Raw genomic sequence first — 55,111 nt, 5'->3', positions numbered from 1 at the left:
CGACTCAGTGAGATATCTAAGCTTAATGGTCAAATCGAAGCACGGGAACGTGAAGTTTCTAGCCTTCATGCTCAAATCCAAACTCTCCAAGCACAAGTTGGTGAGAAACAAGTTCTTGAATCTCAACTAGAACAAGTGAGAACTCAGCTAAGAGAAGCTTCAACAACAATCACTAACCTGCAAAGTCAACAGAAAGTTAGTGGCGCTTTACAAGTCGATCGAGTTTTAGATGATTCAGATGATGAGCTAGTCACTGATGCTCAGCTCATGGTGGAAAATGAAACACTCCATGCTGATTTGTCTGAAGCTCTCAGAGAAATTGAAATCTTGAAAGCTGCTCTTGCTAAAACTTCCGTCTCTCAAGCTGAATCTCAAGCTGAATCTCAAGCTGAATCTCAAGCTGAATTACTTCCTGAATTACTCCCAGAACTCCTCCCTGAAAGAATTTCAGAGTTTGTTGACCCTCTTTTAGAACCCGTTAACTCTGACTCTGACTCTGCCTTTGACTCTGACCCTGCTATATCTGAATCTGTTGAACCTCCAGCTAAGCCGTTTGAACCTGCTCCCAGAAACAAAAAGCAAAAAGTTGCTTTGGCTAAATGAGAAACAGTAACAGAAACAGAAACAGAAAGCTCAGTAGCAGTTGCTGTTTCTGTTACCGAGCTTAGAAGGGAGAATGGGTATTTTTAGATGTCTAATAAGTCTTGGGGTGGGTGTTCAAGACTTGTAGCAAAATTTGTGACTCAAAAGCTCGATTGCTGGGTAGAGAGTAATTAGCAATTGATAATTGGATTAAAGACATGATAGATCAAAAAAAAGAAATTCAGCTAATGTTATTGGCGCGATTTCCTTTGCTGTGGGTGGTGAGCCCGGAAGAGGAACCAGCAGAAGAAATCTTGTGTGAAGTAGTCAAAGCGGTTGAGGGGCAAATCTATTTCTGGGATTTCGCCAGGGGCTGGACAGATAATGGCACAGGCAAGGGGAACCCGATGCAAGCACTGGAGCGCATCAGTAAAGCGCCGCCAATGGAGCAAGTCACTGTATTTGTCATGAAGGATTTAGGGAGTTTAATAGCCCCCGGTGCCAATGGTCAGATAGCTATGAACCAACTAGCGATCGTCCGCGAACTGAAAAACCTGGCATTTCAAATTGCCCGTGACCGCCGCTGTTTGGTCATCCTCTCCGACCAACTACGCCTGCCCCAAGAACTGTCTCAAGAAACGACGGTGGTAGATATCTCCTTACCAGGCATCGAGGAGATATCGAACTTGCTCACTCGATTGGTGGCACCCCCGGATCTCAAATTAAGTGCGGAACAACGGCAGCAGTTTGTCAAAGCTTGCCAGGGGCTGACCCGGTGCCGGATATCTCGCGTCCTTGCCAAATGCTTGGTACGTGGTAAACGAGGCAAAGTTGATAGTACCGCCCTAGCTGCGGTCATCGAGGAAAAACGCCAAACAATCCGCGAGACGGGCATCCTAGAATTTATCCCGCTTGAATCAGGTCTGGAAGTAGTCGGCGGACTCGAAATTCTCAAACAATGGGTCAAATCTCGATCGCGTTCCTTCACTGACCAAGCCCGCGAATATGGTTTACCAAACCCCAAAGGTGTGTTACTCGCCGGCATTCAAGGAACAGGCAAAAGTCTCTTAGCAAAAACGATCGCCACGGAATGGAAACTCCCCTTGCTGCGCCTCGATGTCGGTCGCGTGTTCGGCAGCATGGTTGGGGAAAGTGAAAGCCGCATCCGACAGGTGATTAAACTGGTCGAGGCGATTTCACCGTGCGTGTTGCTACTGGATTAAATCTTAGTCCAGCCTAAACCGTGTGAATTGCTGGAACACCGCGAAGTTTTAGGAACCACAACGTAATCAGAAATGGCAAGCGTGACGGTTTGAAAATTCTAAAATATGTGGCAATCAGCAGCCAAGCCCCTAAACCTCAAACATAAACATAGAGACACGGGGAAGGTTCAACGAACAGTCGCAAGACGTAGGACTCAAGGGAGTCTGAAGCGCACGGGGATTATTAACTCCAAACTGTTTTTTTAAGGTCAGGTCAAGGTCAGGTCAAGTCAGGGAACAGGAGTTAATAATTTATGATATGTTCTGCTCTTTGGGGAAACTTAAAGAGCCTACCTGGAACCGAGGTAGGCGTAACACAAAGGGAAATAGACAAAGCGTTCGCCAACATCACTAGCGGCATGGATGGAGATTCCGGCACTTCCCAGCGGGTCTTTGGAACAATACTCACTTGGATGCAAGAAAAGACCGCGCCGGTATTCGTAGTGATGACCGCGAACCGCGCCGAAGTTTTGCCGGCCGAACTGATTCGCAAAGGCCGCATTAATGAAACTTTTTGGGTTGATCTGCCCAACCTCACAGAGCGGGAAGCAATTTTCCGAGTTCATCTCACCCGCGTCCGATCCGATCGAGTCAACTCAGGCGATTTCGATTTGAAGCTGCTGGCAGAGCAATCGAAAAATTTCTCAGGTGCTGAGATTGAGCAAGTGGTCTTCGATGCGATGCAAAGTGCGTTCAGCGCCGGGGCTGAGTTTACCCAGGATGACTTACTTGTTTCGATCGCCGGCTGCGTCCCTCTGGCACAAATTGCTGAATCCCAAATTGATGATTTGAAAACTTGGGCAATTCGATCGGGTGCTAAATCTGCCAGCATTCCTGATGTTCAAATCCAACCAAATTCCTACTCTCGTTTTGCCCCTCTTCAGGTTGACGAAAATTAATCATTATCAGAAAGCGAAGCCAAAGGGTATAACTGCTTCGCTTTTGGATTTAGGAATTGTTCACATAAATTGAGGCAGAATATGGAACCGCATTTTGTTCATCCTTTATCAAGCTTGGAAACGATCGATACTGATGAAGGCAAAAAAGAAGTAATAAATAGTTGGGCGTTTGCCTCAGTGATTTGGTCAACCGCCCTCGCTGGTAACGCAAATGCTTTGATTTTGATTAATGAGGTATTTCCTGATAAAAGCAGAATTCCTTCACTACTTTTGCGTTCTAAGCAGGGAGATGAAGCAGCAATGAGAGATGCGATCGGAATTATTGCTTTTGCCATTGAGGAGAAATTAGAAGAAGCATTTGAACCAAATAAAGAACAGTGAAATACTGATGTAATGCTTCGCTGTAAGGAAGTGATGTCTTGAGTTTGTGAGTAAGAAGTATGTCAAAGGTAATGATGGATGCTGAAACACTGTCGAAGAATTTGCAACACTTTAATGGAAGTGAGCAATATTACAAGCATTTCCTTGGACTTCTGTACACCGATGGAGTCAAATACTTGGCTGAAAATGCTGAAGCTTACTGGTTGATTGATGCGATCGTCTCCTATCAACACAGACTGAGGAAAGTTCGTAGTTTAAGTGAGTTTCAACTTTGGTTCCTTCATGTTGGCGATAAACATGAATTTATCAAGCCTAAATCGCCTAATGATGCTGTTCTGACTTGTTGGGAAGATACGCCCAAACTCGGAGTTACACCTGCCGTTATTCAGCAGATACCTTATACCGATTTTTCCCTGCCGGAAATCAAGCTTTTCTTACGAGATAGAGTTCTTTACTTGCCAAGCGAAAATTAAGCCTTAAAATGCTGTCCAGTCCTCCTACTATGGAGGCTGGACACAATTTCGCACTACATCACTCAACTAATATCAGGAGCAAATCAAATGACCGCTAGCGAACAAAGTTCCGATCGTGCACTCCAAGAAAAGCATAAAGAACTGGCAGAATTGCAGGCAGAAGTTAACAAAATTTTTGCTGAAGCAATTACTAATCAGGTCAAAACTCTTGACTTTGCAACTGAAATTTGGGTTCAGGCAATGTTAGAGAAAAGACCTTATGTGGCAATTGCTTGTCGCATGATTCACCACAGCACAAATTTTCTGGGAGATGAATTGCTGCAATTTCTGCGATATCTAGCTACTGGAACTCTGCAACAAGATGCTTCGATCGTATACTGGGCAGTCGATTTAGTTAATCAAGGTTTAATTATCAACAACACCCTCAAAGAGAATAACGAAAATGGCGAATGTGAAATGCAAAATCTGTAACGGTCAGCTCATATTTCTGGGTCAACTCGGATACTTGAGACATTACACTTGCCGAAACTGTGGCATGAATTTTAACAAAAGTCCCAAAATTGTCAGAGACGAATTCGACCGCATTATTTCTGTCAAATACTAATGAAAAAACTTGTCCTAACTCAAACCAAACAATGCCAAAATTGTCCGTGGAAAAAATCAGTAACAGTGGCTGATATTCCTAACTACTGCGTTAAAACTCATGAAGCATTACGCGAGACGATCGCTGATGAAACAGGTAATGTTTCTCAGCTTCAATGCAAAAATATTACAGTGATGACTTGTCATAAGTCGATTCGATCGCCCTGCATTGGCTGGCTTCATAATCAGCTTGGTAAAGGTAGCAACGTCCCTTTACGAGTACACATGATATTTTACTCCAACGTTAAAGAGATTGAAATTGACGGTGAACAGAAAGACACCTTTGATGAAACTCTTATTTAGGCTCATGTCAATCAAACCTAAGTGAAACAAATAATGCTTCGCTTAGAGGGATTGACCTTGAATATAGGAAACCAAATGTTTCAAGAAACTAATGAACAAACTCCAGAAGCAGAAATCCGAGAATTAAAGGATGGAATCAAGGAAATTGTGAACTGCGCCGGAAAACGAGGCTTGAAGATTAGAGAGTTTGCGATCGAAATTTGGGAGAAGGTGCTCGATCGAGATGTTAATTATTTAGCATTTGCAAGTCTCTTGTTAACAAGTGTCACAGGTCTACAAGGAGAATCCTGCTTTCTATACATTGAGCAAATGATAGAAGCTACTTTGTTGGGTAATTTAGAGACAGAAGAGACAGCTATAACTCTGATGGCTGATGGATTAGTGAAATATCAGGAACCGATTAACAAACTAATCACTTGAGTTAATCTCTCTCACATCAAATAGTTACCATGAAACACATTGTCATCTTAGAAGTCATTGATGAAAAAAATCTGACAGCAGAAGTTATGCAGGAACCGCCGATGGTTTTAACTTGGTGGGGAATGTTCTTCTTGTTTAATCGTAAAACTGTTCAAGATTCGATCGAAGGCGAAGGTAAAATCATCACCTATATCTATGTCGAGATATACGGCTGTGCTTTACGAAGTATCAAATTTTCAGAAGTAAAAAGAATGAGGTAAACATCATGAATGCTGAAAGAGAACAACAAGTAGTAGACGAAGCAGCCAGAATCCAAAAAGAGGTTGATAAAGTCTTTGAAACCGCTCGATTGAATAACTGGAGCTTGGAACAATTTGCAATCAAAGTTCTAGCAGGCGCAACAGAATTTGAACTGGCATATATTGCCATTGGCTCTCAACTTGTTCAAAATGTTACGGGATTAGATGGTCAAACTTCGGTGGAAATTCTCAAGTATTTGATTGCTGAAACGCTAAATAAGAATACTGTGAAAATTAGACAGGCACAGGAACTATTTTATCAGGGATTACTTATCAACAAAGAAAACGCTGAACAACAGAAACAGCAACAAAAAATGGCAACAAACACCTCAAAAGAAAGTAGAAATTAGGATGAAAAGTTACAAAGCTCATGACACAGTAGGACAACAGAAACTATCGATCGCCATCAATCTAATCCCAAATCTACCCCCGGTTCCTTGCAAGGATTATCGGCTGATTGTTGCTGATCCTCCTTGGTTATATGGTTTACGAGAAACAGATCCTAGCCACCGGGGGCGGTGTCCGTATCCTGCGATGACTGACCAGCAGATTTTGGATATGCCGATCGGTGCGATCGGAGGCGATGATTCCTATATCCTTCTCTGGACAACGAACAATCACCAATTCTTAGCCTTTAAATGTCTCCTAGCGTGGGGATATGAACATAAAAGTACGTTCACTTGGGAGAAGGTGACGATCGCTGGAAAACCCCACATGGGAATGGGGCATTATGGTCGCAACTGTACCGAACACTTATTGGTAGGAACAAAGGGTAATGCTCCTAGCATGAGTACACTCGGAATGACCAATGTTCCTAACATCATTCGTGCCCGTCGTCAGGAACATTCAAAGAAACCTGAAGAGTTTTGGGTTCTTGCCAATAGTCTAGGTCAGAGACTAGAAAATTGCGAGAAGTTGGGCAAGTTATCGCAGCCGTCAAGAATTGAACTATTCGCTCGGCAACAGCGCCCTAACTGGGATGCTTGGGGTGCTGAAACTCACTTCTCTAATCTTTTAGTTTGATAACTTCACCCTAGTTTTTCATCGGAATTACTAGGGTCAAGTTATCCATTAATGCTTCGCTTTGAGATATTGATTTGTCCTTTCTTATTTACCGTCATGCTTGATGATTCCATGAAAGTTATAACGATTAACGAAGACGGCTACATTGTTCGAGTCCAGGGCTATAGATTTTTAGCTGCTGAAAACTCTTCAGAAACTGTCTTAAAAACTTACATCGAAGTCCTGAAAATGGTCGATGAGGTTACAAAGTTCACTGGTGATGGAACCCAGTTAGTAGGTTATCTATCCAACACTCATGACTTAGCTAATTCCAATCCTGAACTGTGGGATGTGCCAAAGTTTATCCCGTTTGATGACCAGTTTTATGATGAGAAACGAGCAACTTACTTCGAGGATACAGGCTTTGACTTTGCCCAAAAAGAACTAGAAAAACTCTCAGAAGTTCGTCTCGTGAAAGGCATCAAACGCCACCTAATCAAAGATTACGATCGAAAGATAATCGTATCTTTACGGATGTACGACGCTTGCCGAGAGGGTTGGTTTACAGCATTCAAAACTGAGTTAATAGCATTCAAAGCTCCTGAAACCTACAACTGGAATAACTCTGTGTATCGCTTAACTTTGACTGCGGATGAAGATGAAACAACAACTGCTTACTACACACTTTCAGGAAAGTACAAACGATGAGTTGGTTTAATTTGGTTTTTGGTATTACTTCGATCGCCTCTCACCCAACTTACAACTCCTATAATTCAACTGAATTAGAAACGGAGATTGTTGCAGAAGAAACTAAACAGGAAAGTTACACAGAAAGTTACGGAATTAAAATCCTAAACCCGGTGCCGTTTGCTGATGATTTTGAAGCAAAAGTAATCGAAGCTTTAGGACTTCTCGATCGGTACTGTCCTGACTATTTCGCCTTGCTCAAACAGTACACATATCCGATAACTAGCGCTACTTCATCGGGTGCTGCTCATTGGAAGAATGAAATACAAATTGCTCAGGGAACATTTCGTCATGAAGTCGAATGGTTAGCCAGCATTTTTGTTCATGAAAATCATCACATCATGCGTCGAAGTGTTGGTGATAAATTCGTCAACAATAGCACCGAAGAAGAATTGAACTGCATTGAACAACAAATCCGTTGCTTAAAACAACTCAACGTCCCTCACCAGTGGATTGATAGTTTAGCCAGAGAAACAGGCGAGCATTATTTGCAAGAGATTACCTGGTAGTGTTTCGCAGAAAGGTGTTGATTTGTTCTTTCCTATTTACCATCATGACAACCACAGAATTAGAAGGTGAATTGCCAGAGATTGCTGAAAACGGATTTATTATTGTGAGTGACTTCTTCGCATATCAGCATGAGTCGATCGTCACCGCCATGAAAAATAGTGACATTCCGCATCAGATAGAGTTTTATCCTCATAATGAGAAAATGCTGTGGAGAGAAGGTGCTTTCAGAGTCTATGTTGCTCCTTTACATCTTGAAGCAGCCAGAGATTTGTGTAGAGCTACAGAAACAGCCCCTGTAAACTAGGAATTCACCAGCAAATAGCAAATAATAGCGTAATTACTGGGTCGCCCCCAGTTTTCTCTTATGCCTTACTACATTTTGGTTACGAACGAACAAGAGGTAGATGTCTACACCACTCCCGAAATGCTGACAACAGAAGAAATTCAAGATTTGGTTGGCATTGAAGGAGAGCCAGCCACTTTTGAGGTGCTAGATTCTTCTAATTTCTCTGACCCCAAGATTGTCATAATTTGTGATGATGACGTGGAACCGAAAGCGCTGAAACCGACTTGTGTAACTAAAAAGGGAGGCGTGATTTTCGGTCAGGTAGTTATTCTTGGAACTAACAACTCACTCTTAGATTTGTGTTTGCTAAATCTTGAGCAAGTAAAAATAGTGAAAGAAGAACTCAGATTGCACCAAAAACCACCCAAGCCAGAACACGATTTTAGTGCTTCGCTGTGAGATATTGATTGATTTTCTGTAATTGCCACCGTTAACTGGAGCCAGCATGACACGATTTTACGTTTTAATTAACTCAACAGGAATTGAAGAAGTAGCAGCAACTGAACTGCCACAAATCCCAGAAATTCAAAAGCTTGTAGGGATTTTAGGGGAAGAAGCCTTCTTTGAGGCGGTCTATGGCTGTTATTCTGACCCCTCACTCGCTGTCTTGGTTGACGATGACTTCTTGCGGAAGGCTCATCAGCCAACTATGCTTACTCCGAGGCGCGTCATCCTTCAGGGACAAGTTCTTGTTGTGGCGATCGATCCACAAATTGAAGATTTCTGTCTGTTGACTCAGAAGCAGGTAGAGCTTGTGAAACGAGAAACAAAACTGTATCAAGCAAATTTACGTTAGCCCTAACAAAATCATGCCCCTCATTCTGGGGCGTGATGGCAACTTTCTTAGCACCTATCAAAGGAACAACAACGAAAAAATGGATAACAATCTTTACCAAAGAATAATTCAATATGCCAGGGTAATTGCTGGGGGGGATGAATTACCGTGGTCAGGGCTGTACACTGCGAGAAGTGTCTACAATCTGCTTAAAGACTCTGAACCTCTTTACCCAGAAGACATAGGTACTCAATTAGACTTATCCGCAGAGTACGTTAATCAAATCATTTTGGCTTTGCAGAATGGTGGAATTGAAATTAAATCAGTCCCGACAGAAACCATCAATGGTAGACCCAGAGTAAAATATACGATCGACACGTCTATGCTCTATTACGTTTTAGTTTCAGACCAAGGTTTGGAAGTTCGATTCTCTAAAAACGAAGTTTTACCTGATATTCAAAAACTTCTGGGTTTGGATATACAAGTGGAAGAAAAAGCCTTCTTAGAAATTACAGGACATCAGTTTATTGACAAGAGTTTGGCAATTTTAAGTAATGCTGGTGCGGAGGGTGAAGTAAATTTTGTCACTAATAACGGACAAGAGTTGCGAGGTTTACTTGTTATTCTAGGGATTGACGCTAATGAAAAGTTTTTCTTGATAAGTGCAACCCAAGTTAAATCCGTAATCCCTCAACTTCTTAGAAACTATAGCTGAAGTATCGTAGCTTGCGGGCGTGTATTAGCGCATCGGTAGTCAGTAGCTAGCATCAATTTTAGCGCATTTACGTGGAAGTTGCACCCCACAGCAAGTAAAGTAATAATTTCTTAATCAGAGGTAACAACTATGTCTACACAAGAACCCACAGAATATGATGCGATACTCAGAAAGCTTTTAAATTCGCCCAATATAGAAGTACAGATTGCTGGAATATCTGAAGCTCTCAAATATGGCGATACTGGTTTTGATTTGATAGTTGAGCTGCTTCAGAATGAATCGATCGACCCAACGGTGATATCTGTTGCTAGCATTTGCATCAGCAAGGCTTTGAGGGAAACTGTCATCACCAAAGACTTTGACTGGTATCTTTTAGGTTATCCCCACTCAAATGACCCTAATGATACATTGTGGATTGCTTGCAACAAGCTCCTCGATCGAATTAAAAACACCTACAATGAGGAATGGTTCTTCGGAGGCGATTCCCAAAGTATTTGGTTTTCGCCGGGGAATTGGAATGAAATAGATAAGAACGATACCAAATATCTCCCGTTAGATCCTTTATTTGAAATTTTGTCGGCTGAAAAACTTAGACGACAAATTATCCTAGAGTTTGGACAGGATTACAACTACGCTTCTGATAGTTATGGTGAAGAAGTAAATCGTAGAAATATTCCGCAACCCTTGAAAGACAGCATTCTAAATCAAGGGCTTCACCGGAGTCTACTTCCCATTTTTGAAGAGTTTTTACGTGTTTAATTAGCCACAGTAGCTTGCGAGCCGCTTTGCTTTCATCGCCATCGCCATTCCTAATTCGTTACTGGCACTGTCACTGCCATCCGCATCGGCATTGGCAGTGTCCAGGGACGCGACTAAAGTTTGATCTACCACCGTTTTACCAATCAGGAAGAAGAAAATGCCTAAAACTCATGTAAAGGTAACTCCTGGCGATCGCTCCTGATTCATCAAATCCTGTACTTCGTGAGTTAGTCTTTGGGCTTCTTCAGCGCTCAGGGAATTTTTATCATGAAGATTCAGGTAATCAGCGAAGAATCCTGCAATTACATAAGTTTGCCAGATAAACAGTTCATTTTTGGTTCCGGCAATGGGGCGGTCAAAACTTTCACCTACATGAAAAATCGAATTATCTTCAGGATTTCCATAGAATTTGGGTGATTCCTTTCTAATTGGACTGCTGAAAACTCTGTAACGTTTTTTGACTACCGATGTTAAATGGGTAATTTTCACTCCCCGCGGTGGATTATTTTTATCTCGGTAGTTGCCCTCGTTCATCCAGGCATTGAAAGCATCTATGTTGCCCGATACTTGATATCGATCGCCTTCCTCACTCTGATTCCCGTAGCTAGACAGTAGCATTTCCTTAAATAAGTCAAAAACTTTTTCATCTGATTGGTTCATAGAAAAAGAGCAATCCTTCAATATTTTGTTACAGTCCGTCTGAACTTGGAAAGCATCTGTCACTTTTGTATGAACAGACAACGGTTTGCTGCTTACTAAATCAGGATTCTTTTTTCTGATTCCTAAGTAAACTGTGTGTCGATCACTTATCCCTGCTGGAGCTAGATAGCATCCAATAATTAAACTTTCAGGCTGAGACTTAAATCCAAATCCTAACCCTCTTTCTCGTCTCCGTTTCGCTTCGCCCATATTTCCTCACTTTTAGAATTAATATTATTTTATTTTAACGCTATTCTTTACTTAGCAAGCAAATTATAAGCTTCGCCGTAAAGTATTGTTAGCAGATTTATCGTACTATGCACAACCCAGATTTTTCAATACCTCAAGAAGTCGAAAACCAACTGAGAATATGTCCTGTAATTGAAGAGGCTGTATGGCTTAACGAGGAAGGGCAGCTCTTACCTTGTGAGGTCAAACATGAAGTTGTTGCCCCTAAATTTTTACCGGGCAACGCAGCGAAATTGGTTTGTTTCTCTCAACAAAAGTATGTGACGATCGGTGTTACTCCCATCAAACTCTACACAACCAAAGAAAGTGCCTGGGAAAGTGCTTGTCTTGACGCTGTTTCTGACTTAGGTTTGTCCAATATTCAGATTATTACCCGACCGATGGTTAGTCAGGTCATCGACAAAGCTACTAAATTGATTCAGTCTTTAAATTGGTGGTTGATATAACAGTTTCTTGTGTCTTGTTTCTTGTTTCTTGTTTGTTTCTAGTAACGTTTCTAAAAATGTTTTTGGTAATGCGATGTCCTGAGCGTAGCCGAAGGGTTTCTAGCAATAGCAATAGTCAAAGTAAGATTTTGCTTCGCTTGTGAGGGTGTGAGATGGAGGATTAAACAATGTCAGAATTCGACATAGAACATGGTACTTGGCAAAGCAAAGATGGTAAATCAGTCAAATACACCAAAGAAAGTTGCCTGCTTAATAGCTACGATGATTTTTCTGAATATCATCTGCAAATTACCAAATGGCCCAAAACTACGTCAATTGAGATTGTAGTGATGAGTGGCGATCAAGGATACGACGCTGAGAGCCGATGGTCACATTCCGACGTTTATCGGTATGTCAAACTGCCTCATGCAGATTTTGAGGCAAAAAGAGAGCAACTAATTCAGAAAGTTGTTGAGCTAGCAAATGCACAATTTGGTTATCTAACACTTCCAATTTAAGTCTAAGAGCGTATATCTGGGTCGCTCCCAGAATTCTTACTTATCATGACCAACTACGATCAAAGCAAGATAACGCTGGGTAGAATCATAAAAAATGCTCGGCAAGAATATGGCTTCAGCCAGAAAGATTTGTGTAAATTGCTGGTTATTCCGTCAGAGCTTTTTGAGACAGTCGATCGATGCTTGCTGTCAAAGATAGAAAATAACAGAATCAACATCCGATCAGGTGAGTATGACTGGCTAATACCTGCGCTTTGCAGAATATTTGCTCTCGATATTGTTTGGCTTGAACAAATCCGTCAACAAACTGAAGTTGAGCCTTTGGACTTAGAAAACGCCGTAGCAGTATTTCCCATTTACTTCAATCGCAAAGCCTATGACCTATTATAAAACAGTGTATCTGCATCGGATGGTGGCAGAACAGACCGTCGATCGAAGAATTTGAAGGCAATACTAAAAAGTCACAGTAATGCTTCGCTGTAAGGTGGTGTTGCTTTTCTAAATGCTATGAACTTAAAAGAATTAGTTCGGTTTCTGAAATATGAAGCCGATCTCCCTAACTTTTTCCAGACTTCTGCCAACTATTACTACCACAATCAACAACTACCTTCAGAGATTGAAACTCAGAAAATCAAGGTAGCTTTAGCCGTCAGCGATCAAAAAGAAGATCAGCAGCCAAAGAGTAATGATCCACTCTATCAACAAGCCTATCAAATCGCTCAATCTATTTAATTGGAGCTGATAAGATGGAAGGCATTAATATCTGGTCTGGCTCTGATATTGGAATTGGTGCAGCTTTGACAAATCCCACAGAGCTAGCTTTCCGAAAGAACAAAATCAAAAATCGCTACCCGGTAACATTCAGAGGCGTGAATTTCCGTGATGCTGAATCTGCCTATCAAGAGTACAAAAGTCGTGATATGCAGGAATCGATCGAGATTATGACGGAAATCATTGTGTGCAAATTACAGCAACATCCACGACTGTTTGAAGAAATTACCAAACGAGGCGGTGTTGATTGGCTTAAGCGATGCCGTCACATTGTTGGAGTCAGAAATAGTCGTTGGGAAGGCTACGGATTGGAAAGCAATTTCATTCTGTGCTTAATATTTGCCTATCAATTGTGTAGTGAATAGCGTGATTGCCGGGTCGCTCCCGGTCTTAAATTATGTCTAAGCCTAAGTCTGAAATCAAGTTTGCGATTCTTAAGGCGAGTTATTGGGTTGGCGATGCTACTGAATATGGCTGCGTTTACTGGCTTCTCGAAATGAAAGGGAAATGGACTGAAGATTTTGAAGCAGCCCATTTCTTTGATACTCGATCGGATGCTGAACAACGCTTAACTGAGGAGAAACTTCATCCTGCAAATCAGAATATCTCCATTGTTGAAGTTGAATTGTACCGCGATTAAGAGCAATGAAAAGTACATTTTACTGGTCAAACTGGAAATTTACAGTCGAAAGCTCTTGTTATTATGACGATTCACCAGGGAATGTATTTTACTTAGAAGCAATCGTTATGCCAGAGCTTGAATTAGTAGCTAAGTCTGAACTCAAAGGTTGGAATCGATCGCTAGCCGAACAAGCAGCTAAGTCAATGGTTGTCTGTGAGAACAAAATTGATGAAAATTATTACTTGAAAACTCTTTTTAGCTAATAATGCTTCGCGTTGAGGTTTTGAGTGAGTTTAATCAGTTAAGGAGTAAGAGTCATGACAATCACAGTCGAACAAATCAAGTCAATAATTGCGGGTGCTGAAGAAAATCTGCGACTTTTGCAGAAACAGCCAGAGTATCAGGCGCTCGAACAGAGCGAGAATTTTGTCACACAAAATGAATTAGGTTTGGCGGATGCTATTCAGGCACTGAGTGAAGTTTATCAGGCAATTACTGAATCTGAATGCGATTTAGTCAATCCTCCAGAACCAGCTACAGATTCTCGCGATCCGTTTGATTTACTAGGATACTAATACGCGCTGTCGCCGGGTCGCTCCCGGCATCTTCATGAAAACTAAAACTGTTGAATGGAATCCCCCGACTGCTGAAGAATTGCCATGTAATTGGTCAGTTCAGGAGATCGGACCTGATGGCGGAGCTTATAGAAGTCGTGACGGTTTGGTTGTAATAATTTCTTGTTCGATCAAAAAAGACGGCTATTCATGGGTTCATGTCTCCCTGTCTCGTAAAAAATCAGTTCCAACTTGGATAGATTTGGTCAAACTCAAAGACATTTTTTTGGGTGCAGAGGCTTTAGCACTTCAGATTCTGCCTGCTCGATCGGAATGGGTAAATGTTCACGAATTCTGCCTGCATCTTTATCAATGTCTCGACCAACGACCAATTCCCGACTTTCGTAAACTAGGAACCATCTAAAATGAAACTCGATCGAACTGACATGAGAACCTACCCGGTTCAAGACAAACCGTGCAAAACTTGTCCGTTTAGTGGTGAAAAACCATTACCTCTCTCTCCATCAGATTTGGCAATATACTACGAAAACTTGATGGGAAACGGGCAACACATTTGTCACAGCACGAATAACACCAAAATCTGTCGCGGTGGTAGGAATATACAACTGAAATGGCTGTTTGCAATAGGAATGTTAGATGAGCCGACTGATGAAGCTTTTAACCAAGCAGTAGAGTAGGCATTAAATAATAAGGAGTCAGCAACGTCAACGACCCATGACTAAATCTTAGCAATTAATTCAAGCTTTATGAACTGAAAAATCACCTTGGGTCGATTAATCAAAAATGCCCGATTGTATCAATCTATGAGTCAAATATAACTGGCTCGTAGATTGACCGTTCGCACAGAGAAAAAGGGAAATTTCTGTGAGATTAGTCGAATAGAAAACGATTACGCTGACATTCCGTATGAACAATGGCAAGTGTTAATCTCGGTTCTGACAGCAGTTTTTGAAGCCCATAAAGATTGGTTTGAGGAAGTTCGGAAACAAACCCATACCCCAACTTTGGATACTTCTCAAGCAATTTTCCCCGTTTCTCTAGAAGATCCATGAGCTATCAAACCGTTTATTTGCATCGTGTAATTGCCGAACAGACGATCGACCACAAGCTCCGACCCGGTGAAGTTGTCCATCATCTTGACCATGACAAAACCAATAGCTCACCAGACAATCTGGTGGTTTGTTCGAGTGCATCAGTGCATCGGCAATATCACACCCGGTCACTGCCTCAGAAATTTGAGTAAAACTCAGGCACTCCATTACCAACAAATACCGTATTCGTAGTTGCTTTCATTTTCCTCAATGATGCGATAATAAAATGGCAGAGATAGGGAAACTGCAATGGTGGAACTAACAAAATACAGTTGGTGGGGCGAATCCAACGAGCCGCCACCGCACCTGAAAACTAAAAAGCAACTGGGTGAACTTGGTTTATCGCCTCTGAAACCTTCAGGCGTTATCGAAACGCGAAAATACGACGTGTTCCTCTACGATTCCACTAATCCTGAATCCTGCCGACCCAAAAGAAAGCCATCTCCAAAACAATTGGAAACCCTGGCCGCTAATCGCCTCAAAGCTAAAATCAAGCGGGATTATCAAGAGTGGTATCGAGAAGTAGGTTTCATAGAAAAAGATAGAGTGAGTGCTGTTCTTTGGGCAAGAGAACAATTAAGCCTGAACGATTGGGTGATTCTGGATACTGAAACTACGGGACTCGTGCGTGCAGAGATTGTAGAGATAGCAATTATCGATCATTGCGGTGAAATGTTGCTGAATACGCTCATCAAGCCCTCTATTCCAATACCCGCAGAAGCAGCAGAGCTTCACGGCATTAGCGATGCAATGGTAGCCGATGCTCCGAGTTTCCCTGAAGTCTATCCCCGTATTGATGCAGTCCTTAAAGATAAACGAGTATTAATCTACAATTCTGCTTTTGATATCAAGATTTTAAATTACTGCTGTCGGCTTCACAGTTTGCCCATTTTGAAGTTGACAAAGCGCTCTGATTGTTTGATGGAATGGGCGGCACAGTGGAGGGGATATTGGAGCTACTATTACCAAGATTATCGGTATTTCCCCCTGCCTGGTGGAGAACACCGAGCGTTAGGAGATTGCATAGCAGCCCTCCAATTAATTAAGAAGATGGCAGATTCGGATCAAATCAATTGCCCCGTGCCGATTCCTCAGAAGAAGCGATGAACTCCCAATCAATACCATCATCAGGGAACAGAGATAACTGCCCTGGAGATACGTTAGACTGACCGCGATTGTGGTAGGACAGGTGACACGCGGTACACAGAGCGATTAAGTTTTCAGGGCGGTTGTCCTCCGGTATCCGATTGCGGTGGTGCACCGCCAAAGTTAAAGCACACCGTTCAGATTTGGTTAAGCCGCTTTGTTTACCGGGTCGGGGTTTACCGGGTCGGAGGCATTGTTGATGGCACTTAGCACAACGCCAGCCTGCGTTTTCTTTCACCGAGAGCGCAATCTGTTGCCAATTGTCGGGATACCTCTTTGGTTTAGGCATAGCGGTAAAAGCTCATCTGTTCAAAATATGGCGATCGCTCTGTTAAGTAAATTCAATTCAAAATTATCAGCAGCTAATCAACTTCAACGCTTTCTTGATTCTCCCACAGGAATTCTGCTAATAAGCGAAAATCTTCAACCGTGGGCTTATACTCGCAAGCTACGAACCATGCTTCGGTTAAAGTAGCCCATTGTTCGGGAGTCTTAGGTTTTTGGCGCACCAGGGTGAGGAAATTGGTTTTGATGCGGGCTTCTGCTGCATCAATCCCCGACCTCACCAGTTGCATTTCAAACGATGGATGGCTGCTGTTGGCGAGGATGTCGTAGTCGGTGTCTAGCAAATCGAGAGGTTCGATCGGCCAGTCAGTCATTCTCTGCATTCCATATTTCTTAGTGCCTCTCCATCATTTCACGCTTCACTCAGTCGGAGAGCGATCGCCAACCAGAGCATACAAAATACACAGCAGCAGAAAATCTAGGGCGATCGTACACAGTCCCGGCACCTCCTGGGTTTTTTAACTTGCTATCCTCAAGTTGTTCTACTGCTAGAGGTAGACCTTTTCGTTTTATCCTGAATCATTCAAAAGCGACGGTTACCAATGTTTATTTGATGCTGTATCCTAAATCTGCTCTTGCCAAAGTGCTTTTGGATAAGCCAGAATTGCTCAAAGAGGTGTGGCAGGCGCTCGATCGCATTTCTGATGAGGTGCTGATGGGTGAGGGGCGCGTGTATGGGGCTTTTGCTGAGAAAATTCTTGAACAAGGACTTACGTAACTGGCATATTACTCCCTTCCCGCTCTAAGGTTATGTATCCAGGAAGTAGGGGAAATCAGTAAGGGGAGAAGGGAGCAGGGGGGCAGAATACAAATTCTTCTAGCGGGAAGGAAGTAAAAAAGGTACGTTGTTGTGCTAATGCGCCAGATTTAACGCAACAACGTACCTAAAAAATCTTTTAACTATTGTGACACTTGCGTAAGTCGTGTTGAAGTTTTACCCGAATCGCTCACCAACTCACCTCATAATCTAACGGCTGAAATGATGGTTAAAGTAGTTAACAGGAGTTAATAATCATGTCTAATGTTCAAATAATGATTTCCCTTTACGCTTCCGGTCTTCTTGAAGAAGTATTACAAGCACAAGTGGAAAATTTGCTACAGCACGTAAAAGAAGTGGAAGGGGTAGAAGAGGCAGAATTAGTTCCTGTAGAGGAAGTGCCGGAAAGGGGGGCATCTTTGCAGACTTTTTTGTTGGGAATCTTAAAAATGAACGTTAACCCAGTTAATCTCAAGGCTGTGTTTAGCTTTTTGAGCGATCACTTTTATCCCCCCAATTGTCTCATGAGCCCAGGGGGCGAGCCTCTCTGGGCGGCCAAACGGATTGAACTAAGCGTAAAAGTTCAAGGTCGAGAAGTGAAAGTTGAAACCAGCAGCCCATCCCAAATGGATATGGCGTATCAGAAAGCTGTTGAGTTTTTTAGAGAACAGCCTGAAGATCAACTATTTCCAGGGATGCGAAGTCGCAGTATAGATCAAAATTGGGAACTATACGATGACGATGTGGCAGAATCAGCACCTGACATAGAAACTACCCCTCCATATGGAAACATACAAACTCCTCAATCACTTACACGCTATCCGAACTTGGATTGTCCAGATAAAGCGATTATTAATCAGAAGTTCAGTCTAACTGTTGAGCTTCTTATGGAACAACCTGAAGAGCAATCGCCATCTGTTGTGATTCCAGACATCGGTACCTTAGAATTACCAGAAGTGGAAGTAGTTTTGAGTGCTCGTGAATTTGATCTTGAGAGTAGCAATGTTCAGGTTATGAAAGTTGACCGGGACGATGACTCACAGGTGCGATTTAACCTGATTCCACGTCAACTTGGCGAACAAAGAATTAAGGTAGACTTCTGGCATAAAGGTAGCCGCATTGGCACCGCACGTCGTAATGTTTTAATTGCTGAAAAACTTCTTGATATAACTGTACCGCAGTCAGATGAATCTTTACTTCTTGAATTTAAGACCGTAAAAACTGTACCGTCTCAAGACTTAGATTTGCTAATAGATGTCGGTTCAGACGGAAAGACGCTGCTATTTAGGCTGCATTCGAGCAAGGTAGATGTAGATTACAACCATAGGAAAGCCGGACAAGTAACCCTTGAAGGCTCACCTTTAGAAAAGATGCAGGTAATCTACAGAGAGATGACCAGCATGGCAAGGAGAGTGCCAACAACACAAGAAGGACGTGAACAAACCGAACGTCGTTTAACTGCTATTGGCAATTCACTCTGGGATGAACTGATTTCTGAACCGTTAAAACAGGAGTATTGGGAGTTCAAGACTCGTGTTAAATCTCTCCTAATTACATCAGAAGAACCGTGGATACCGTGGGAAATGATTAAGCCTTACCGTAACAATGATGATGGCAAGGTAGAACAAGAACCATTTTGGTGTCAACAGTTTGCCCTTTCTCGCTGGCTTTCAATGGGTGGAACGGCTGATGAGATGATTATAGGTAGAGTGCGACCAATTGCTCCAACTCCAACTAACTTAGCTTCGGTAAAAGAAGAACTTTTATTTATTGAGCAACTCTCTACTTTGTGTTCAGGTATTACTCCACTTACTACATTTGGTACACGGTTACAGGTTTTAGATTGCTTTACCAACGAGGAGTTTTCCCTACTGCACTTTGCATGTCATGGAACATTCGATGCAACCTCTCCCAATAATTCAGCAATCAAATTAAGCGATGGAGAATTGCGGCCATCTGACATTCAGGTGCAGTTTAAAGGACGACGACCTCGACCTATAATTTTTATCAATGCTTGTCATGGAGCGCGAGAAGAATTTAGTTTAACTGGGTTGGGCGGTTGGGCAACAAAGTTAGTAAAGGCTCGTGTAGGAGCCTTCATTGGTGCAATGTGGGAAGTATCAGATGAATTAGCTTTGCAGTTTGCTAAGACCTTTTACACGAAGCTTTTAAAGGAGAACGAATCCATTGCAGAGTCATTTCGGCTGGCACGAGAAGATATTCGCAAAGCGGCTCCGTACAATTCAACTTGGTTAGCTTATTCCCTCTATGCTGATGCAGAAGGGCGAGTAAAAGTGCTGCCTAGTCAAGTTGGTAGATCAGAAACTTGATTTTGTTGAGCTTTCAAAGCTTCTGCCCAAGCCTCGCAAATTGTCTCCGCAACTGATTTGGCAAGAATTTTGACTATCAAAGCAGCCATAATAGCTGCAATTGCCGGAGCTAGTCCTAGGTTCGCAACCAAAATAGGTGCTAGCATTCCGGCAGCTTGGCCAATGTTTTCATCCAATGCCTTCTTCAACTGCTCAAGAGTTTTGCCATCATCGAACGGATCTTTGCAGAGAAGATCGTATGAATTAGTATTCAACCGTCTGAATAAACTCTCTCCCAAGAGCAATACTTCTCCATCTCTGGTTTGAATAGGAGTGCTGAGTTTAATGGAGTCAATCGAAGCACTTCGAGTCAAGTCGCTACTAAACTCTTGAGCATTCAATCCAAGCCGAAGTATAAGTTCTTGCTCACTAAGCTCAACAATATTTTTTGCTAATTCTTGAATCTGAGTCATAATTAATAAAGTTATCCTCGCTTATAGGCTAAAGCCATAAATGGAACCAGAAATTAGACAACAGTTGTAAGATAGGATTAAGGAAAAGCCGGTCAGCTAAAAATAGAATATAGCGCTGTACTTGTTGAACTACAAATTTGCGCTTTTCCACAGGCTCCACTCATATAGTACAAAACCCCGAATTGGCTAGCCCTCCAGCTACCTTCAGCGTTACCCCCAGACGTTTGACATCTTTTTTACATTCTAGATCAGTAAGACTATCCGCATTCCACTTCATCAAATTCCGAGCAAACTTCTCCTCAGCGCTAGTCGCCCACCGCAAAGCCTCCGCCTGCTTCTGAGTCAGATGAACCGCTTTCCCCGGCGCAAACTCTCCTTGCAACCAAAGTAAACCCATCCATCTCATCAAAGCACCAACACACAACGTCGTCAACAGAATACCCGCCGCCACCACCAAAGAACGCGCAGAAGTGGCTACCCTCGTCAATTCTGTTTGACGAACCAGAGAACTGACAGCAAAAGCAATTTCCCCGACTAACTTTTCATTGCACCGTAGCCAATAAAACTAACGATCGCCCAATCACTATGAACCATCACCTCACACCGAATCATCATTAAACTCAGCGAGACTGTCACCAGTCCCGCTGGTCTTCAAAACCGTGCATGAGACTTTCACCTCACACGGCTCCTCAATGCTTTGGTGCTTGTTACGCATACCTCATTGCCCATTTATCATCGACTTTTTCAAGTCTTCTGGTGGGCTTAGGCTTGGCACTATTGCAGCCAGATTGGTTGCCGAGACTGCCATCAATAGCTGTCTTTGTGTCGTGGCAATGTCTGTGAAGGAGTTGCCAATTATCGTAAGAATCCTTTCCACCTTGCGATTTAGGGATTCTGTGGTCAATTTCCATCACATCGTCTTCACGGAAAAACAAGCCACAGTGAGTACATTTCCCTTTTTGCTTTTTCAGGAGTTTAGCTACCCTATTTGGCATTTCTGGGTTATTACCCATTCTTGTACTCCAGTAAACCAGGTTGCCGTCGTATGGAGACAATTCGCCTTTAACTTTCACATGACGCACTATTGGGGTGTCGGCATGGTTCAGTAACCGAATAGGGTTTGATGACCCTTCTTTCCTGGTTGCGAATACCCAGTTATCACCGTTTATTGGGTGCCAATATCTTTTTGATACCCATTCCCCATTCTTGTTGAGGTGGCGGTGTTTTGCCCAAGCTCTTAACTTTTGGTACATGAGGTTATCAATATCTGAGTAAGCCACCTTACTTACTACAGTCGCATAGTAGTTAGCCCATCCCCGGATAATTGGGTTTAAATGGCTAATTAGCGCCGCTTGCGGTGCTGCCTTGTGGGCTTCAACAACACTAGCGATTTGGTCGTAGTGTACCTTTTGCTTCTGCTTACTTGGGGTGATGATTGTCTTAAAACCTTGTTTCGAGTGATACTTTCCTACAGGGAATTGTCGTATCGTGAAACCTAGGAAATCAAATCCTGGTTCTTCTTGCTCATACCGTTTAAGGGTATGGGTAAGCCTCGTTTTGCTAGGTTTTAATTCCAAACCCATGCCTTGTAACCATTCGGAGATTATTTCCTTGCATCTTTGGACAACGGCTATATGTTCGTGGAGAATCACGAAGTCGTCGGCGTAACGAATCAGATTGAGACTTCTGAAATTGTCAAGTCTGTTTTTTCCTCTTTTGGTAGGCAGCGTATCTGCATACTGTTTGATTCGTTTTTCCATACCGTGGAGGGCAATATTTGCTAACAATGGGGAAATGACCCCACCCTGCGGTGTACCCTCAGATGTTGGGAACAACTGCTTACCGTCCATCACTCCCGCTTTTAACCAGGCTCGAACTTGTCGGCGTATGGTGGGGAATGTATTTAATTTTTTGAGCAGTGCTTCCTGGTCGATACGATCGAAACATTTAGAAATGTCGGCATCAAGCACGTATTTCGGCTTTTTCCGAGTTGAGTTAAAAATTGCTTCTATCGCATCTTGGCATGAGCGTCCGGGTCGGAACCCATAACTATTGGGTTCAAATCGCGCTTCCCATTCTGGTTCTAATACCATCTTGACAAGTGCTTGCAAGGCTCGGTCTTCCATTGTAGGTATGCCTAAAGGTCGTTTCTCTTCCGTTCCAGGCTTGGGAATCCATACTCGCCTAGTCGGACTAACTTTAGACCCCAGTTTTAGATTATTTACTAACTTCAAACGTGCTGCTGGGGATAAGGATTTCACCCCGTCCACTCCTGCCGTTTTCTTGCCAGTATTATCCTGGGTTACTCTACGAACCGCTAACGCCTTTGCTGACCAAGACTTCATCAACGTCTTTTGGAGTCTACGTATTGCTTTCACATCACCACGTTGAGAGGCTTGAAAAATTCTCTTTTGGAGCTTATAAACCTTACGTTCTAGCTTTCGCCAGTTCACTTGGTTCCATTCCACCGTAATCTTTAAACTCGTTTTAGACATTTTTACTCACTAATTGAGACTTTTCCTTCCAAATCACCGTGAGTCCGTCTGCATATCCTGGGCATTACCCCAGACTTTCGCTTCTGACCCAATCTTTCCTACTCGCTGCATACGGTTAGCACCTACTACAGGGATTCGACCACCTGAGAGCAGACGAGAGGTTATCTCGTTCCGAATGACCATACTATTTACCTTTAGAGTGATACTGTTCGCCGGGTTTATAGGAAGTGCTGATTGGTCAACAGACGATTTGCCAATTCCTTATCCTTTGCCTTTTGGCTCCAGCGCAGAAAGCCTTATTTCGCTGGTTTTGCGTCACGACGATTCAGGCGTATCTTCAAGCGGTTGCTTTTACTCGTGGGTATTTTGCTCGATGCTTACCGATTTAGGCTGTCAGTAATAACATCTTTTCTCCCCGCTTTACGGATTGATGGCTAGTCGCTACCGTAGGGGAGATGCTTTCACCGCTGCACCTGCGGGGTAGGATTTGAGTGTTCTAGGGTACTGATTCTCACCTACATGGTCATTCAGTTGTCAAGGTTCTATTCCTTGCGGCTAATCCCCCTAATCCTTTATAGGACTGGTTTCTAGCCAACGATTCGCACCATCCATCCGCAAGCCGAACAATCCCAGTGAACAGGCGGCGTTTCATACTGAGGGAACGGGCGTTCACACCGGGGACAGCGACCAGTAAACAGTGGGTGCGTGTCCAGGAGGTCTAACTGCTGCTCTGGTGTCCACCGCTGCCTCGGTTGCAGGATAAGTTCGCCGTTGTAATAGCTCGCCCCTTCGGGTTCCCACAGTTCCTCTGGTTCGGCGTTAGGGTTTTCTCGAAAGTCAATGCAAGTGTCGGTGTTAGGACCTGCGGGATGGACTGCACAAACGAGGTGTGGGTTGCGGGCGTAGAGGAGGCAGCGATCGCATTCGGGAAGTTTGGGCATGGCGGGCGGGTTGGGCTGTATGTCAAGTTTGGGAACGTTAAGGTAGAACGCTGATTTTGAGTCGGCGATCGCCTGCTTTGAGATTGCAGAGTTGGCAATTTCAATGGCGGCATAGGGCTGGTGCAGTTTGGATGCAACTTAGTACAAAATATTATTCGATATCCGCGCTTGCGCTCGACCAACAAACAGTACCGCCACACCAAGCTGTTACGAGATGGAGAGCCATCGATTAGTTTTACTTGGCTGTATTGAGCCTGATACTTGGAATTGGTTTCAGGAGGCTTTCTCGCAATTTTTCCTCCCGCAAGTTGCTGCCAATCCAAAACGAAAAGCAGCATTGCCCGGATTGTTTGGTTGATTGTTGACTGCAATCTCGTATTTACCGTTTTTAGAAATACTGAGAACAGTCGCCTACAATACATCACCCTTACCTACACGGGATTTGTTTCAGTCGAGAACATCTTCACTGGTTTGGGGTTCAACCACTGCATCATTCAACATCGTAAGCAAGGTAGTATAAACTTGAGTAATAAACTAAGGAAAAACCTCTCTCATGTATGTTTTATTTACCAAGAGCAATACATTCTCGGTTCTGGATTATTTTACTGATAATAATGAGTTTGTTGCTAGCTGTGAAATCTTCTGATTTTAGGATATCTTCTGATTCCTGGATAGACAGGTTATTTTCTAAACAACTGAAGCATACCTACACATACAACGCTACCACTGCACCTGCGATTGCACAAAACGTGATGTATTTCGGTGGCAAAGAAAGCTTTGATATATCTCTATTTTCCTCAGTTGTTTTTGCAGTTGAGGTCGAGACAGAAAGAGAACGTTGGCGCTTTAAGTTACCCCCTGCGGACGCAATTGGTCATACTCCTGTTATCGCTGACGGTATGCTGTATGTTGGCACAATTGGTTCATCACCTCATGTTTATGCACTGGATGTCCAAACTGGGCAATTGAAGTGGCAAACCAAGGCTAGTGGCAACGTTCTTTCGCCAGTCGTAGTGTTTGATGGTGTAGCCTGCTTTAGAAGCCTAGATGGGTATCTTTATGCGCTTGATGCCAACACAGGAAACTCGAAATGGAGCTTCCCGGCATACGGAACGCTCCCACCGTTAAAAATTAACACTCGGTTTGAAGGTCGTCCAGATGAGGTGATGTCTTTTCCAACGGTTGCGAATGGCGTTGTATACATAGGCACTCGCAGCGGTTTATACGCGCTAGATGTCCAAACTGGTAAACCCCTTTGGAGATTTGCCACTGATAACGCGGTGGACAGCACTCCCCTTTTGGACAAGGGGAGGGTTTACATTGGCTCTGGCGATGCGACTAGACATCGGGGCTACATCTATGGGCTTGATGCTCAGACCGGCAAACTTCAATGGCAATATTCAGTGCATGAGGGCATGGTGGATTCGGATCTGGCAATTTCCGATAATGTTATTTACTTTGGTGGGGTTAGCCCCAATTTGCATGCTGTTGATTTAGTAACGCGACAAGAGAAATGGCGATTTCCTACCAAAGCATCTACCAGTTACACAGGTGCGTTTGCCCACAAAGGTACAGTCTTTTTTGTGCGGGAAGAAGTTCTTTACGCATTCGATCCTCAAACCGGGAATCCCTACTGGGAATATAAAGAGTGCCACAATTGTGAGCGACGTTCTCCCTCTATTGAGGGACCATCTTTGTATAACGATACGCTTTACTATGTCCTACGAAACAGAATCTATGCGTTTGATGCAACGCCTCATGCCGTAGAATAGATTCTATAAGAGCCGTTCTTCGCCCCATTGAATTAAGAATGTTTGTGATGGCGATCGCACTCATGGATTTTGGGCATGACGTTGAGGTTTTGGGTTTAGGTTTAGTTTCTCGCAGATGGGGGTGTTGGTGGCGATCGCGAATGGCATTGTGTAGCAATAGCTTGCCTAATTGGGCGTAACTTGTTGCTGAAAGTGCCAGACTAGAAATAGCGTTGAGGAGGGTTTGATGAGCCAAACAGGATTAGGCATTCAAGAATTACTGTATTATGAGCGATCGCAAATTCTAGCAATTGCCCAAAAGCACGGAGCCTACAACGTGCGCGTATTCGGTTCGGTAGCACGGGGCGAAGCGACCCCAGAAAGCGATATTGATTTGTTAGTGGATTACGATTTAGAGAAAATTACGCCTTGGTTTCCAGGTGGGCTATTGCTTGATTTGGAACAACTGCTCAATCGCAAGGTCGATATCGCCACAGTGGATATGTTGAAAGAACGCATTCGGGAGCGCGTTTTGCAGGAAGCTGTACCACTATGAGGCGGGAAGCGGAACGGCTACAAGATATATTAGATGCAATAGCCGCAATTGAACGATATGCAAGCCAAGGCAGGCAGGCATTTGATAACCAAGAATTAATCCAAATTTGGATTGTTCATCACCTCCAGATTATTGGAGAAGCAACAAATGCGTTATCGTCCGAGTTGACAGGTCGATATTCCCAAGTGCCGTGGGCGCAAATTGTAGCGTTTAGAAACCTGGTAGTGCATGAATATTTCAGAGTCTCGCTAAACCTAGTTTGGGCGATCGTACAGAATAATTTACCTCCGCTGAAGGTAACAGTAGAACAGATTTTACAGGAGTTACCAGAGGTGTGAGTTAAGCAGCGTTTCTGGCAGCAGTGTTTCTGGCAGCAGCGTTTCTGGCAGCAGCGTTTTTCCCAAGAATTCCTGATGACCGTAAAAGCGCTCCGTGGTCTAATGCACTCCAAGCATCTTTATTCGCCACAGAACGAGGTGGAACGGAAGACTGAGGGACTTCAAAGCCCCTGGACGATCGATTGGGTATTCTGCTCGTCAGGCTCTCTCTTGCCTTGTAACCGTTACTGAATTCATTGCGGGTTCAAGTGATTTTTCGATCGGGTTTCCCAAATAAAGAATACCGAGAGCAAGTGTAGCTCCCGGCATCAGCTTTTCCAGTTCCGTTGTTGTTAACTAAATCCAATCAGGCTCAATGAAAGGAAACTTTGCCTCACTCGATTAAGCACAGCCGATCGTTATTGGTTAGCCTGTTCCAAAGCTGGATTTGTTGAAGCTCCAGCAATTTCGGCTAAGTTAATCTTGACGACTTTATTGCGAGCTTCAGTTACTTTGGGCAGTGTTAGCGTTAGAATGCCATCTTTGCATTCAGCTTGCACAGAGTCGTTTTGAATGGGTACGGGCAAGGGAAGCACCCGGTGGAATTTGCCGTAGCGGAATTCTGAGCGGACGTAGCCAGATTTCTCGTCAGTGTTTTCGTAGCGGCGTTCCCCAGAGATAGAAATTGCTTCGCGAGTGACTTGAACGTCAACGTCTTTGGGGTCAATTCCAGGCAGTTGCGCTTTTAATACGAAGTTGTCGCCAGCATCAGCCAATTCTAGAGCGGGCATCCAAGTGGCTTCTGAATTATCTCTCGTTGTTGCCAGTTGGTCAAAAACTTTATCGAGTTGCTGACGGATGGTTTCAATTTCCGTGAAGGGTTGCCAAGAGCGCATCAACATAATCTGTCACCTCAAAGATTGGTAAAGCTCTATAAGTTTGTTTTGGTTGAAGCTCATTGCTTACAGTTATTATGATGCCGTTCTATAAGTGGGAGGAACAGTCAGGAGAACCCTACTCTGTTAGTCGTATTTGCCAGAATTAGTGCGAAGCAATCAGAGTAATTAGCATTGAAGAAAACCGTACAAAGCTATTCCTAGAAACCGAAAATGCTGTGGCAACGCCATGATGAGCTTGCCGAGCGAACTTTGCTGGCGTGCGAGCTCACCCGCTGGTGCTGGCCGTTTTAGGCCGCAGAACTTCAACATTCAGCTCTAGTTTTTCTCCCAGCCACAAAGAATGTGTTGTATGGTCTGCCACATCGTCGCCTGTTTCGGGATGGACGAGAATATCTAACCCAGAGCGGTGGAGCATCAACCAAGGAACGACTGTGCCAAACTGTGGGGGTAAAAACGCAACTTGATACATGGCTTGGGGGTGGGGGCCAATGGGTTTGTCGTGCCAACGCCCTAGCTGTACCTCAAACTGAGCCAATCCTTCGCGTACACGCGCAGCAGCATCGCGGCTATCACTGTCAAAGTAAATATGTGCGTGAAAACCAACAATTTCGATGGTGTCTGCTTTCATGATTTTCAGTGGGGTATTATGGGGAGGTTCATTGCAGCCAAATCCAACAAAGAAGTATACCCTAGCTTATTAATTTTACCTGCGACTAAACATTACTCTTTCAGCAATACCGCCTATTTCAGGGTGAACTAATGACTCAAGAAAACAACTGGTTTGAGACAGCACGATTGGGAATGTTTGTTCACTGGAGCCATAGCAGCCAGTGCGGGTACGAAATATCTTGGCCGTTGGTGGGAGGCGTCTTTAGCTTGCCGTACTGCCAAGATGTTCCGGTAGCAGACTATCACCGTACCGCGCAAACTTTCAATCCGACTGAATACAACCCTCAAACTTGGGCTAATTTAGCAAAACGCTTGGGGATGCAGTATGTGATTTTGACGGCTAAACATCATGATGGATTTTCCTTATTTCATACCCAGCAATCCGACTTTTCTATCGAGTATGCGCCGTACAAAAAAGATATTGTCCGAGAATTTGTGGAGGCGATGCGGGCGGAGGGTTTGCGAATTGGGTTGTATTTTTCCTTGATTGACTGGCATTACCCTGACTATCCGGCTTTTACAGAAGCCGACAAACCGTATCAGTTTGGGAAGTTTCGACAGCCGACGAGTCGAGCGTGGGAGCGCTACCTTGAATTTATGTTCGCTCAAGTCAGAGAATTGTTGAGCAACTATGGAAAGATTGACTTGCTTTGGTTTGATGGCGGTTGGGAGCGAAAGTCAGAGCAATGGCAAGCTAGAGAGCTACATGAAATGATTCGCTCGCTGCAACCGCATTTGTTAATCAACGATCGCCTCCCTGGATTTGGAGACTTCGATACCTGCGAACAATTCATTCCCCCCCAACCGCCTCAACGTACTTGGGAAGCTTGCCTAACTCTGAATGAAAGCTGGGGTTACAACCCGAAGGACACCCAATTCAAGTCAGCTCGCCAACTTATTCATACCCTCTGTGAAGTTGCCGGTAAAGGCGGCAATTTGCTGTTGAATGTCAGTCCTACGGGCAATGGGCAGATTCAATCTGAACAATTGGATTTGTTGCAATTCGTAGAAGAATGGATGGCTGTCTATGCTCAGAGCATCGTAGGAACACAGCCTGGACTGGAACCTTGGCAATTCTACGGCCCTTCTACTCGGCTGGGCAATCGCTTTTACTTATTCTTGCTAATGAAGCCCTACGACTCAGTAACAGTACGAGGTGTACCCATTAAACGGATTCAAGCAGTTGCTATGGTAGGTGGAGGGCAGTTATTGGAACACTCAACTCGCTGTGCGATTGTCGATTCTATGTTAAGTGCCGATCCTCTTGGGGAGTTAACAATTCAAGTGCCTGAAGAAGCTCTCAATCCCTATGCTACGGTGATTGCAGTTGATATTGCTCCAGCCAATGATACTTAGGGCTTGCTGAATCAGTGGTTCAAGTAAACACGCTCCAGGATTTTCGGACGCACAAAGGTAGTAAGGGTGCAAGAAAAACAGGTATAATGACTCAAAACCCGTGCATCACCATTGGCAGTCATGTACCGAAAAGCTGAGTCTGTTCCCCATGAACCCTTCGACTTTGAACTCCCCAACGGATGCAAGTTAGCCGAAGATAACCGTTGGGTCAAGATAGCAAAACTAATTCCTTGGGTAGAATTTGAATCAGCTTATGCGGCAAATTTCTCGACCGAAATGGGAGCACCAGCCAAATCATTTAGGATGGCATTGGGAGCATTAATTATCAAAGAAAAACTGGGAATCAGCGATAGAGAGACTGTAGAACAAATTCGTGAAAATCCCTATCTGCAATACTTTATTGGTCAATCAACCTACAGTAATGAACTCCCCTTTGACCCATCACTATTAGTTCACTTTCGGCAACGAATCAGTGCTGAGTTAGTGAATAAAGTCAATGAAAGAATGGTCAAGGAAATATGGGAAACTACCCCAAGCCCGCCCGAAAAAAAAAAGGATTCGGTCGCCACAAATGAGTCACCCAATCAAGGGAAATTAATTCTAGATGCGACTTGTGCTCCAGCGGATATTAGCTATCCGACCGACTTAGGACTATTAAACGGAGCCAGAGTTCATACCGAAAAAATCATCGACATCCTTTATAAGTCGCTCAAAGGAAAAATCAAGAAAAAACCCAGAACCTACCGAAAACTAGCCAGAAAAGACTTCTTAGCAGTAGCCAAAGAAAAACGACCGTCCCGCCATAAAAAAAAACAAGCTCGGAAAAAACAACTGCAATATATCAAAAGAAACTTAGCTCATATTGAACAGCTAATCGAATCAGGTGCGAACCTAGGAAGTCTGAACAAAAAACAATATAAAACTTTGTTAGTCCTCACAGAAGTCTATCGCCAACAACTCTGGCTATGGGAAAATAACAAACAGAGTATATCGGATAGAATAGTAAGTTTAAGCCAACCCCACATCCGGCCCATTATTAGAGGGAAAGCCGGAAAAAACACAGAGTTTGGAGCTAAACTGTCAGCGAGTTGCTGTGAGGGATATGTATTTTTAGACCGGATAAGTTGGGATAACTTTAATGAGTCGGGAGACTTAAAAGCCCAAATAGAAGCATTTAAAAGCTACACAGGATACTACCCAGAATCAGTCCATGCAGATCGCATTTATCGAACAAGGGAAAACCGAGCTTGGTGTAAAGAAAGAGGAATTAGAATGAGTGGGCCTCCGTTAGGAAGGCCACCAGCAAATGTCAGTAAGGAAACAAAGAAACAAGCCTGGGAAGATGAGAGAATTCGTAACTCTATTGAGGGAAAATTCGGACAAGGAAAAAGAAGATTCACCTTGAATCGCGTGATGGCAAAACTTGATAATACTTCGGGTACAGCTATTGCTATTACTTTTTAGTAATGAACCTTTCTACCTGGTTAAGACGGGTTTTTTGTGTGTTTTTACGTCGAAAACCAAAAATCACACCTGTTTACGGGTCAATTATTACTAAAAGCTATAACTGGCCAAGTTATGGTCAACAAAAAATTATGTTTCGCCGAGCTTGAATCACCCATTAATTGCGATAGCGATTTTTCTTAACTTATTCAGCAAGCCCTACTTAGAACAAGGATGTAACCAGTGTAGCGATCGCACTTCTTCACTTCCTACCCCAGTTGCCGATCGCATCCACCTCAATATCACTCAACACTTTTGCTTCCATCCCGTACAAATCATTCAACACAGCCTTGACATCAGAAAACGCAAAATACTCTGTTAGTTTCCCAATGCGATAATTAAAAGCTTTGTACCGGTGCTTGAAGTAGAGCTCCACATTCCCCCGGTGTTGCCACAGTCCCAGCAAATTAACAACCACATCCGAGTAATGCGCTCTCACATCCCGCTGCACCTCGGCGATTCGTTCTTCAATTGATCGAGTAGTAATGCCAATTTTGTAGAACGTTTGACCGTCCGCTTTTACCTCCAGGAAGTAGAGCGAATTCACCAGAATCCGACGAAGCTGCGATCGATAAATCAGCAAATCAGCCCGCCGTTCATCCGCACAGGAAAGTCCAGCAGCTTCCGCCACCGCAGCGGAGTTCTCCAATTTGCTCAACTCAGCCAGCAGCAAAGGTTCCTGAACGCGATTGAACAACACCAGGGGAAGCGCACCCACCGGGATTTTTCCGAGATTGGTGAACTGATACAAGCGATCGCCCGATGACTCTAGCAATCCTTTGAGTTCCCACCGAAAGTTTACCAAGTCTTTGGGAATCGCTCGCTTTTGGGCCCCGTACTCTTTCCACAGCACTTTCAACTGTTCCAATTCCTCTCCCTTAAGCTGGATGGTGAAATTATCGTAAAGGGGCAGCGATGGAAACGCTTTGGTTTTAATCCGCTGCGACACGGGCTTGCAAGTCTCCCCGGTGTGCGCGAAGTGGTGCTCTTTCACCGAACCCTTTTTCGCTGTGAGGGAGCCACCGCAGTAGAGACAAGCGAGGTTAGTTTTTCCGCGCACAACCTCATCAATGCTCGCCAGTTCACCACTGGGAGCAACACCAAATTTTAGCCACATTGTCAACAATTCTCCTTTAAGCAGGTTTGTAGATGCACCCGCTCCACACGATCGAGAATTGTAACAAATCCAGGGGTGAGGGTTTCTGCCTTGGGGTAGAAAGCGATCGGCACTCGATGCTCTTGATGCGTGACTTTAATCTTGCATCCCAAATCTAAAATCTAAAATCTAAAATCTAAAATTGCTCGTCACCAATCGGGAATTTCTTCAGGTTCCGAGTCTGATAGGCCTTGTGACAGTTGCTCTCTCGGTAACGGCACGGCCGACAATTCATCCTGTACGCGGGGAAATACCTCTTTCCCCGCGTAGGAAAGCATGGAAAGACTTGCGATCGCTCCTTTGACTTGATCCGGCTTCACCTCTAAGTATTTCTGCAACTGTTCGAGGTTACTGTGACCGCTGATTTCTTGAATAATCCGCAGCGGAATTCCGGCGTTGCTCATCTGAGTCAGGGCGGTGCGACGGAAGCTGTGGGTGGATGCTCCCTCGATGTCGGCGCGATCGAACGCTTCTCTCAAAATCCGATCGGCTGAGTTGGGGTGCAAATGCTTCCAGTGGTGGTTCGCGTAGCGGCCGGGAAATAAATAAGTCTGACCCGCGTTGGGTTTCCAAGATGTCAGGAGACTTCGCAAATCCTCTATCACTGGAATTGTCCTGGTTTGGAGTTTTCCTTTGGTGTTGCGCTTGCGGAAGTTGATTGTAGGTCGGACTGTACCTCTGGCAGTGTAAATATCGATGACTTCCAGGGAACAAGCTTCGGCAATCCGACAAGCGGTGTAGAGACAAACTCCGAACAGCGTGCGATCGCGATCGGTTTGCAAACCTTCGTTGAACAAGAGTTCGATTTCCTCCTGTGTGAATATCTTGGCCTGCCCGTGTCCCTCTATCTTCATCTTGGTAAACTCGACCCTATACCACAGAGTTTGCCGCAAATACTGCATTGCTGCATCGATCGGGGGTATTTCTTAACGTGGTAGGAGAGGTGCCAAGGAAAATAAGGGTCATCGTAGATTCGATGAGCGACAATCGCTATCGGATATTCTAAAAATAAATGATGTTGGAAAGTTCATCGGAAAACAATGATCAGATGATTATTCGCGCTCGCCAAGGACGAGAGTACCGCCTGCAAGTAAACGGGGACGAAGGCTCATATTTTATTGCCAAACTCTTGTACCGCAACAGCGAAGTTGGTACGCTTCACTGCGTTTTGTCTCCGCCTGATAAGTTGATGATAGGCGATATCTTGATTCGCGACGATGTAATTCACGCTCCAGAGCACTTAGGGGCAGTTCTTTTGAGACAGCTAGTTGAACCCAAGCCAATCGATTACCGTCGCAGGGGACTGGGAACTCACCTGTTGCAGTTTGCGATAAAGAAAGCTCGTCAGCGGGGAATTAAGCGAATCTACGGTTCTCTAACTCAAGAAGACATTAATAATAATCCCAGCCTTGTCAAATGGTACAAGAAGCATGGATTTGAAATAGTTCCGCCTTCAGAGGAAAACATCGAAAATGCAGTTTTTGGGATTTCTCTGGATTTAGGAGAGAAATTAAATTGCGCCTTGCGATCGCACTTCTGCCACAGTCAGAACCTCTGCTAGTACCTAGCCGCTAATCCGACACTTTCTGCCGTGACAGGGGGTGTGCCACTATTTCCCGTCTACAAAAGGGTTTGAGTGCTTTTAAGTTTTGTTCTAATTGTCCGGCGATCCTAGTCGGTGTTGTTCTAATCCCTACCAAAAAAGGCGATAGCCCCAGGGTGCAGGGTAAGGTTAGGCAGGGAAATGCTTAGATACTGATGAATCTGTAGCAGTGTTAAGCCCTGGGTCAGGATGAACCTATTTTGAGAGTTGTAGGGGTTCCACATCCAAGATGGAGAAATTGATTTTCCTGAGCTAGTTGCACCGATCGCAAACTCTCTAGCCTCATCGTTTAACTGCCGTCAACAAGTGAAAACAGAAAAACCCGGACTGCCACCATATAGGCTATCCGGGCTTTTCCATTGAATTAGTTTCCACAGCGAGTGGGGAGTCCGGGTGACATTATAGATACAGGCGCGCTAAGAGCAAGGTTTCCATTCAATTAGTTTCCCCAACGAGTGGGGAGCCGATGCTTTGTTGGTTCCCGATATGCCAATCAGCGTCCGGTTTCCATTCAATTAGTTTCCCCAGCGAGTGGGGAGTTGTGGCTCAGAAAAATCTTGACATCGAAATTAAGCAGTTTCCATTCAATTAGTTTCCCCAACGAGTGGGGAGCTGGAGTCTGCGGTAAAGACCCTAAAAGCTTAAACGTTGGTTTCCATTCAATTAGTTTCCCCAACGAGTGGGGAGACAAAGATTACAGGGTTTGCTAAATGCAATTGAAGCGTTTCCATTCAATTAGTTTCCCCAACGAGTGGGGAGCATCAATTTGACAATCGCTACTCTATCTACTGCCACGATCCTAGCAGTTTCCATTCAATTAGTTTCCCCAACGAGTGGGGAGTCCACCAGACCTGGGCGCCGCCGGTCATCTCGGCGAGCGGGGTTTCCATTCAATTAGTTTCCCCAACGAGTGGGGAGGAGGAAGCCTATAGAACATCGGAAAAAGTGTTAATCAAGCCTAGTTTCCATTCAATTAGTTTCCCCAACGAGTGGGGAGTGCACCCCCTGTAGTTTTATTGTCTTTCAAAGATGTTTCCATTCAATTAGTTTCCCCAACGAGTGGGGAGGGCAAATCACAATCAAGAAGGCTGATATTGTATCGTTTCCATTCAATTAGTTTCCCCAACGAGTGGGGAGATAAAAGAGTGATGTCAGGCGTTAAGGAAGAAAAAGTTTCCATTCAATTAGTTTCCCCAACGAGTGGGGAGCTGAAAGATAAGCAGGAAGAAGATTTAGACACTGCGACCGCAAAAGGTTTCCATTCAATTAGTTTCCCCAACGAGTGGGGAGAAGACCACTGTATTTAGCGTTCGTAGCATTTCCAGAAGTTTCCATTCAATTAGTTTCCCCAACGAGTGGGGAGAGCACGGCAAAGCGATCGACTGGTTGAGCAACTTTCCTTTCTGTTTCCATTCAATTAGTTTCCCCAACGAGTGGGGAGACTACTCACGTTATATTCTTGCACAAGTTTATTTCATGAGTGTTTCCATTCAATTAGTTTCCCCAACGAGTGGGGAGCTTACAAGTACCTTCTTTGAAACCGCTATCGGAGTTTCCATTCAATTAGTTTCCCCAACGAGTGGGGAGGGAACAACTGTTAACGGCGTCAGCACTACTTTTTTAAGGTTTCCATTCAATTAGTTTCCCCAACGAGTGGGGAGTTCGCTCAATATCTAGTCCTCAAAGGATTAGAGCGGGTTTCCATTCAATTAGTTTCCCCAACGAGTGGGGAGTAAAATTCTTAGCGAAAAATCACCTATTGCTTTGCTCCAAATAGTTTCCATTCAATTAGTTTCCCCAACGAGTGGGGAGATTATTACGAAAGATGGAAGTTAGATTCAGGTAAAGATTTTCGTTTCCATTCAATTAGTTTCCCCAACGAGTGGGGAGCAGAACGTTGAATAGTAGGAGCTTTCTTCTCTCCTTTGTTTCCATTCAATTAGTTTCCCCAACGAGTGGGGAGTATTGATGTTACCTTAGAAAGGAATACCGTAGCAACATTTGGTTTCCATTCAATTAGTTTCCCCAACGAGTGGGGAGTCTTCTTCTCTTAGCTAAGAATGATGAGTTTAGAGAATGGGTGCGAGTTTCCATTCAATTAGTTTCCCCAACGAGTGGGGAGGAGACTTACACTACCAGGCAACAACTAAACTTTTGATCGACCTTGATAAAGTTTCCATTCAATTAGTTTCCCCAACGAGTGGGGAGCCGAAAGGCCAATCGAATCTTTCAAATCGAAGAAAGCGTCCAAGTTTCCATTCAATTAGTTTCCCCAACGAGTGGGGAGTTTTAATGAAGAAGTTAATGTCTTAAGAGCTATTACAGTTTCCATTCAATTAGTTTCCCCAACGAGTGGGGAGTTGAAGGGGTAAAAACATTCACCAGTATACTTCAAAGTTTCCATTCAATTAGTTTCCCCAACGAGTGGGGAGCTTGTAGCCTTGTTGGTTAAAATCAATAACAGTAGTGTCGAGTTTCCATTCAATTAGTTTCCCCAACGAGTGGGGAGAGAATTAAAAGCCGAACTAATGGAGTTAGATCGCCAGTTTCCATTCAATTAGTTTCCCCAACGAGTGGGGAGTCTACACCATAAAACTGAGTAGCGGTACACAAGCAAAGTTTCCATTCAATTAGTTTCCCCAACGAGTGGGGAGACGGTAGAGAGGATTTCTTAGAGCTATTTAACCGTGTAGAGTTTCCATTCAATTAGTTTCCCCAACGAGTGGGGAGACGGTTATCAGACCTTCGAGATGAAGACTCTGTTACTGTTTCCATTCAATTAGTTTCCCCAACGAGTGGGGAGATAAACTGTGTGCTGCTTTGTTCCATCACGGTAAAATCAAGTTTCCATTCAATTAGTTTCCCCAACGAGTGGGGAGGTCTAACAGTTTTCTAGAGCATGAGATACCTAATGATTGTGTTTCCATTCAATTAGTTTCCCCAACGAGTGGGGAGACGTCAAATTGAAGGAGTAACAATACCAAAATTCATTGAGTTTCCATTCAATTAGTTTCCCCAACGAGTGGGGAGACTCGATCACCGAGATTACAACGAGTTCAAACAAGTTCTCGTTTCCATTCAATTAGTTTCCCCAACGAGTGGGGAGTATTCCATAATACACCCAAGACAGGGCAAGGTGTCTAGAGGCCATTTGCGAGGCTCAGATATTTTTTGTGGAACTCACGCCTGTGTTCGCTCATAACAATCCTTGAAACCCTTGCCCCGTAATGCTGCGAGGCTCACGACGGAAAAAGGTCGTTTGAGCTAATTTACCACCAGCCTCGCAACCTGAGCTAAATAATCACCGATCGAGCCGCTTGAGTCACCGGCGCTCCCACTCCCAAAACCTCCACCTGTCCCAAAGTATGGCGCGACACCGGATAAAACCGGATGCTATCCTCTTCGAGATTTACCTTTTGCTCAACTCGCGATCGTAATTCATCAAACTTAGCCCGACTGAGTACGCACTCAAAAGCGCTATACTGCACCCAAGTCCCGTAACCTTCCAACAAATCATGCACTTTAGAGCGCCGTTTGTTGTCGGGAATATCGTAAATCACCACGTAGAAAAGCAAGGCTTAACGAATTTGGTAAGGTTTATAAAGCTCGGTTGGGTTGTAAACGAATTGTTTGTAGGCTTTGATTTGTTGGTTTAGCAAATCCCACTTAGGCTGCTTGCCCGAGTCAGTTTCAATTTCCTCCTCCATGCGTTCTAAAAAAGCTTTGAGGTACTTGCGCCTGCCAGAATCATTTAGGTAACAACCGCCGTTACTGTAGACAAAATCGCTGCCAGCATCCACAAATCGGCGGTTGACTAAATAAGTAACTAACGAATCAATAATAGGTGCCCGAAATTCCTCAATCAAATCCGAAGCCAAAGCTGCATGGCGTTCCGTTCCTTGGTGCAAACAAGCCGAATACGGATCGAGCCCTTGCAATTCGATCAAACTCAACAAATGATTCCAGAGAACTTGATAGCCAAAACTGAGCATAGCATTAACGGGATTACCAGGAGGGCGGCGCGACCTGCCGACAAACACAAAATCAGGATTGCTCAAACACTCTTCAAAAGCCGAAAAATACTGAGCAGCCCCCGCACCTTCCATCCCCATCAACTTCTCAATAGTTTCAGCTTCCCCAGCTTTTTTGATTAAATGTTCCAAACAGTCGATCGCAAAAACAATGACATCAGAAGCTTGTCGGCGCTGCTGCCGCATCAGGATAACGCGACTGTTTTTCAGCTTAGCTTGCACGATGCGTCTGGCTACTTGCAAACGTTCTGCAAAACAAAGCTGTTGCTGGTAGCGAGAAAGTTGACGATAACCGCGCTCGATAGGAAGAATCCGCCCGTAACAGTAACCCATGCGGGAAAGATAAGCAATGGGAATACTTCGCCACAGACAAGTCCTAATTGCTTGAGTTGTGACTTGAGACTGACCAAAAATCAGCAGTTGTTCGAGGAGAGGAAGCTGAATTTCACCGAGTACAGATTCGCCTTTTTTGATGACCAGCATTTCTTGGTGCAGGGAAACGTAACAACCGGGCTGAGAAACGTAGACGGTACGCATAAACAATAAACCCGCCGCTGCAAAATTGTTGGTTATCTGTCTAAATTTTGGGAATCGCCACGGCGCGGGCTAATTTGCGACGATTCTGGGGTAGATTCTAAGGAAATTTGGATTTCTGGGGCGCGAGATGGTTGGAGATAGCGAACGATTTGGTCGGCGATTGTCGATGCAAAAAAAGTGGCTACTGTGACAAGAAATGTGTTAGAAATTACGGCAGCTAATCCGAGTGGTGCGACTAGGAGAATGATGAGAGTGATAGTGCCGTTGACGGCGGCTAGGGAGAAGTTACGGATTGTGGAGGCGCGAGATGTGATGTACATAGTTGTGGTTATTCAGGAGACAATTATGGATAGGGGTAGGAATGTGTATTACCACGTCCTTACAAATTTCACGTCAAATCTATTGATAACCCTAATTTTTGGTCGAGGCGGATTCGTCGTTGAGTGTTTTTAATCCCCAGTCGTAGAGGGAATGAAGGAAGGTTTTTTGAGGTAGTTCCCAAGTGCGATCGCAGATTTCTTTCAGCACTTCTACCATCAAGTCTGTAATTACTTGCGGGTCTTCTGAATGCTTGACAGTAAACAAGCCTCCATCCGACCAAATCGATCGAATATTAGCCAAAGTTACGGATTTGCCTGAGTGAATTACTTGATTCCGTTTTTCTCGAAGTTGGTGCAGCAATTTGTACCATTTATGATTTTTATCAAAGTTTTTAGATTTACACCAGGCGTCAATTAATCCACTAAATCCCGGTTGATATCGATCGCCTAAATAAGTCAAATGATCCGGAACGGTAATATAGCCTTTGCGAAGCCAATCACCGGATTGGCTTCGCAGGTGTAGCAGCCTTTCTAAGGTTTGGACAAACTGGATAAAAGCCGCCGTGTAGTTTTGGCGATACAAGGGCAACTCAATCAGGAAACTCGATTCCCAAGCTTGAGTTGGTTGATTATTTTTGAGCCGATCGAGCTGTTCTTCCCAGGCTTTAACCTGGGTTTCTCCTACAGATTTTAGTACGTCTCTGGAGCGCACCCACTCTCCTATTTTAGTTAAAAATTTGTCATTTTCCCAATTAGCCGAAAGAGCCAAGATTCCCGCTAATTTATAAATAAGACTGTAGCGATTTTGATGAAGTTTTAGCCAAATTTGTGCTTCAGAAAAGTCGCCCCGCTTCCAGGCAGAAATCACCCGCACTCGTTCCAGCGGCCAGAAATATTCGCCCATTGGAATTAGTTTGTAGCCTGGAGAATGACAGGCAAATTGAGCACCGCTGGCGTGAGGCGCAAAAAATGATTCGGGGTCGTCTGGAGTGGCATTAAAGACTTGACATTGGCGGACTAAAGCGGCAGCGCAGATTTCGACACCAGAGGCGATCGCAGGTGTGCAACCTTTATTTTGAATCCACAAAACAAACTGTTCATCAATACCTGTGGGGGAAAAGAATTCAAGGGCTTCTCGCAAAATTAACTGTTCCAGTTCTTCTCGAATAGCGGTGTTGTCGTTGGCTTCAATTTTGGGAGTATGAACATCAACTTTCAGATTTGGCCAGATAGATTTGATTTTGGCTTCCATGAGTTTAGCCAGCCAGATTGTATCGAGGCGGCGGTAGAACCAAGAAACGTTATCTGGCTGGTCAGTTCCCCACAAGATGATATGTTTGAGTCCTTGTTTGACGCCAGCTTCAATAATTTGATAGTCTAGCAACAGTTCAACTCTGCTAAAATCGTAACTGAGTTCGTAAATGCACCGATCGTAGTACCGTTCGCCTAAATCTTTAGCGCTATAAGGATAAGTTTTATCTTTTTCTTCATACTGTGGGCGACGGATTCCTATTTCTTGATATAGTTCGTCTACGTGACGGGGGTAGCCGATATTGCCATCGGCACCAAAGGAGCGAATAACGCCATCTTTGCAGTTCCATCCTACTTGGCGCGTGCCGACAGTGATGATGAGGGTGTTGACAGAGTTGGATGATACTTGTGTGTTTTTCATGGTTTAATTAGGAGTAGGATAAGTGGACAAGATACCGATGGCACAGTAAAGAGATGAGTGCGATCGCTTTTTCAAACAGGCCAGAGTTGAACGAAATTTTGCTGAATAGTCTGTTCCTGTAAAGTTGCTAAATATTGTTTGCGCGGGTTTTGAGTAGCCCCAAAGACTGTCACAACTTGATAATCGTCTAAATCAGCAATCCAAACAGGAGAAGGAGTTACTTTACGTTTGACTTCTTCTCCGTTAACTATCAAAATGTCCTCTTTAACTCCGCCACATAAGCTTTTAGCATCTCTATATTTACGCTGGTTTTCCCAATCATGAAAATGCTGATGGAGAATATCTAAAGCATGAGGTTTTGTCTCGCTATCTTTTCCACAGGTAACTACAATTATGCAATTGGCATCAACAGCCTCGACCCACTGATGCGAACTTCCTGGGTTAATAACTCTTGGTGCATTGGCGTTAATAGTGATTGCCGTTAGCTGTTTCTTTGCTGCATAAAAACTATGCAAATTATTTAATGCTGTGTAAAAATCCCCTAAGCGATCGCGAAATTGTTGTTGAAATTGTTGTGGAGTGCTGGGTAAACTCCAAAACTTTCCACTTTCATCAGGTATCAATGTTGAACCCCGCAGATAAGGACGATTTTGTCGCGAGTAACAAGGCCGCCTAGCTCCCTGACCAATTCCTCCCAAGTGGAACATGAGCCAAGTTAAATTTTTCATCAACTCAGTAATTGTTTCTTTTTGGGGACTGGGCATCAGAGGAGAAGAAGCAAACACTAACTCACCATTTTGTTTATTAACAGTGCTTGGGTTTGATTGAGGTTTGGGATGTACTCTTTCAATGACTTTAAATTTAATCCATCCCCATTCGCGTTGCGGGTTAATTGCTCCAAATAATATAGCCTCTAGACTACAGACTCGATCGGGCGGTAACACTCCCATTGCTAAAGTACGGAACCAATAACGCAGCATAGACTTGAAAGCAACGGGACGGACTTCAGCCTCAGCTTGACCGCGCATTTGCCATTCATTTTTGTAGTCATTCCAGTTCCAATTAGTAAACTTTTGCCGCCCGTGAATTAACTGCCCTTCTAAACTAAACTCCACTCGTAAAAATTCATCAGTGGGCCGACCTGCCCCTACTACTAACATTTCTCCATAACCGGTGTTAACTTGCGATCCAATACCTGCTTGCAAACCTTTAATTAACCACTGTTTAACTCGCTGCAATACACTTGCATCATTGCAACCGCTGGCGAGACGCAACCCAATGACAAAAGTAGCTTCTTTGAGCGAGAAAAACGGGTTGGGATTGGGGCTATATTTGAGCGAGTTTCCCTCCCAACTCCAGATATTATTTGCCATGTCTACTGCTAGCCCTCCCGCTTTTTGACTGGGTGAGGGATAAGCATCAAGAAAGACGACTTTGCCAGCCCGATCGCCTCCTTTTGCTTCCAGAGAACCAAACCAAGGCGCTACTCGTTCTTCAGCTTCTTTCCAGTCTACTTTGTCCTCAGCGATGATTTCCCGAATGGCTTGATTTCTAGCAACACCACGCAACGTAGAAGACGCGAGATAAGGCATTCCCAAAGCATCAAAAGCAGGTAACAAGATGCTTTCCGGCCCGCGATGACCGCCCGTGCGAATTCGCCAAGGACATTGAACGGAAAAATAGTTTCCTGCTCCGGCAATTAGCTTTGTGCGGTTGGTAAGTAGAGTCAGGCGATCGCGATAATCTGCCTTTTCTTCTGCCATTTGCAGGATTTGCACTTTGGTAGGGTCTTTGTAAGGGTGATCTGGCGATCGCATCCACCGCAAATACTCAACAAAACTGGCAGTTCCATCAGGCTGCGGTTCATTTTCGGGGTCAAGCCAAGGTGACGGTTCATCAGGCGTATTAGGGGCGCGTCCACCGCCACCGCCACCACCACCGCCACTGCCACCACCGCCGCCGGAAATGGGAGGAATGATTTTCTTTGGTTTAGTGCCAGCTTTTTGAGTAGCAGGGTTAGGTGTTCCCGATACTTTAGGCTTTGCTTGTCCCGGTTGTTTAGGGCGTTCCCAAGGATTAGGCGACATATTTAATCTTCTCCAGAAATATCGTGATAGACAGCAGTTGCCCAAAAACTAAATTCTTGTGCGAGAGCTAATCCCAAACCCGTTACACCGAGATATTCATCAGTGCATAAATTTTTTAGCACTTCTAAGCCCTGCTTGCCCCCAAGATTTTCAGTGGCTTCAGATTGTGCCAGTGTTTCTAAGCATTTAAAATAAGCTTGAATCACTTCTCGTTTTCCTTCTTGGCTGGTTTCTGCCTTTTTCTTCAAATTTGGTGGTGACTCTCCAGACTTTGATTTATCTAAAGCCATTTCCTCAGCTCTCAAGCGCATCATTCCCCAAGTAGAAAGATAGGTATACAATTCTACCGCTTGATTTTTTTGCTCTTTCATGTGGTCGTAGTAAATCTTCTTCTCCGAAGGCAACTGTGTTTGATTCCATGCCTGGTCATAAGGGGCGCGCAACTGCGACAAAGCCTCATAAACAGGTGTGGTGATCGTTCTAGGATCAAATGTCATGGATTCCTCCTTAATTAGATGCGTTGTTGCCTAACCACTGCTGTACGAAACCGCGTCCCAGACTTTCCTGTCCCCCAATTTGCAGAATTTGATTGTTTGACAGTAAATCTTCAAATTTAGTCTGAGATGCCTGTGCCGTTCCATTTGCTTGAGATGTTACCCCCCAAGGAAAATACATTAAAGTATCTGGGGGGATAGCTTCTTCATACCTAAATCCACCTTGTACCGATTTATGGTCATCTAATTTAATTTTTACTTGTCGCCACAAACTCATCTGAATCAAGGTAGTACAGTGTTGATTCGGCAGCACAAGTAATTGTTTGATGCTGGTGGTTTCGGCTGTTTGCGGGACAAAAGATTGCCATTCTTGCCAATCTGATAAATTTTGGAGAATAGCATCCTTGAGATAGACGCGACCTTTGTTAGATATATTGCTGCTGTACTCCACAGGAACTTTAGCATCCTCGATCGAGCAAAACCTTTTCCAGCGTTCCAGTAGCATTGGACAACTAATCCAGACGATACCGTGACTGAGAGATGGAACTGGTAGCCAGAGAATTGACCCGTCGCCAACCCAAATATCCCCTTGTTCGAGTTGTTTGAGTTCTTTTCCAGTTGCTGCTTGGTAGTCTTTTGCAAAATTCTTAATATCATCTAATTCCGGGCCAAACAACTGGATGCGCTGGACGCGATCGTTCACACTTGCCCGAATCCTACCTCGAATTGTACTAGAGGGAATATAGGGCAGAGTAGTATGAGATTCGCGGGCAATCCCTAATAAATTACCCTCTTGAGTAGTGCCACCTGTATGCAGCGGTGAAACTAAATATAAATAAACGTAGTTAATCATGGTTTTTGTCTCCTTCGTAATTAATCCAAAGTAATTCTGAGTAGCCTAGCTCTCGCCAGACTTTAATGGGATTGGGTTCCCCATTCTTTGTGGGTGGTGGATGATCCTGAAACAGTAGCTGCGGTTTATTCAAGTAATAAACACTCCCCGGAGGTGCAGTAAAAACCTGCGGTGCAGGAATGCTGTTATTTCCCTCATCGCGAAACCTACAGCTAATCGGAACTGCTTTATCAGTCGCCACACTGACTAATTCCCCTCGCCTTGCTTGCGGATTTTCAGGTTCTGCTAAATCCCACTCCCAAGGCCACGCTCTGCACAATACTTGGCTGCTACTATGCTTGCGTTCAAAGGCTCCGGGTGTGACTAAATAGGCGAGACTTTTGCCACCTGTTTCATAGTTATTTTGTGAAATTTCTTGCAGTTCGTCCCATTGCAAACCAAGGTGAGGTTGTGGCTCTAAAATCACTCGGTGTCCTTCGCCGCCAAGTCGGAAAGTGACGGGATTTTCGATTTTTCGATTCAGGGCGATCGCCAAACTCCAACGAGCCTTCATCCTAATTGCATTCTCGACAAAATAGCCATCTTCTGACCTGACTTGCCTTGTCCCCGACTCCAAGGCATTGTGCGATCGAGTTTCAACGATCCAAGGTTTGTCCTCTCCTGGAATCAAATCGTCAGCTTGCCAAGATTCAGGTGAAATTATGCTCTTGTCCAGATACGTCTTTACCACGTCAAAAGGTAGAAACTGGCGATATTTTTTTGGAGCGCTACTGGGACGATCCGCCTGGGATTCTACCTCATCATCATCATCATCGGGAGGAACACCGCTCGGCCTGGTTAAAGGAGAAGGTAATGTGCGATCGTACATCACTTGATTCTTTAACGGATGATTCACCCAAGCTAAAGGAACCAGCGCCGTTTTTTTGTCAAAACCTAAAGGTCGAGGAAAGTAAAGGTTTTGATAATTATAACAGAAAAATGGCCCCTTAAGTTCTAATTTTTCGCCTGTTTTTCGATTCAAAAAAGCACTTAAAGCACCTGCAATGGCGTGTCCGTTCGGGGGAAACACGCTTCCCGCCCAAGCTCTTTCTCCCGGTGTAAATGGTTTCGCATCTCGAAACAACAAGATATCTAACGGTGTCAAAGTGTACCAATACATTCAACATTACCTCAGTTTATTTGACGTTTGCGGATGACAAAAGCTGCTACCTTCAACCAGTTATAAATTTCTTCTTGAGTTAACTTGTCTTTTTCGGTTGTTTGCCACAAAGCTTGAAGAAATTTAGTTAATTGTTGCTGAAACAGTCGATCGCTGTCATTAACCAGTTGTTCTCGTTGCGAACAAAAGGCTTGGCTCCAAGGTGCGATCGCCCCTTCTTTTGGTGCAGGATGTTGGCTCCAAACAGTCGCTGCTTGTTCAAAAATTGCGCTATCTAAATCGGGGAGAGCCGTCAACAATTGCCACTGACGAAACACCTCGAATTTACAGGTAGCTTTTAAAATGTTACCGTTACTGTACAAAACCCGGACTTGCACAGCATCTTTTTTACGGAGATCGGGCGAGATGTGTTCTTTAGCTTCCGCCTCAGCTTCCCAGATATTTTCAAGTGCGATCGCCAAAGGTACTGAATGATGAGCGATGACAATGCCAAAGCTAATCGTCGCCTTTTTTCCCATCGTAAATAAAGGGCGACTGGATAAATTTTTAGGTAATTGACCACCTTTCCAGCGCCAGTAATCTCCTTCGTTATCGAATTCTCCCTTTTGCTCGTCTTTATCCCCTCGGAAACACTGGCGAATATCCCACAGCCACTTATCCCATTCCCAAAGATTTGTATAGGCTAAAATATCATCACCACCACCGTAAATCAAACGTCCCGCGTAGCGCTGTTCAGTGAGATACGGGACTAATTGATTAGAAAAGTCCAATAAAGCGCGACTCAAAGCAATGTGAGTAGATGGGCCCATTCGTTTTGGCTGTTCGAGGAATGTTTGGAATGTTTCGCGCATTTCCCTTTCCAACTCTGCTAAATTTTGCTCATCAACAGGTTTATTGGTTTTTTTATGCAATTCTTGCGGGATAAAATCACGGTAATTACCCAAATTCTTACCTTTGAGCCAGTCGCTCATACCGTCTCCATCTCCCGCAGCAATGACATACCAATCAGCAGGATTATTGCTGGGGTAATAACTGTCAATTAATTTTCCCACATCAGTCCGCAACTGCTCCCGATTTTCAGCTTCTGCATCTTCAATTAACCACCCAGCATTTAGCAAACGGGGGTGATACTTTTGAGGAGAAGTATCTGCCCAAGGAATGCCCCATTTTCCGCGCATTTCTCTGATGACTTTTTTTGCCCAATCGAATTTTCCGAGAATGGCGCTACAAGCCGTTTCAAAATGCTGCTTTCCTTCAGGATGAACTTTGAGATATCCAGCAACACCAGCAGTTAAATCCGGGTAAGATGCTGCAATTTCCTCCTCACTCATCTCGAAAAGCTGAGGTAAAATTTTATGCAAGCAACGTTTGACGGTTTCGGCAGAATTTAATTTTTCATTACCGTCAAAGAAGCCGACTCGACGCTGCCATAAAGCTTTTGTTTGCCCTTCAGTTACCCAGTCGTTGTGGCCTCCGAAATTATCGGGATGTACGGCGGGGCCTAAACCGGAAATAGTCGATCGATCGCCAAAAGCTGTCGGTATTTTCCAGGTTCTAGCGCTTTTAATGGAACTGAGAGCAAATCTCGTTTGGTCAAATAAATACGGCCACCAAGAACCGACATTTGCGCTAAAAGAATACGTGTTTTGCTTTCCCTGCCGCCATTGAGCCGCTGCTTGCAAAAAGTTTAACTCTTCGGTCAAAAAGAGTCGGCGTTTTTTATCTCCTTTATCTACTAAATTGCACAGCCGATTTTGAGCATTTCTCCACTCTTCATTTTCTGGTTGATTATCTTGAAAAATCTCGCTGCTTGTGAGGTCTTTTTCAAGGTCGCCAAGGGGAACAGCACTCCAGTAAGTTTGCCACTGAGCACCGAGCCAATCTTTCCAAGTTTTGCTGTTTTCCTGCAAGTCAGGCATCCACTCTCTGTTAGCGTTTAGTTCCTCAAAAACTAAATGACCTAAATTGTGCCATTCTTGCAATAAAACTTGCTTGGCTTCTTGCATAGCCTCCTTGACTCGATCTTGGGGCAAAACTAATACCAAAACATTCGGAAAGCCAGCCGTTAATATTTGTTGCGAACCCAGTTTTTTTATCCACTTCTCAAAATCTGGCCATTGTTTTAAGAGCCAATGGTCAATAAAAGGCTGTTGAAACAAAGAGGGATAAACCAAACTATCTGGCCCGTAAAGCTGAGCTAATTTCCAGCAAATCTTAGCAGATAGGTAATGCAAAATCCAAGAACCAGCCCAAAAATCACGCATCTTACGGCTGGCTTTAATCAATTCTTGGATGGGAGTAAAACTAAAAATGGCTATGTAAGGTCGTGAGGCATTTTTATTATCAGGCCATGTTTTAATTTGGTCGCTTGTTAAGTCATATCCAGCTAAAGCACCTGCTAATGTGGCTGTTAAACTCCCGTGACTCCAGATGGAAGCATCGGGAATGCGAGTTTCTGCTGGCATTAACAGCAAAGATTCATCGTTACCAAATTGGTGGCAAACTTCTACAGGCAAACAGCGCCACAGCCACCAAAAAACTTTTTGCGGGTGGGAGATTTCTACGATCGGCTTCTGTTGCTTGTCATTAGGGTCAGTAATTTGTTGCTGAAATAATGCTTGTTCGATTTCGCTTAAATAATTTGCTCGATGGGAGGCTTGAATCAGGTTTTCGTGCTGGGATAACTTAAAGCCAAGGGACTCGCTTGATAAAAGGTGAAAAAGTTCTAAACCTTTATCTGAGCTGTTTTCGGGAGCGTAACTAATGCTTTCTGAGAGACTGCTGATCGCGGCCCGATCGCTCGCCGAAGTAATATAATCGGCTAAGTGAATGTGTTTTAAAGCTATTTCAGTAGATTTTTCAGGATTCCAGTCATTCTCTCGCCATTCCTGCATGACAGCAAAGTCTTTCCAAAAGCTGTTCAAGTCCTGACCTGTATTGAAATGTAACGCTTTTAGCACGGGGTCGTGCAGCAGTCCCCAAATCTTAGCTCTCCAGAATTCTGACATTACTGCCTTCCGCTAACGATTCCACTCAATATATCAGTCGAGCCAGCTTAGCGTCTCAAAATTTACAATATTTATCAAATTTCTTGGAAAACCTACAGCTTTGTAAATAATGCCTTTGAGGTTTTTCTATATTTTTGTGTCAATATTGTCTTTTCCTTGACTTTTACCGACCTTACCCCCATCATGGCAAAAAAACCAACCCCTCACCCCTATGCCGACAAACTAACGTTCGATCGCATCATGCTCCTCATCGCCACATTGGTAAACCATCCGGGCATCGGACACTCTGACACCGAAGCATCCGACACTAAATATCACGATGCTTTGCTAGAAGTTCAATCTCAATTACAGAAAGTTGCTGCCGAGTCCACCAGCATCGATTTTCCAGAGAACTATCCTGCAACTCCTACGATTCGCAAAGATTTAGAAACTTTGCGCCACTACGGAATCCTTGACAAACGAATGTATCGCTTCGGATATTATCTCGGCACTGGCGCAATGAATCGAGACGAACTACTATTCGCATTTCAAGCAATAGCATCTCAAGCCAAATATCAAGGAAATCCCCAAGCCCGCCAAATTTGTGAAAAACTCACTAAACGGTTGCGCGGACTAGATATCGAGCTCAAAGGTAAATTGTTCTATCCCGTTCGCGAACAACTAAATCGTGCGATTATTTACACTGACCCTGTAGAAATGCTTGATCGCCAAGAATATCGAAAAACCCTATTTCACAAACTAGACATCGTAGAAACAGCCATCGTTCGGGGTCAGGCGATCGAACTTTACCGCCAAAGCGATTATTATGGTAAAGGCAATGTCGGTTTCCGGCGAATCTGGCCCCTGCAACTGATCTATCACGACATCGCCTGGTACTTGATTTGCGAAAATTACGAAAACGGACACTTGACCGTAGAACGGGTGAATCGCTTTACCGACCACTGCAAAATTCTCGATGTAGAAGCGCGTGGTTTAGCCCCACAGCAACAAAGTCTGAAAATAGCTCACAAATTGTTAAAAAATGGTTGGGGACTGTTTTTGGGCAAGCCAGAGCAACAACAGGCTGAATTGCAGGGTACGCTGAAGTTGGAAAAAGTGAAGGTGCGGTTTTTTGAGAAAGTGGTTGGATTTATTTTAGAGGGCGATCGGCGGCATCCCCGACAAAAAAAGATTAAGGAAGGCCCAAGGAATAGTTTTGGCAATCTGCTTTATGTGGATTATCAGATCGATTTGCCCGATCGCTCCTTGAACGAATTTAGTCTTTGGGTGAACAGATATATGGATAGCGCTCAAGTGCTTTCCCCGCCAAGTTTGGTAGAAAAACACCGACAAGCAGCGAGAGATTTAGCCGATCGATACAGCTAACGTGACTTAAACAACAAATCCTTGCTAATAATGCTCTAATCCCGTGTAGGTAAGACTCTCACGTCAAAGTACAGCGTCCGTTGGCAGACAATTTATCGGTGAAGTCAGCAAAACTGATAACGCAGTAGGTTTAGTAACAACACATTTATCTTCCAGCGCTATATGAGAATTAGTTAATATCCTGATGATTATAGGGGTTCAAGTCTTGGACGGGACAACACTATTGACTTTGGGAGGCTAATCTAGCCAATATCGACGCACCTCGCTTGGTCGGTGTAACCCTTATGATTTGGTTGAGGTGCGTCGATGCTTTGCAGGGATTGGGTTTGAGGCTTATAGTTTGATGCTTTTGCTCGTTTACCTGTGCTATATTTTAGCGGTGCGTCGATTTGACGGCTGAATTCCGCTCTGGGTATGGTCTGTGCGACGAACTCTCCCCACTCGCTGGGGAAACTAATTGAATGGAAACCCGTTCTTTGTTCAGGTGTTAAACTCCTTTCATATCCTCCCCACTCGCTGGGGAAACTAATTGAATGGAAACCTAATGGGGCCTATGTTAGTTGCACCTTCCGCTGCCTCCCCACTCGCTGGGGAAACTAATTGAATGGAAACCGTTCACTGTTACAGTGAACGTTGTTGTACCTCCCCACTCGCTGGGGAAACTAATTGAATGGAAACTCCAACTGAGTATGTTGTTTCCATAGCTTTTACTTTTGGCTCCCCACTCGCTGGGGAAACTAATTGAATGGAAACTCTTCATCAGATGCAATAACCACCAAAGAGTTAACTCCCCACTCGCTGGGGAAACTAATTGAATGGAAACTATTTATTGGGAAGGATGATTAAAAGGGAATGAGCTGACGACTCCCCACTCGCTGGGGAAACTAATTGAATGGAAACAGGTTGTGGTTTCTTCCTTTTCCGGAGGGCTTGTGGTCTGAACTCCCCACTCGCTGGGGAAACTAATTGAATGGAAACTTTCTGGATTAGCTATCTCAAGAAAGTTTATGGCTTGACTCCCCACTCGCTGGGGAAACTAATTGAATGGAAACGATTAGGTTCATGCCAATTCTGACCAGTTAACACCATCTCCCCACTCGCTGGGGAAACTAATTGAATGGAAACAACAAGTTGGGCAACCTGCATAACTACTATATGTTGCTCCCCACTCGCTGGGGAAACTAATTGAATGGAAACTATTTATTTCCACTAGATATTGAAGTTTTTTTACCTCCCCACTCGCTGGGGAAATTAATTGAATGGAAACACTTAATTCTGGTCTTCTTGCCAACGTTGTCTTGACTCCCCACTCGCTGGGGAAACTAATTGAATGGAAACGAGCTTGAACAGACCAAAAATCTTGCATATTTTTCAGTCCCCACTCGCTGGGGAAACTAATTGAATGGAAACTTCTTACCCTTGGGGGGGCACTTCATAGCATTGGTGCGGTATGTCAGGTCCCCACTCGCTGGGGAAACTAATTGAATGGAAACAACCTTGGTATTTCCGCGAGTATCTGGTAAGGTTTTTGTCCAAGTCCCCACTCGTTGGGGAAACTAATTGAATGGAAACGCTAAAACAAAATTCGTGGAAGTCTTCTATTAATGCGACAGTTTAAGGGCAACCATAAATAGCTGTTGACAAAAGACTAGATTTCTAATAGTCTAAATTTGGGGGGATGCCTTTTAGGAGACGCCTCTACCGCATAGAGTAAACGTCTTTAAGGCATCGTCCTATCCCCCAGCCGAAGGGTTACGGCACTGTCTAGCAAGTTAACTTGTCACTTGCTAGAAATACATAGCTAAGACAAAGTGTGTCGAAGTCTTCTATTAATGCGGAATCGAAGGAGGCTTCGACTTCACACGACACCGCAAACAGAAATCAAAAATCAGAGCCTTCTGTAGTGCCAAAAGCTCTAAGTTTTCAACCTCTGGAAAACTTCAAAGACAAACTTTTACAACTCAAATTTCTGCAATTAATCCGAATTGTGAAAAATTAACAAGCACAAAAAAAGCCCCATACTTGGGGCAAAATCTAACTATTTTCAGTCGTTGGGTGGCAGGTTTATTATATTGTTGGTGAAACTCTCCCCTACGAGAATTGGGGCAGACACGATCGCTTATTATGGAGTCACCAAAACCCAATCGTCCGCTGTTTTGACAATCTCAGAATTCTGCAAACCTAAATCTTTTAAACCTGGTTAAATAGAAACAACCGATCGCAGCTACGGAAGTTAACGCTAAATACTCCCCACTCGCTGGGGAAACTATTGGATGGAAACAAATAGATGTGTTTACTCAACTAGCAAGAATAGAAGGAAGAAACGATTAATTGTAGATGAAAGTATTAATAATGCTGGAGTTCATTTAATAGAGACAACTAATAATCGGGAAGCTTATAGTCAGATGTTGGAAGAGAATTTATAAATATGAGACAAATAATTCGAGATATATTACTATCTAATTCTTTTATAGCTAATAATCAATTTGTTATAGGTATTATAGGTTTTGCATTATTTCTCCTGGTTCTTTTAGGAGTAGTAATAATCTCTTTTACGAGAGACTGAACCTAAAAAAGTGATAGTAGAATAAGAAAAGCTAACCCCCGGATGTGTCGTCTTGGGAGGCTTTTTTTACGCCTCACCGCAAAAGCCTCCCACTTCTTTGAACTCAGAACTCGATCGCTCCAAAATCGATCTGTGATCATCGCTCTAAATCTTGCCTTCAAACCTCTGATGCCAGACGATATACCCCGACACGGTAATAACCAGAGTGATGCCTCCTCCTACCCAAGCCAGCATAGGATTGTAAGCGCTACGGCTGAGGGTCTGCATCCATAGATGGGTGCGATCGGAGGATATTAACCAATCTGCGACGACCGGAAAAAGATACATCAAAGATGCACCAACGATAAGCCAGCCCACCATAGAGGCGACCAGAAAGATAGTTTTGGCTGTAGATTGGCTACCCATGAGCAATTGCGGTAAAGAACTAACTTTGAGATTAGCTCTTGAGATGCGTTATGTCAGCACAGGTATAGCCCAAGACGGTGGGCGATGCAAGCGTGAAACTGTAAAATTGATTTGAAGCGAAAGTTAAAGGGCGTTGCTGATTTAGGGTATGACTGGCTCAATATGCAAGTCAGAGAAACCAGTATCGACAAAGCTTCGGGATTTTCAACTTATTTTTTTCATACCCTGGTTAAGTAACGCCCATGTACGTGGAAATCTGGCGTTCTGAGACACTTTTTTCCCGCTCCTTAGCCACTGGTAATCAGCACTAACGATCGCAAACAGTCGTTGGATGTGCGCTCATCGCTTTCGTCGGGTAGAGGCTCGGTTTTTGAGCTGTGGCGGTGTCTTGTCGCTATAGGTAAATGGTAGCCCTTTGCGGCTTTTTAATCTCTCCTCCAACCATTTTGGTTTCTCGCTAAACGAGATCGACATCGTACCATCTGGAGAAACGCGATACAGCCATTTTGCCCCCGGACAAATAGACGACTTCATATCGGGAACCGATGCCGGCCATTTTCCGGTTTTGGCTGCTAGTGCTTTGACTTGCAGAATTTTCTGAGTCAGTTCCAAATCCAGCATAGATTTGGCTGCTTTACTGGTTTGACTAGGAAAATTTGTAGATGTCCTACCTATATAATTCCACCACGCGAAGTCCTTTGCCGTAGCTGAATCGCCAGCGCAAAAATTGTGCTGGCGAGATGCTGCAAGCGATCGTTTATAAGCGTGATAAGTATCGATCGCACAAAAGCGAACATAAGGTTTGATCACCGGCTTGAACCACACCAGGACATGAGATAAAGTCCAGTCTAAAATTTTGTCTTCTAAAGTTGGGGGATAGTTCGGTTGCGTCTGAAATAGTGGAAGTATTCCACTAGAAGCGCCTGATGCTTCTAATATTGAAGACCACGAGTATTTCCAAGCGAAGTCTTGCGAAAATTTAAACTTAGACAAATATTCTCCCTGTAAGGATGTCAATATCGATTCGCGGTAATCGTGTTCCAGCAAGCGCTGCTGCCACTGGGCGGGAAGGCGATCTGCTTTCCGCATAACCCCTACTGGATATTTAGCCACAATCAAAGCCACAAGTTGAGGGAGTAGGAGGGGGTTTTCTGTTAAAGGCTGGTTGATTTTCCAGGATACTTCCAGCATTTCTGCTGCTGCTTCCGTCTGTCCTTTACGGTATTTTTCTAGAATGTCTAGGGCTAAAACTTTTTGGAAATTAGCCTGCCATAAATAACTGGGTAGGGGAGCCGTCAGATCTCCTTCCAGAATCCAACTAATATCTGTTTTCCAGTGCGGCACTTCATTATTTATTAAAACTTGCTGGCGAAGTTTTGCTAAAGCCGTTTGCTTGGAGGCAAGATAGCGCTGTAATTTCTCTGGGGGTGGATTTATGGTATCGTTTGGTTTAGCAATCTCAGCGTCTAGGTACTGATTTAATTCCTGAGAGAAACTTTCCCAGGTTGCATAGGGCCCCACTTTAGCTAGGAGGGACGGCGCCAGCTTTAACGCCACATCATTCGTCTCAGTTTTGGGAAAGCGTTGGGCAAATGCTGCTAAATCCTGCTCGATTTCTTTTTCATGCACAGAGGCCATATAGTTGCCACCCACAATCCAGACTGCCAGCAGTCCCACCAACCCAACAGCCGAACCACCCAGAAATTTGAGGTTCCGTCTGAACGATAGGTTTTGAATGTCCATAAACTCCTCCTTCGCGCGAGCACACCTGAAAATGAGGCGTTGCTGAATACAAGTATGAATTCAAGTTTTCGGAATGGCTATAAGCCAAGTAGAGCGAGTTTTGTAACATCAAGTGAAAAGTTTATTCATACGCCAGAATCAGCAACGCCTTACCTGTTTATCTTGCCCACTTTTTTTGGGTGTCCGATCACATAACCAGGTCGTGTAACCTTTCTGCACTTATCCAGCAAGCCCTAAATACCTAACACGCCACACCCGAAGGCTCTAGCCGGATAGGTTCATATCCTGACCCTGGGCTTAAAACTAGCTACAGCTTCATCAGAATATAACAGCTTCCCCGCCTATCCTCACTGTACTCAAAATGGCAGGTTTCCTTTACCTTTCGCAACCTATACCATCTTTGTCGCGATCAAATTTGTGAGGATCTGGCTGTAGTACACGAAAGCGACGATGAGGAATGTCGCCACAATTTAAATCAGGTGGTGCGGACGGGATGCACACGTCGGGGTAACTTGGGTCGCAATTAGTTTGTTGAGCTGGTACAGGTCTTTGTGGACTTGGTGCAGGTTTTTGTGTGCCAGCAGCGGGCTTTACTACACACTGATTTTTTCTATAATCCCACGGAGGACAAGGACTATTCTGGCTCCATAGTCCAAGCCGTTGCTGCTGAGCCGAACTCTGAGCTTGCCGCAATTGTTGAGCGCTGGTGCGACAGTTGCTGATGTACTCCTCGTAGACCCACGCTTGCCCTTCTTGCAGCAATTGCAGATTAATATTTCTATCACTGAACACGACTCCAACCGTGCGCCCGTACTGGTCTTTGTCCACTGGTAGAACTTTTACTGATGTACCTCTCGGAAGAAGCGCACTAAGACGATCGCCTGCCTCTTTTCCTCCTTGTTGGTTCCTTTCAGGCGTGTCAATGCAAGCCAACCGCACAGTTATGTTTTGCCCGTTAGCGTTGCGGATCGTGAGCGTGTCGCCGTCTCCAACGCTAACCACTTGGGCATTAATAACTTGATTTGGCGATTGAGAAACTTGAGCCGTAATTGCTGGGACGATCGGAACGATAAACATTAATGTTAGAGTCCGTTAGTGTTTGCTAGGTGATTAATTGCTGTATTTGCTGCGGTGCTTCGGACTTCGATCAACCGCTTTGCACGCAAAGTCACGGATTTTAGATTTTAGATTTTAGATTTTAGATTTTAGATTTTGGATTGAGAATAATCTCGATCGAACCCAGTCCCAGATTTGCTGGGGAGTTGCGGGCAATTGGACTGAAAAGTAAAAATAAGCGCGATTCCCTACCGACTACCGGGGATTAATCAGGGACGATCGGCTATGAGTTTTCATGAGTTTTCATGAGTTCTCATGAATTTCCATGAGTTTCCATGAGTCCTCATGAGTCCTCATGAGTTCTCATGAGGACTCATGAGCTTCGGATCTCTAATTATGCTGGCGGGGTGACAACTCCGCCGCAACCGAGATAGAGTGAGGTGTTGACCAACTTGTGGTAAAAAAAGATAGGTC

The 55,111-nt window shown here is 44.1% G+C and carries 63 protein-coding genes and 2 CRISPR repeat arrays (1 of these 65 cut by a window edge); of the genes, 40 read left to right on the top strand and 23 right to left on the bottom strand.

Annotated features, from left to right (window positions below; genetic code table 11):
- The 18 genes from QUA83_RS06560 to QUA83_RS06475 all read left to right on the top strand — a co-directional run.
- On the top strand, positions 1-603 hold the end of the coding sequence (locus QUA83_RS06560; RefSeq protein WP_333292199.1) for a hypothetical protein. 717 nt of this gene lie to the left of the window's left edge; only the last 603 of its 1,320 coding nucleotides appear in the window; its start codon lies beyond the left edge, outside the window; it ends in the stop codon at positions 601-603.
- Positions 604-800: 197 nt separating this feature from the next.
- On the top strand, positions 801-1,805 hold the full coding sequence (locus tag QUA83_RS06555) for an AAA family ATPase (protein WP_333292198.1): 1,005 nt from the start codon (positions 801-803) through the stop codon (positions 1,803-1,805).
- Between the two features lie 293 nt (positions 1,806-2,098).
- Positions 2,099-2,743: an AAA family ATPase gene (locus QUA83_RS06550; protein ID WP_333292197.1), complete on the top strand. Its 645-nt coding sequence runs from the start codon at positions 2,099-2,101 to the stop codon at positions 2,741-2,743.
- Positions 2,744-2,824: 81 nt separating this feature from the next.
- Complete coding sequence (locus tag QUA83_RS06545) at positions 2,825-3,124, top strand: hypothetical protein (RefSeq protein WP_333292196.1); 300 nt, start codon at positions 2,825-2,827, stop codon at positions 3,122-3,124.
- Positions 3,125-3,183: 59 nt separating this feature from the next.
- Positions 3,184-3,597 (top strand): DUF6876 family protein, encoded by a 414-nt coding sequence (locus QUA83_RS06540; protein ID WP_333292195.1) that lies wholly within the window; start codon positions 3,184-3,186, stop codon positions 3,595-3,597.
- 87 nt (positions 3,598-3,684) lie between these two features.
- A complete protein-coding gene (locus QUA83_RS06535) occupies positions 3,685-4,068 on the top strand; it encodes a hypothetical protein (RefSeq protein ID WP_333292194.1) in 384 nt (127 codons plus the stop codon).
- Between the two features lie 132 nt (positions 4,069-4,200).
- Positions 4,201-4,542, top strand: a complete 342-nt coding sequence (locus tag QUA83_RS06530; RefSeq protein ID WP_333292193.1) for a hypothetical protein — start codon at positions 4,201-4,203, stop codon at positions 4,540-4,542.
- A 75-nt stretch (positions 4,543-4,617) separates the two neighbouring features.
- Positions 4,618-4,962 (top strand): hypothetical protein, encoded by a 345-nt coding sequence (locus tag QUA83_RS06525; RefSeq protein ID WP_333292192.1) that lies wholly within the window; start codon positions 4,618-4,620, stop codon positions 4,960-4,962.
- A gap of 29 nt (positions 4,963-4,991) precedes the next feature.
- Complete coding sequence (locus QUA83_RS06520) at positions 4,992-5,222, top strand: hypothetical protein (protein WP_333292191.1); 231 nt, start codon at positions 4,992-4,994, stop codon at positions 5,220-5,222.
- A gap of 5 nt (positions 5,223-5,227) precedes the next feature.
- Positions 5,228-5,611: a hypothetical protein gene (locus tag QUA83_RS06515; protein ID WP_333292190.1), complete on the top strand. Its 384-nt coding sequence runs from the start codon at positions 5,228-5,230 to the stop codon at positions 5,609-5,611.
- Between the two features lies 1 nt (position 5,612).
- On the top strand, positions 5,613-6,284 hold the full coding sequence (locus tag QUA83_RS06510; protein WP_333292189.1) for an MT-A70 family methyltransferase: 672 nt from the start codon (positions 5,613-5,615) through the stop codon (positions 6,282-6,284).
- A gap of 111 nt (positions 6,285-6,395) precedes the next feature.
- Entirely contained in the window at positions 6,396-6,971 is a 576-nt protein-coding gene (locus tag QUA83_RS06505; protein ID WP_333292188.1) for a hypothetical protein, read from the top strand.
- Positions 6,968-7,519 (top strand): hypothetical protein, encoded by a 552-nt coding sequence (locus QUA83_RS06500; protein WP_333292187.1) that lies wholly within the window; start codon positions 6,968-6,970, stop codon positions 7,517-7,519. The genes QUA83_RS06505 and QUA83_RS06500 overlap by 4 nt, the downstream gene beginning before the upstream one ends.
- 44 nt (positions 7,520-7,563) lie before the next feature.
- Positions 7,564-7,824, top strand: a complete 261-nt coding sequence (locus tag QUA83_RS06495; protein ID WP_333292186.1) for a hypothetical protein — start codon at positions 7,564-7,566, stop codon at positions 7,822-7,824.
- Between the two features lie 60 nt (positions 7,825-7,884).
- Positions 7,885-8,265: a hypothetical protein gene (locus tag QUA83_RS06490; protein ID WP_333292185.1), complete on the top strand. Its 381-nt coding sequence runs from the start codon at positions 7,885-7,887 to the stop codon at positions 8,263-8,265.
- Positions 8,266-8,311: 46 nt separating this feature from the next.
- The gene (locus QUA83_RS06485; protein ID WP_333292184.1) at positions 8,312-8,662 is read left to right on the top strand and encodes a hypothetical protein; all 351 of its coding nucleotides are present in this window, start codon (positions 8,312-8,314) and stop codon (positions 8,660-8,662) included.
- Positions 8,663-8,741: 79 nt separating this feature from the next.
- Positions 8,742-9,356 carry a hypothetical protein gene (locus QUA83_RS06480; RefSeq protein ID WP_333292183.1) on the top strand — a complete coding sequence of 205 codons (615 nt, stop codon included), beginning with the start codon at positions 8,742-8,744 and terminating at the stop codon, positions 9,354-9,356.
- A gap of 129 nt (positions 9,357-9,485) precedes the next feature.
- Positions 9,486-10,115 (top strand): hypothetical protein, encoded by a 630-nt coding sequence (locus QUA83_RS06475; RefSeq protein WP_333292181.1) that lies wholly within the window; start codon positions 9,486-9,488, stop codon positions 10,113-10,115.
- A gap of 168 nt (positions 10,116-10,283) precedes the next feature.
- Here the strand turns inward: QUA83_RS06475 and QUA83_RS06470 are convergent, their stop codons facing one another.
- Positions 10,284-10,775, bottom strand: a complete 492-nt coding sequence (locus tag QUA83_RS06470; RefSeq protein ID WP_333292180.1) for a hypothetical protein — start codon at positions 10,773-10,775, stop codon at positions 10,284-10,286.
- A 356-nt stretch (positions 10,776-11,131) separates the two neighbouring features.
- On the opposite strand from QUA83_RS06470, the gene QUA83_RS06465 reads away from it, so the two are divergent.
- From QUA83_RS06465 to QUA83_RS06410, 13 genes are all read left to right on the top strand, one after another.
- Positions 11,132-11,509, top strand: a complete 378-nt coding sequence (locus QUA83_RS06465) for a hypothetical protein (RefSeq protein WP_333292179.1) — start codon at positions 11,132-11,134, stop codon at positions 11,507-11,509.
- Positions 11,510-11,676: 167 nt separating this feature from the next.
- Positions 11,677-12,006 (top strand): hypothetical protein, encoded by a 330-nt coding sequence (locus QUA83_RS06460; protein ID WP_333292178.1) that lies wholly within the window; start codon positions 11,677-11,679, stop codon positions 12,004-12,006.
- A 45-nt stretch (positions 12,007-12,051) separates the two neighbouring features.
- Positions 12,052-12,396, top strand: a complete 345-nt coding sequence (locus QUA83_RS06455) for a helix-turn-helix transcriptional regulator (protein WP_333292177.1) — start codon at positions 12,052-12,054, stop codon at positions 12,394-12,396.
- A 117-nt stretch (positions 12,397-12,513) separates the two neighbouring features.
- Positions 12,514-12,738, top strand: coding sequence for a hypothetical protein (locus QUA83_RS06450; protein ID WP_333292176.1), 225 nt, complete (start codon positions 12,514-12,516; stop codon positions 12,736-12,738).
- Between the two features lie 14 nt (positions 12,739-12,752).
- Positions 12,753-13,142, top strand: a complete 390-nt coding sequence (locus tag QUA83_RS06445) for a hypothetical protein (protein ID WP_333292175.1) — start codon at positions 12,753-12,755, stop codon at positions 13,140-13,142.
- Positions 13,143-13,174: 32 nt separating this feature from the next.
- Positions 13,175-13,417 (top strand): hypothetical protein, encoded by a 243-nt coding sequence (locus QUA83_RS06440; RefSeq protein WP_333292174.1) that lies wholly within the window; start codon positions 13,175-13,177, stop codon positions 13,415-13,417.
- Positions 13,418-13,422: 5 nt separating this feature from the next.
- On the top strand, positions 13,423-13,662 hold the full coding sequence (locus tag QUA83_RS06435) for a hypothetical protein (RefSeq protein ID WP_333174271.1): 240 nt from the start codon (positions 13,423-13,425) through the stop codon (positions 13,660-13,662).
- 54 nt (positions 13,663-13,716) lie between these two features.
- Positions 13,717-13,974, top strand: coding sequence for a hypothetical protein (locus QUA83_RS06430; protein ID WP_333176170.1), 258 nt, complete (start codon positions 13,717-13,719; stop codon positions 13,972-13,974).
- Between the two features lie 34 nt (positions 13,975-14,008).
- Positions 14,009-14,377, top strand: coding sequence for a DUF7694 domain-containing protein (locus QUA83_RS06425; RefSeq protein WP_333292173.1), 369 nt, complete (start codon positions 14,009-14,011; stop codon positions 14,375-14,377).
- Position 14,378: 1 nt separating this feature from the next.
- Complete coding sequence (locus QUA83_RS06420; protein ID WP_333292172.1) at positions 14,379-14,651, top strand: hypothetical protein; 273 nt, start codon at positions 14,379-14,381, stop codon at positions 14,649-14,651.
- Between the two features lie 153 nt (positions 14,652-14,804).
- Entirely contained in the window at positions 14,805-15,026 is a 222-nt protein-coding gene (locus QUA83_RS06415; RefSeq protein WP_333292171.1) for a hypothetical protein, read from the top strand.
- Positions 15,023-15,217, top strand: coding sequence for an HNH endonuclease (locus QUA83_RS30530; protein ID WP_445299884.1), 195 nt, complete (start codon positions 15,023-15,025; stop codon positions 15,215-15,217). Before QUA83_RS06415 ends, QUA83_RS30530 begins: the two co-directional genes overlap by 4 nt.
- A gap of 97 nt (positions 15,218-15,314) precedes the next feature.
- Positions 15,315-16,172, top strand: coding sequence for a 3'-5' exonuclease (locus tag QUA83_RS06410; RefSeq protein ID WP_333292170.1), 858 nt, complete (start codon positions 15,315-15,317; stop codon positions 16,170-16,172).
- On the opposite strand, the gene QUA83_RS06405 is transcribed toward QUA83_RS06410, so the two are convergent.
- Complete coding sequence (locus QUA83_RS06405; protein WP_333292169.1) at positions 16,135-16,500, bottom strand: HNH endonuclease; 366 nt, start codon at positions 16,498-16,500, stop codon at positions 16,135-16,137. The two genes, QUA83_RS06410 and QUA83_RS06405, sit on opposite strands and share 38 nt — an antisense overlap.
- A 73-nt stretch (positions 16,501-16,573) precedes the next feature.
- Complete coding sequence (locus QUA83_RS06400; RefSeq protein ID WP_333292168.1) at positions 16,574-16,879, bottom strand: hypothetical protein; 306 nt, start codon at positions 16,877-16,879, stop codon at positions 16,574-16,576.
- A gap of 230 nt (positions 16,880-17,109) precedes the next feature.
- Between QUA83_RS06400 and QUA83_RS06395 the strand changes: the two genes are divergently transcribed.
- Both QUA83_RS06395 and QUA83_RS06390 read left to right on the top strand, forming a co-directional pair.
- Complete coding sequence (locus QUA83_RS06395) at positions 17,110-17,274, top strand: hypothetical protein (RefSeq protein ID WP_333292167.1); 165 nt, start codon at positions 17,110-17,112, stop codon at positions 17,272-17,274.
- A 296-nt stretch (positions 17,275-17,570) separates the two neighbouring features.
- On the top strand, positions 17,571-19,643 hold the full coding sequence (locus QUA83_RS06390) for a CHAT domain-containing protein (protein ID WP_333292166.1): 2,073 nt from the start codon (positions 17,571-17,573) through the stop codon (positions 19,641-19,643).
- Here the strand turns inward: QUA83_RS06390 and QUA83_RS06385 are convergent.
- From QUA83_RS06385 to QUA83_RS06370, 4 genes are all read right to left on the bottom strand, one after another.
- Positions 19,619-20,095 (bottom strand): hypothetical protein, encoded by a 477-nt coding sequence (locus QUA83_RS06385; protein ID WP_333292165.1) that lies wholly within the window; start codon positions 20,093-20,095, stop codon positions 19,619-19,621. The two genes, QUA83_RS06390 and QUA83_RS06385, sit on opposite strands and share 25 nt — an antisense overlap.
- 160 nt (positions 20,096-20,255) lie before the next feature.
- On the bottom strand, positions 20,256-20,621 hold the full coding sequence (locus QUA83_RS06380) for a DUF6753 family protein (RefSeq protein ID WP_333292275.1): 366 nt from the start codon (positions 20,619-20,621) through the stop codon (positions 20,256-20,258).
- A 181-nt stretch (positions 20,622-20,802) separates the two neighbouring features.
- Positions 20,803-22,590, bottom strand: a complete 1,788-nt coding sequence (gene ltrA, locus QUA83_RS06375) for a group II intron reverse transcriptase/maturase (RefSeq protein ID WP_333292164.1) — start codon at positions 22,588-22,590, stop codon at positions 20,803-20,805.
- A 587-nt stretch (positions 22,591-23,177) separates the two neighbouring features.
- Positions 23,178-23,531, bottom strand: a complete 354-nt coding sequence (locus QUA83_RS06370) for a hypothetical protein (protein ID WP_333292163.1) — start codon at positions 23,529-23,531, stop codon at positions 23,178-23,180.
- A 557-nt stretch (positions 23,532-24,088) separates the two neighbouring features.
- Between QUA83_RS06370 and QUA83_RS06365 the strand changes: the two genes are divergently transcribed.
- The 3 genes from QUA83_RS06365 (at position 24,089) to QUA83_RS06355 (ending at position 26,176) form a co-directional block, all read left to right on the top strand.
- Positions 24,089-25,303: an outer membrane protein assembly factor BamB family protein gene (locus QUA83_RS06365; protein ID WP_333292162.1), complete on the top strand. Its 1,215-nt coding sequence runs from the start codon at positions 24,089-24,091 to the stop codon at positions 25,301-25,303.
- 226 nt (positions 25,304-25,529) lie between these two features.
- Positions 25,530-25,838, top strand: a complete 309-nt coding sequence (locus tag QUA83_RS06360) for a nucleotidyltransferase domain-containing protein (protein WP_333292161.1) — start codon at positions 25,530-25,532, stop codon at positions 25,836-25,838.
- On the top strand, positions 25,835-26,176 hold the full coding sequence (locus QUA83_RS06355; protein WP_333292160.1) for a HepT-like ribonuclease domain-containing protein: 342 nt from the start codon (positions 25,835-25,837) through the stop codon (positions 26,174-26,176). The genes QUA83_RS06360 and QUA83_RS06355 overlap by 4 nt, the downstream gene beginning before the upstream one ends.
- Before the next feature lie 398 nt (positions 26,177-26,574).
- Here the strand turns inward: QUA83_RS06355 and QUA83_RS06350 are convergent, their stop codons facing one another.
- Both QUA83_RS06350 and QUA83_RS06345 read right to left on the bottom strand, forming a co-directional pair.
- Positions 26,575-27,051, bottom strand: a complete 477-nt coding sequence (locus tag QUA83_RS06350; RefSeq protein WP_333292159.1) for an Hsp20/alpha crystallin family protein — start codon at positions 27,049-27,051, stop codon at positions 26,575-26,577.
- Positions 27,052-27,319: 268 nt separating this feature from the next.
- Positions 27,320-27,682 carry a DOPA 4,5-dioxygenase family protein gene (locus tag QUA83_RS06345; protein ID WP_333292158.1) on the bottom strand — a complete coding sequence of 121 codons (363 nt, stop codon included), beginning with the start codon at positions 27,680-27,682 and terminating at the stop codon, positions 27,320-27,322.
- Positions 27,683-27,813: 131 nt separating this feature from the next.
- Here QUA83_RS06345 and QUA83_RS06340 point away from each other — a divergent pair, with 131 nt between their 5' ends.
- Positions 27,814-29,079 (top strand): alpha-L-fucosidase, encoded by a 1,266-nt coding sequence (locus QUA83_RS06340; RefSeq protein ID WP_333292157.1) that lies wholly within the window; start codon positions 27,814-27,816, stop codon positions 29,077-29,079.
- Between the two features lie 120 nt (positions 29,080-29,199).
- A protein-coding gene (locus QUA83_RS06335) for an IS5 family transposase (RefSeq protein WP_333292156.1) occupies positions 29,200-30,692 on the top strand; the annotation gives its coding sequence in 2 pieces (ribosomal slippage) (positions 29,200-30,541 and positions 30,541-30,692; 1,494 coding nt in all).
- A 92-nt stretch (positions 30,693-30,784) separates the two neighbouring features.
- On the opposite strand, the gene QUA83_RS06330 is transcribed toward QUA83_RS06335, so the two are convergent.
- Both QUA83_RS06330 and QUA83_RS06325 read right to left on the bottom strand, forming a co-directional pair.
- Positions 30,785-31,699 (bottom strand): GIY-YIG nuclease family protein, encoded by a 915-nt coding sequence (locus tag QUA83_RS06330; RefSeq protein WP_333292155.1) that lies wholly within the window; start codon positions 31,697-31,699, stop codon positions 30,785-30,787.
- A 188-nt stretch (positions 31,700-31,887) separates the two neighbouring features.
- Positions 31,888-32,592, bottom strand: a complete 705-nt coding sequence (locus tag QUA83_RS06325; RefSeq protein ID WP_333292154.1) for a site-specific integrase — start codon at positions 32,590-32,592, stop codon at positions 31,888-31,890.
- A 194-nt stretch (positions 32,593-32,786) separates the two neighbouring features.
- On the opposite strand from QUA83_RS06325, the gene QUA83_RS06320 reads away from it, so the two are divergent.
- Complete coding sequence (locus tag QUA83_RS06320) at positions 32,787-33,299, top strand: GNAT family N-acetyltransferase (RefSeq protein WP_333292153.1); 513 nt, start codon at positions 32,787-32,789, stop codon at positions 33,297-33,299.
- Positions 33,300-33,693: 394 nt separating this feature from the next.
- Positions 33,694-36,447: a CRISPR direct-repeat array (repeat unit 36 nt; unit sequence GTTTCCATTCAATTAGTTTCCCCAACGAGTGGGGAG).
- Between the two features lie 187 nt (positions 36,448-36,634).
- On the opposite strand, the gene cas2 is transcribed toward QUA83_RS06320, so the two are convergent.
- The 9 genes from cas2 to cas10 form a co-directional block, all read right to left on the bottom strand.
- A complete protein-coding gene (gene cas2 / locus QUA83_RS06315) occupies positions 36,635-36,916 on the bottom strand; it encodes a CRISPR-associated endonuclease Cas2 (protein WP_333292152.1) in 282 nt (93 codons plus the stop codon).
- Positions 36,917-36,919: 3 nt separating this feature from the next.
- Positions 36,920-37,909 carry a CRISPR-associated endonuclease Cas1 gene (gene cas1, locus QUA83_RS06310; RefSeq protein ID WP_333292151.1) on the bottom strand — a complete coding sequence of 330 codons (990 nt, stop codon included), beginning with the start codon at positions 37,907-37,909 and terminating at the stop codon, positions 36,920-36,922.
- A gap of 32 nt (positions 37,910-37,941) precedes the next feature.
- On the bottom strand, positions 37,942-38,229 hold the full coding sequence (gene csx18 / locus QUA83_RS06305; RefSeq protein WP_333292150.1) for a CRISPR-associated protein Csx18: 288 nt from the start codon (positions 38,227-38,229) through the stop codon (positions 37,942-37,944).
- A 91-nt stretch (positions 38,230-38,320) separates the two neighbouring features.
- Complete coding sequence (locus QUA83_RS06300) at positions 38,321-39,901, bottom strand: hypothetical protein (protein WP_333292149.1); 1,581 nt, start codon at positions 39,899-39,901, stop codon at positions 38,321-38,323.
- A gap of 71 nt (positions 39,902-39,972) precedes the next feature.
- Positions 39,973-41,988, bottom strand: coding sequence for an RAMP superfamily CRISPR-associated protein (locus tag QUA83_RS06295; RefSeq protein ID WP_333292148.1), 2,016 nt, complete (start codon positions 41,986-41,988; stop codon positions 39,973-39,975).
- A 2-nt stretch (positions 41,989-41,990) separates the two neighbouring features.
- Positions 41,991-42,485, bottom strand: coding sequence for a hypothetical protein (locus QUA83_RS06290; protein WP_333292147.1), 495 nt, complete (start codon positions 42,483-42,485; stop codon positions 41,991-41,993).
- 10 nt (positions 42,486-42,495) lie between these two features.
- Positions 42,496-43,335, bottom strand: a complete 840-nt coding sequence (gene cmr4 / locus QUA83_RS06285; RefSeq protein WP_333292146.1) for a type III-B CRISPR module RAMP protein Cmr4 — start codon at positions 43,333-43,335, stop codon at positions 42,496-42,498.
- Complete coding sequence (locus tag QUA83_RS06280; RefSeq protein ID WP_333292145.1) at positions 43,328-44,494, bottom strand: type III-B CRISPR module-associated Cmr3 family protein; 1,167 nt, start codon at positions 44,492-44,494, stop codon at positions 43,328-43,330. The genes cmr4 and QUA83_RS06280 overlap by 8 nt, the downstream gene beginning before the upstream one ends.
- Positions 44,495-44,505: 11 nt before the next feature.
- A complete protein-coding gene (gene cas10, locus QUA83_RS06275) occupies positions 44,506-47,502 on the bottom strand; it encodes a type III-B CRISPR-associated protein Cas10/Cmr2 (RefSeq protein ID WP_333292144.1) in 2,997 nt (998 codons plus the stop codon).
- Positions 47,503-47,685: 183 nt separating this feature from the next.
- On the opposite strand from cas10, the gene QUA83_RS06270 reads away from it, so the two are divergent.
- Complete coding sequence (locus tag QUA83_RS06270) at positions 47,686-48,867, top strand: WYL domain-containing protein (protein WP_333292143.1); 1,182 nt, start codon at positions 47,686-47,688, stop codon at positions 48,865-48,867.
- 432 nt (positions 48,868-49,299) lie between these two features.
- A CRISPR array of direct repeats spans positions 49,300-50,439; the repeat unit is 37 nt; unit sequence ACTCCCCACTCGCTGGGGAAACTAATTGAATGGAAAC.
- Positions 50,440-51,577: 1,138 nt separating this feature from the next.
- Here QUA83_RS06270 and QUA83_RS06265 read toward each other — a convergent pair.
- From QUA83_RS06265 to QUA83_RS06255, 3 genes are all read right to left on the bottom strand, one after another.
- Positions 51,578-51,793, bottom strand: a complete 216-nt coding sequence (locus QUA83_RS06265) for a hypothetical protein (protein ID WP_333292142.1) — start codon at positions 51,791-51,793, stop codon at positions 51,578-51,580.
- A gap of 384 nt (positions 51,794-52,177) precedes the next feature.
- On the bottom strand, positions 52,178-53,581 hold the full coding sequence (locus QUA83_RS06260; RefSeq protein ID WP_333292141.1) for a hypothetical protein: 1,404 nt from the start codon (positions 53,579-53,581) through the stop codon (positions 52,178-52,180).
- Between the two features lie 375 nt (positions 53,582-53,956).
- On the bottom strand, positions 53,957-54,658 hold the full coding sequence (locus QUA83_RS06255) for a thermonuclease family protein (RefSeq protein ID WP_333292140.1): 702 nt from the start codon (positions 54,656-54,658) through the stop codon (positions 53,957-53,959).
- Between the last annotated feature and the right edge of the window lie 453 nt (positions 54,659-55,111).

It is taken from the genome of Microcoleus sp. K1-B1 (assembly GCF_036704705.1).
Taxonomy (GTDB): domain Bacteria; phylum Cyanobacteriota; class Cyanobacteriia; order Cyanobacteriales; family Microcoleaceae; genus Microcoleus.
The sequence above is the reverse complement of the archived record's forward strand: the minus strand, read 5'-3'. Positions and strand labels throughout refer to the sequence as shown.

Excerpts from the sequence above, each read along its gene's own strand:
- QUA83_RS06555 (WP_333292198.1), top strand. The coding sequence starts at position 801 with ATGATAGATCAAAAAAAAGAAATTCAGCTAATGTTATTGGCGCGATTT.
- QUA83_RS06550 (WP_333292197.1), top strand. The coding sequence starts at position 2,099 with ATGATATGTTCTGCTCTTTGGGGAAACTTAAAGAGCCTACCTGGAACC.
- QUA83_RS06545 (WP_333292196.1), top strand. The coding sequence starts at position 2,825 with ATGGAACCGCATTTTGTTCATCCTTTATCAAGCTTGGAAACGATCGAT.
- QUA83_RS06540 (WP_333292195.1), top strand. The coding sequence starts at position 3,184 with ATGTCAAAGGTAATGATGGATGCTGAAACACTGTCGAAGAATTTGCAA.
- QUA83_RS06535 (WP_333292194.1), top strand. The coding sequence starts at position 3,685 with ATGACCGCTAGCGAACAAAGTTCCGATCGTGCACTCCAAGAAAAGCAT.
- QUA83_RS06530 (WP_333292193.1), top strand. The coding sequence starts at position 4,201 with ATGAAAAAACTTGTCCTAACTCAAACCAAACAATGCCAAAATTGTCCG.
- QUA83_RS06525 (WP_333292192.1), top strand. The coding sequence starts at position 4,618 with ATGTTTCAAGAAACTAATGAACAAACTCCAGAAGCAGAAATCCGAGAA.
- QUA83_RS06520 (WP_333292191.1), top strand. The coding sequence starts at position 4,992 with ATGAAACACATTGTCATCTTAGAAGTCATTGATGAAAAAAATCTGACA.
- QUA83_RS06515 (WP_333292190.1), top strand. The coding sequence starts at position 5,228 with ATGAATGCTGAAAGAGAACAACAAGTAGTAGACGAAGCAGCCAGAATC.
- QUA83_RS06510 (WP_333292189.1), top strand. The coding sequence starts at position 5,613 with ATGAAAAGTTACAAAGCTCATGACACAGTAGGACAACAGAAACTATCG.
- QUA83_RS06505 (WP_333292188.1), top strand. The coding sequence starts at position 6,396 with ATGAAAGTTATAACGATTAACGAAGACGGCTACATTGTTCGAGTCCAG.
- QUA83_RS06500 (WP_333292187.1), top strand. The coding sequence starts at position 6,968 with ATGAGTTGGTTTAATTTGGTTTTTGGTATTACTTCGATCGCCTCTCAC.
- QUA83_RS06495 (WP_333292186.1), top strand. The coding sequence starts at position 7,564 with ATGACAACCACAGAATTAGAAGGTGAATTGCCAGAGATTGCTGAAAAC.
- QUA83_RS06490 (WP_333292185.1), top strand. The coding sequence starts at position 7,885 with ATGCCTTACTACATTTTGGTTACGAACGAACAAGAGGTAGATGTCTAC.
- QUA83_RS06485 (WP_333292184.1), top strand. The coding sequence starts at position 8,312 with ATGACACGATTTTACGTTTTAATTAACTCAACAGGAATTGAAGAAGTA.
- QUA83_RS06480 (WP_333292183.1), top strand. The coding sequence starts at position 8,742 with ATGGATAACAATCTTTACCAAAGAATAATTCAATATGCCAGGGTAATT.
- QUA83_RS06475 (WP_333292181.1), top strand. The coding sequence starts at position 9,486 with ATGTCTACACAAGAACCCACAGAATATGATGCGATACTCAGAAAGCTT.
- QUA83_RS06470 (WP_333292180.1), bottom strand. The coding sequence starts at position 10,775 with ATGAACCAATCAGATGAAAAAGTTTTTGACTTATTTAAGGAAATGCTA.
- QUA83_RS06465 (WP_333292179.1), top strand. The coding sequence starts at position 11,132 with ATGCACAACCCAGATTTTTCAATACCTCAAGAAGTCGAAAACCAACTG.
- QUA83_RS06460 (WP_333292178.1), top strand. The coding sequence starts at position 11,677 with ATGTCAGAATTCGACATAGAACATGGTACTTGGCAAAGCAAAGATGGT.
- QUA83_RS06455 (WP_333292177.1), top strand. The coding sequence starts at position 12,052 with ATGACCAACTACGATCAAAGCAAGATAACGCTGGGTAGAATCATAAAA.
- QUA83_RS06450 (WP_333292176.1), top strand. The coding sequence starts at position 12,514 with ATGAACTTAAAAGAATTAGTTCGGTTTCTGAAATATGAAGCCGATCTC.
- QUA83_RS06445 (WP_333292175.1), top strand. The coding sequence starts at position 12,753 with ATGGAAGGCATTAATATCTGGTCTGGCTCTGATATTGGAATTGGTGCA.
- QUA83_RS06440 (WP_333292174.1), top strand. The coding sequence starts at position 13,175 with ATGTCTAAGCCTAAGTCTGAAATCAAGTTTGCGATTCTTAAGGCGAGT.
- QUA83_RS06435 (WP_333174271.1), top strand. The coding sequence starts at position 13,423 with ATGAAAAGTACATTTTACTGGTCAAACTGGAAATTTACAGTCGAAAGC.
- QUA83_RS06430 (WP_333176170.1), top strand. The coding sequence starts at position 13,717 with ATGACAATCACAGTCGAACAAATCAAGTCAATAATTGCGGGTGCTGAA.
- QUA83_RS06425 (WP_333292173.1), top strand. The coding sequence starts at position 14,009 with ATGAAAACTAAAACTGTTGAATGGAATCCCCCGACTGCTGAAGAATTG.
- QUA83_RS06420 (WP_333292172.1), top strand. The coding sequence starts at position 14,379 with ATGAAACTCGATCGAACTGACATGAGAACCTACCCGGTTCAAGACAAA.
- QUA83_RS30530 (WP_445299884.1), top strand. The coding sequence starts at position 15,023 with ATGAGCTATCAAACCGTTTATTTGCATCGTGTAATTGCCGAACAGACG.
- QUA83_RS06410 (WP_333292170.1), top strand. The coding sequence starts at position 15,315 with ATGGTGGAACTAACAAAATACAGTTGGTGGGGCGAATCCAACGAGCCG.
- QUA83_RS06405 (WP_333292169.1), bottom strand. The coding sequence starts at position 16,500 with ATGCCTAAACCAAAGAGGTATCCCGACAATTGGCAACAGATTGCGCTC.
- QUA83_RS06400 (WP_333292168.1), bottom strand. The coding sequence starts at position 16,879 with ATGCAGAGAATGACTGACTGGCCGATCGAACCTCTCGATTTGCTAGAC.
- QUA83_RS06395 (WP_333292167.1), top strand. The coding sequence starts at position 17,110 with ATGCTGTATCCTAAATCTGCTCTTGCCAAAGTGCTTTTGGATAAGCCA.
- QUA83_RS06390 (WP_333292166.1), top strand. The coding sequence starts at position 17,571 with ATGTCTAATGTTCAAATAATGATTTCCCTTTACGCTTCCGGTCTTCTT.
- QUA83_RS06385 (WP_333292165.1), bottom strand. The coding sequence starts at position 20,095 with ATGACTCAGATTCAAGAATTAGCAAAAAATATTGTTGAGCTTAGTGAG.
- ltrA (WP_333292164.1), bottom strand. The coding sequence starts at position 22,590 with ATGTCTAAAACGAGTTTAAAGATTACGGTGGAATGGAACCAAGTGAAC.
- QUA83_RS06370 (WP_333292163.1), bottom strand. The coding sequence starts at position 23,531 with ATGCCCAAACTTCCCGAATGCGATCGCTGCCTCCTCTACGCCCGCAAC.
- QUA83_RS06365 (WP_333292162.1), top strand. The coding sequence starts at position 24,089 with ATGTTTTATTTACCAAGAGCAATACATTCTCGGTTCTGGATTATTTTA.
- QUA83_RS06360 (WP_333292161.1), top strand. The coding sequence starts at position 25,530 with ATGAGCCAAACAGGATTAGGCATTCAAGAATTACTGTATTATGAGCGA.
- QUA83_RS06355 (WP_333292160.1), top strand. The coding sequence starts at position 25,835 with ATGAGGCGGGAAGCGGAACGGCTACAAGATATATTAGATGCAATAGCC.
- QUA83_RS06350 (WP_333292159.1), bottom strand. The coding sequence starts at position 27,051 with ATGCGCTCTTGGCAACCCTTCACGGAAATTGAAACCATCCGTCAGCAA.
- QUA83_RS06345 (WP_333292158.1), bottom strand. The coding sequence starts at position 27,682 with ATGAAAGCAGACACCATCGAAATTGTTGGTTTTCACGCACATATTTAC.
- QUA83_RS06340 (WP_333292157.1), top strand. The coding sequence starts at position 27,814 with ATGACTCAAGAAAACAACTGGTTTGAGACAGCACGATTGGGAATGTTT.
- QUA83_RS06330 (WP_333292155.1), bottom strand. The coding sequence starts at position 31,699 with ATGTGGCTAAAATTTGGTGTTGCTCCCAGTGGTGAACTGGCGAGCATT.
- QUA83_RS06325 (WP_333292154.1), bottom strand. The coding sequence starts at position 32,592 with ATGAAGATAGAGGGACACGGGCAGGCCAAGATATTCACACAGGAGGAA.
- QUA83_RS06320 (WP_333292153.1), top strand. The coding sequence starts at position 32,787 with ATGATTATTCGCGCTCGCCAAGGACGAGAGTACCGCCTGCAAGTAAAC.
- cas1 (WP_333292151.1), bottom strand. The coding sequence starts at position 37,909 with ATGCGTACCGTCTACGTTTCTCAGCCCGGTTGTTACGTTTCCCTGCAC.
- csx18 (WP_333292150.1), bottom strand. The coding sequence starts at position 38,229 with ATGTACATCACATCTCGCGCCTCCACAATCCGTAACTTCTCCCTAGCC.
- QUA83_RS06300 (WP_333292149.1), bottom strand. The coding sequence starts at position 39,901 with ATGAAAAACACACAAGTATCATCCAACTCTGTCAACACCCTCATCATC.
- QUA83_RS06295 (WP_333292148.1), bottom strand. The coding sequence starts at position 41,988 with ATGTCGCCTAATCCTTGGGAACGCCCTAAACAACCGGGACAAGCAAAG.
- QUA83_RS06290 (WP_333292147.1), bottom strand. The coding sequence starts at position 42,485 with ATGACATTTGATCCTAGAACGATCACCACACCTGTTTATGAGGCTTTG.
- cmr4 (WP_333292146.1), bottom strand. The coding sequence starts at position 43,335 with ATGATTAACTACGTTTATTTATATTTAGTTTCACCGCTGCATACAGGT.
- QUA83_RS06280 (WP_333292145.1), bottom strand. The coding sequence starts at position 44,494 with ATGTATTGGTACACTTTGACACCGTTAGATATCTTGTTGTTTCGAGAT.
- cas10 (WP_333292144.1), bottom strand. The coding sequence starts at position 47,502 with ATGTCAGAATTCTGGAGAGCTAAGATTTGGGGACTGCTGCACGACCCC.
- QUA83_RS06270 (WP_333292143.1), top strand. The coding sequence starts at position 47,686 with ATGGCAAAAAAACCAACCCCTCACCCCTATGCCGACAAACTAACGTTC.
- QUA83_RS06265 (WP_333292142.1), bottom strand. The coding sequence starts at position 51,793 with ATGGTGGGCTGGCTTATCGTTGGTGCATCTTTGATGTATCTTTTTCCG.
- QUA83_RS06260 (WP_333292141.1), bottom strand. The coding sequence starts at position 53,581 with ATGGACATTCAAAACCTATCGTTCAGACGGAACCTCAAATTTCTGGGT.
- QUA83_RS06255 (WP_333292140.1), bottom strand. The coding sequence starts at position 54,658 with ATGTTTATCGTTCCGATCGTCCCAGCAATTACGGCTCAAGTTTCTCAA.